General features: G+C 73.4%; 35 protein-coding genes and 1 pseudogene (1 of these 36 cut by a window edge). 11 read left to right on the top strand and 25 right to left on the bottom strand.

From position 1 onward, the window contains the following. The 3 genes from AC3ERT_RS04955 to AC3ERT_RS04945 form a co-directional block, all read right to left on the bottom strand. Nucleotides 1-1,614, bottom strand: a 1,614-nt coding sequence (locus AC3ERT_RS04955; protein ID WP_435172844.1) for a peptide ABC transporter substrate-binding protein, incomplete at its 3' end; no start/stop codon positions are given. A gap of 430 nt (nucleotides 1,615-2,044) precedes the next feature. Next, on the bottom strand, nucleotides 2,045-3,910 hold the full coding sequence (gene typA, locus AC3ERT_RS04950) for a translational GTPase TypA (RefSeq protein ID WP_335980627.1): 1,866 nt from the start codon (nucleotides 3,908-3,910) through the stop codon (nucleotides 2,045-2,047). A gap of 252 nt (nucleotides 3,911-4,162) precedes the next feature. After that, nucleotides 4,163-5,917, bottom strand: coding sequence for an ABC transporter family substrate-binding protein (locus AC3ERT_RS04945; RefSeq protein ID WP_435172842.1), 1,755 nt, complete (start codon nucleotides 5,915-5,917; stop codon nucleotides 4,163-4,165). A gap of 421 nt (nucleotides 5,918-6,338) precedes the next feature. On the opposite strand from AC3ERT_RS04945, the gene AC3ERT_RS04940 reads away from it, so the two are divergent. From AC3ERT_RS04940 to AC3ERT_RS04925, 4 genes are all read left to right on the top strand, one after another. Further along, a complete protein-coding gene (locus AC3ERT_RS04940; protein ID WP_435172871.1) occupies nucleotides 6,339-6,626 on the top strand; it encodes a hypothetical protein in 288 nt (95 codons plus the stop codon). Between the two features lie 139 nt (nucleotides 6,627-6,765). Continuing rightward, nucleotides 6,766-7,614 (top strand): hypothetical protein, encoded by an 849-nt coding sequence (locus tag AC3ERT_RS04935; protein WP_435172840.1) that lies wholly within the window; start codon nucleotides 6,766-6,768, stop codon nucleotides 7,612-7,614. Nucleotide 7,615: 1 nt separating this feature from the next. Further along, nucleotides 7,616-9,577: a fumarate reductase/succinate dehydrogenase flavoprotein subunit gene (locus AC3ERT_RS04930; protein WP_435172838.1), complete on the top strand. Its 1,962-nt coding sequence runs from the start codon at nucleotides 7,616-7,618 to the stop codon at nucleotides 9,575-9,577. Next, the gene (locus AC3ERT_RS04925) at nucleotides 9,574-10,347 is read left to right on the top strand and encodes a succinate dehydrogenase/fumarate reductase iron-sulfur subunit (protein ID WP_335980637.1); all 774 of its coding nucleotides are present in this window, start codon (nucleotides 9,574-9,576) and stop codon (nucleotides 10,345-10,347) included. The genes AC3ERT_RS04930 and AC3ERT_RS04925 overlap by 4 nt, the downstream gene beginning before the upstream one ends. Before the next feature lie 34 nt (nucleotides 10,348-10,381). Here the strand turns inward: AC3ERT_RS04925 and AC3ERT_RS04920 are convergent, their stop codons facing one another. Both AC3ERT_RS04920 and AC3ERT_RS04915 read right to left on the bottom strand, forming a co-directional pair. After that, nucleotides 10,382-11,953, bottom strand: coding sequence for an ABC transporter substrate-binding protein (locus tag AC3ERT_RS04920; protein WP_435172837.1), 1,572 nt, complete (start codon nucleotides 11,951-11,953; stop codon nucleotides 10,382-10,384). Then, nucleotides 11,950-14,106 carry an ATP-binding protein gene (locus AC3ERT_RS04915; protein WP_435172835.1) on the bottom strand — a complete coding sequence of 719 codons (2,157 nt, stop codon included), beginning with the start codon at nucleotides 14,104-14,106 and terminating at the stop codon, nucleotides 11,950-11,952. Before AC3ERT_RS04915 ends, AC3ERT_RS04920 begins: the two co-directional genes overlap by 4 nt. Before the next feature lie 427 nt (nucleotides 14,107-14,533). On the opposite strand from AC3ERT_RS04915, the gene AC3ERT_RS04910 reads away from it, so the two are divergent. Together AC3ERT_RS04910 and AC3ERT_RS04905 are read left to right on the top strand one after the other, a co-directional pair. Further along, the gene (locus tag AC3ERT_RS04910) at nucleotides 14,534-16,693 is read left to right on the top strand and encodes a TPM domain-containing protein (protein WP_435172833.1); all 2,160 of its coding nucleotides are present in this window, start codon (nucleotides 14,534-14,536) and stop codon (nucleotides 16,691-16,693) included. Nucleotides 16,694-16,769: 76 nt separating this feature from the next. Beyond that, nucleotides 16,770-17,486: a PspA/IM30 family protein gene (locus AC3ERT_RS04905; protein ID WP_335980643.1), complete on the top strand. Its 717-nt coding sequence runs from the start codon at nucleotides 16,770-16,772 to the stop codon at nucleotides 17,484-17,486. A 48-nt stretch (nucleotides 17,487-17,534) separates the two neighbouring features. Here AC3ERT_RS04905 and AC3ERT_RS04900 read toward each other — a convergent pair whose 3' ends face one another. From AC3ERT_RS04900 to AC3ERT_RS04865, 8 genes are all read right to left on the bottom strand, one after another. Next, nucleotides 17,535-20,090 carry a SpoIIE family protein phosphatase gene (locus AC3ERT_RS04900; protein WP_435172869.1) on the bottom strand — a complete coding sequence of 852 codons (2,556 nt, stop codon included), beginning with the start codon at nucleotides 20,088-20,090 and terminating at the stop codon, nucleotides 17,535-17,537. Between the two features lie 233 nt (nucleotides 20,091-20,323). Beyond that, nucleotides 20,324-22,960, bottom strand: coding sequence for a SpoIIE family protein phosphatase (locus AC3ERT_RS04895; protein WP_435172831.1), 2,637 nt, complete (start codon nucleotides 22,958-22,960; stop codon nucleotides 20,324-20,326). Between the two features lie 115 nt (nucleotides 22,961-23,075). Then, nucleotides 23,076-23,264 carry an SPOR domain-containing protein gene (locus AC3ERT_RS04890; protein ID WP_335980649.1) on the bottom strand — a complete coding sequence of 63 codons (189 nt, stop codon included), beginning with the start codon at nucleotides 23,262-23,264 and terminating at the stop codon, nucleotides 23,076-23,078. A gap of 169 nt (nucleotides 23,265-23,433) precedes the next feature. Further along, entirely contained in the window at nucleotides 23,434-24,186 is a 753-nt protein-coding gene (locus tag AC3ERT_RS04885) for a GntR family transcriptional regulator (RefSeq protein ID WP_435125726.1), read from the bottom strand. Between the two features lie 161 nt (nucleotides 24,187-24,347). Beyond that, nucleotides 24,348-25,388, bottom strand: a complete 1,041-nt coding sequence (locus AC3ERT_RS04880; protein WP_435172829.1) for a DUF4190 domain-containing protein — start codon at nucleotides 25,386-25,388, stop codon at nucleotides 24,348-24,350. A 26-nt stretch (nucleotides 25,389-25,414) separates the two neighbouring features. Further along, nucleotides 25,415-25,936 carry a DinB family protein gene (locus AC3ERT_RS04875; protein WP_435172827.1) on the bottom strand — a complete coding sequence of 174 codons (522 nt, stop codon included), beginning with the start codon at nucleotides 25,934-25,936 and terminating at the stop codon, nucleotides 25,415-25,417. Between the two features lie 65 nt (nucleotides 25,937-26,001). Next, on the bottom strand, nucleotides 26,002-26,793 hold the full coding sequence (locus AC3ERT_RS04870; protein ID WP_435172826.1) for a ferritin-like domain-containing protein: 792 nt from the start codon (nucleotides 26,791-26,793) through the stop codon (nucleotides 26,002-26,004). A gap of 135 nt (nucleotides 26,794-26,928) precedes the next feature. Next, on the bottom strand, nucleotides 26,929-28,869 hold the full coding sequence (locus AC3ERT_RS04865) for a carbohydrate-binding module family 20 domain-containing protein (RefSeq protein ID WP_435172825.1): 1,941 nt from the start codon (nucleotides 28,867-28,869) through the stop codon (nucleotides 26,929-26,931). 394 nt (nucleotides 28,870-29,263) lie between these two features. Here AC3ERT_RS04865 and AC3ERT_RS04860 point away from each other — a divergent pair, with 394 nt between their 5' ends. Further along, nucleotides 29,264-31,447 carry an ATP-binding SpoIIE family protein phosphatase gene (locus AC3ERT_RS04860; RefSeq protein ID WP_435172823.1) on the top strand — a complete coding sequence of 728 codons (2,184 nt, stop codon included), beginning with the start codon at nucleotides 29,264-29,266 and terminating at the stop codon, nucleotides 31,445-31,447. 97 nt (nucleotides 31,448-31,544) lie between these two features. Here AC3ERT_RS04860 and AC3ERT_RS04855 read toward each other — a convergent pair whose 3' ends face one another. The 4 genes from AC3ERT_RS04855 to AC3ERT_RS04840 all read right to left on the bottom strand — a co-directional run bounded on the left by AC3ERT_RS04855 (nucleotide 31,545) and on the right by AC3ERT_RS04840 (nucleotide 38,517). Next, nucleotides 31,545-34,298, bottom strand: coding sequence for a bifunctional YncE family protein/alkaline phosphatase family protein (locus AC3ERT_RS04855; RefSeq protein WP_435125708.1), 2,754 nt, complete (start codon nucleotides 34,296-34,298; stop codon nucleotides 31,545-31,547). Between the two features lie 4 nt (nucleotides 34,299-34,302). Next, on the bottom strand, nucleotides 34,303-35,718 hold the full coding sequence (locus AC3ERT_RS04850; RefSeq protein WP_435172868.1) for an ABC transporter permease: 1,416 nt from the start codon (nucleotides 35,716-35,718) through the stop codon (nucleotides 34,303-34,305). A 266-nt stretch (nucleotides 35,719-35,984) separates the two neighbouring features. Beyond that, the gene (locus AC3ERT_RS04845; RefSeq protein WP_435172821.1) at nucleotides 35,985-36,926 is read right to left on the bottom strand and encodes an ABC transporter ATP-binding protein; all 942 of its coding nucleotides are present in this window, start codon (nucleotides 36,924-36,926) and stop codon (nucleotides 35,985-35,987) included. Nucleotides 36,927-37,170: 244 nt separating this feature from the next. Continuing rightward, nucleotides 37,171-38,517 carry a ricin-type beta-trefoil lectin domain protein gene (locus AC3ERT_RS04840; RefSeq protein ID WP_435172819.1) on the bottom strand — a complete coding sequence of 449 codons (1,347 nt, stop codon included), beginning with the start codon at nucleotides 38,515-38,517 and terminating at the stop codon, nucleotides 37,171-37,173. Nucleotides 38,518-38,993: 476 nt separating this feature from the next. Between AC3ERT_RS04840 and AC3ERT_RS04835 the strand changes: the two genes are divergently transcribed. Continuing rightward, nucleotides 38,994-41,243: an RICIN domain-containing protein gene (locus AC3ERT_RS04835; RefSeq protein ID WP_435172817.1), complete on the top strand. Its 2,250-nt coding sequence runs from the start codon at nucleotides 38,994-38,996 to the stop codon at nucleotides 41,241-41,243. A 363-nt stretch (nucleotides 41,244-41,606) separates the two neighbouring features. Here the strand turns inward: AC3ERT_RS04835 and AC3ERT_RS04830 are convergent, their stop codons facing one another. The 3 genes and pseudogenes from AC3ERT_RS04830 to AC3ERT_RS04820 form a co-directional block, all read right to left on the bottom strand. After that, nucleotides 41,607-42,014, bottom strand: a complete 408-nt coding sequence (locus AC3ERT_RS04830) for a hypothetical protein (protein ID WP_435172815.1) — start codon at nucleotides 42,012-42,014, stop codon at nucleotides 41,607-41,609. Beyond that, nucleotides 42,011-43,801, bottom strand: coding sequence for a hypothetical protein (locus tag AC3ERT_RS04825; RefSeq protein WP_435172814.1), 1,791 nt, complete (start codon nucleotides 43,799-43,801; stop codon nucleotides 42,011-42,013). The genes AC3ERT_RS04830 and AC3ERT_RS04825 overlap by 4 nt, the downstream gene beginning before the upstream one ends. Nucleotides 43,802-44,488: 687 nt before the next feature. Continuing rightward, nucleotides 44,489-44,641, bottom strand: a pseudogene (locus tag AC3ERT_RS04820) (ATP-binding protein); the annotation flags it as partial. Nucleotides 44,642-44,783: 142 nt separating this feature from the next. On the opposite strand from AC3ERT_RS04820, the gene AC3ERT_RS04815 reads away from it, so the two are divergent. The 3 genes from AC3ERT_RS04815 to AC3ERT_RS04805 all read left to right on the top strand — a co-directional run bounded on the left by AC3ERT_RS04815 (nucleotide 44,784) and on the right by AC3ERT_RS04805 (nucleotide 47,512). After that, entirely contained in the window at nucleotides 44,784-46,079 is a 1,296-nt protein-coding gene (locus AC3ERT_RS04815) for a hypothetical protein (protein ID WP_435172812.1), read from the top strand. A gap of 96 nt (nucleotides 46,080-46,175) precedes the next feature. Beyond that, nucleotides 46,176-46,760, top strand: coding sequence for an ECF RNA polymerase sigma factor SigK (gene sigK, locus AC3ERT_RS04810; protein ID WP_435125683.1), 585 nt, complete (start codon nucleotides 46,176-46,178; stop codon nucleotides 46,758-46,760). A 23-nt stretch (nucleotides 46,761-46,783) separates the two neighbouring features. Next, a complete protein-coding gene (locus AC3ERT_RS04805) occupies nucleotides 46,784-47,512 on the top strand; it encodes an anti-sigma factor (protein ID WP_435172866.1) in 729 nt (242 codons plus the stop codon). A gap of 82 nt (nucleotides 47,513-47,594) precedes the next feature. On the opposite strand, the gene AC3ERT_RS04800 is transcribed toward AC3ERT_RS04805, so the two are convergent. The 5 genes from AC3ERT_RS04800 to AC3ERT_RS04780 form a co-directional block, all read right to left on the bottom strand. After that, nucleotides 47,595-48,404: a DUF1295 domain-containing protein gene (locus AC3ERT_RS04800; RefSeq protein ID WP_435172864.1), complete on the bottom strand. Its 810-nt coding sequence runs from the start codon at nucleotides 48,402-48,404 to the stop codon at nucleotides 47,595-47,597. A gap of 43 nt (nucleotides 48,405-48,447) precedes the next feature. Continuing rightward, a complete protein-coding gene (locus AC3ERT_RS04795) occupies nucleotides 48,448-49,701 on the bottom strand; it encodes a class I SAM-dependent methyltransferase (RefSeq protein WP_335980702.1) in 1,254 nt (417 codons plus the stop codon). Beyond that, nucleotides 49,698-50,429, bottom strand: coding sequence for a DUF1365 domain-containing protein (locus tag AC3ERT_RS04790; RefSeq protein WP_435172811.1), 732 nt, complete (start codon nucleotides 50,427-50,429; stop codon nucleotides 49,698-49,700). Before AC3ERT_RS04790 ends, AC3ERT_RS04795 begins: the two co-directional genes overlap by 4 nt. Further along, on the bottom strand, nucleotides 50,426-51,670 hold the full coding sequence (locus tag AC3ERT_RS04785; protein ID WP_435172862.1) for an NAD(P)/FAD-dependent oxidoreductase: 1,245 nt from the start codon (nucleotides 51,668-51,670) through the stop codon (nucleotides 50,426-50,428). The genes AC3ERT_RS04790 and AC3ERT_RS04785 overlap by 4 nt, the downstream gene beginning before the upstream one ends. A 207-nt stretch (nucleotides 51,671-51,877) precedes the next feature. Beyond that, a protein-coding gene (locus AC3ERT_RS04780) for a fasciclin domain-containing protein (protein ID WP_435172810.1) crosses the window boundary here: on the bottom strand, nucleotides 51,878-51,889 show its 3' end. It continues 651 nt past the right edge of the window; the window shows 12 of its 663 coding nt (coding positions 652-663); the start codon falls outside the window, past its right edge; the stop codon is at nucleotides 51,878-51,880.

Genomic DNA, 51,889 nt, shown 5'->3' with positions numbered 1-51,889 from the left:
CGTGTAGACGGGGTAGCTGAACGCGTTCTCGGTCACGTTCGAGACGCGAGAGGACCAGCCCGCCTCGCCGTTCTGGTACCAGAGCGGGATCACCGGCATGTCGGTGAAGAGCAGCTTCTCGGCCTGCTGGTAGAGCTGCGTGGCCTTGGTGGTGTCCGGCTCGGCGTTCGCCTGCTTGATCAGCGCGTCGAACTTCGGGTTGCTGTAGTGCGAGTCGTTCGAGCTGCCGTTGGTCGCGTACAGCGGCGTCAGGAAGTCGTCGATCAGCGGGTAGTCCATCTGCCAGCCGGACCGGAACGGGTTGGTCATCTCACCCTTGGTGATCTGGTTCCGGAAGTCGGCGAAGGTGCCGGTGGGGGCGCCCACGCACGCCTTGTTGTCGCCCAGCACGTTGTTGATGCTGTTGCAGACCGCGTCCACCCACTGCTTGTGCGAGCCGGAGTCGGCGTTGTAGCCGATCGTCATGTGGCCACCGGGGATGCCGCCGCCGGCCTTGATCAGCTCGCGCGCCTTGGCCGGGTTGTACGTCACCGCGTCGCCCGCGATGGTCGCGCTGTAGCCGCCGGCCGCGCCGAGCACGGGCGAGGTGAGGTCGCCGGCCGGGGTGCGGGTGCCCTGGAAGATCTTCTGGGTGATGGTCTTGCGGTCGATCGCCATCGACAGGCCGAGCCGAACCTTCTCCATGCCCGCCTTGCTCCAGGACTTCTGGTTCAGCGGGAAGGAGACGGTCTGGATGATGCCGGCCGGCTGGTTGAGGTAGCGGCCGTCCAGGTCGGACTTGGCGTGCGTGAGCTGCTCGGCCGGGATGTCGTCCAGCACGTCCAGGTTGCCGGCCTGGAGGTCGGCGTAGGCGGTGTTGGAGTCGGTGTAGACCTTGAGCAGCACGCCCTTGTTCTTCGGCTTGCTCGGGCCGGTGTAGTACGGGTTCGGGACCAGCTTCATGCTGGAGCCCTTGCTGTACGACACGACCTTGTACGGGCCGTCGCCGACCGGCTTGTTCAGGTACCCGGCGTGGTCGGTGAAGAACGACTTCGGCAGCGGCGCGAACGCCTTGTAGCCGAGCCGGTCCGGCCAGGTGGAGAACTTCTGGGTGAGCTTGACGGTGAAGGTGGAGCCGTCGACGACCTTCAGGCCGGACATGGTCTTCGCCGTCGGGGAGCCGCTGGCCGGGTGGACCTGGTCGTAGCCGTCGATGTCCTCGAAGAAGTACGCGTTGAGCTGCTTGTTGGTGAGCAGCGCGCCGTAGTTCCAGGCGTCGACGAAGGAGCTGGCGGTCACCGCGGTGCCGTCGGAGAACTTCAGGCCCGGCTTGAGCTTGATGGTGAAGTTCTGCTGGTCGGTGGTGGTGATCGACTGGGCCGCCTCGAGGTTGGCCTTCCCGGTCTTCGGGTCGTACTCCTTGAGGTCCATGAAGATCATGTCCAGGACCTTGCCGCCCTGCACCTCGTTGGTGTTCGCCGGCTCCAGCGGGTTCTGGGGGTCGCCCCACCAGGCGCGGACGATCCCGTCGTCGGAACCGCCGGCGTTGTCCGTGCTGCCGGAACCGCAGGCGGTCGCGGCCAGCGCCACCACTGCCGCTCCTACGACCCACTTGGCGCTCTTGGCACCGCGCATGGGTATGCCTCCTCAGGAGTCACTGTCGATACGTGTGTCGATGTACGGAGGCCGAACGCCTCTGACACCCCTGACAGCGACTGCGGCCTACCGCGCCCGAGAGTCGGCGGTGTGACCGCGCGTGACCCATTGACCCGAGCTCAACCCGATCCACTATCCGTCACGGTGGACGGCCTCGGAGCAGCCCTGGTCACGCCCAGATCACGACGCCAGGCATATGTCATCCTGAAATCCGGACAATCTGGAACGTATACAGACACCAACAAAACGGGAAATGTGAATTAACTAACGGACGGATGTGTCCGATATCCGGACGCGCGACAGCGGCCGCCGGTCACTGACCGGACAGCCGCTCGGGCCGGCGGCACCGCCGCCGGACATGCCGGAGGGGCGCCGGGCATCGCGCCCAGCGCCCCTCCGGTGGACGTGGCTACCGCTTGGCGCGGGCGGCCGCCCGGCCGCGCTCCTTCTGGTCCAGGACGACCTTGCGGATGCGCACGGTCTCCGGGGTGACCTCGATGCACTCGTCGTCGCGGCAGAACTCCAGCGACTGCTCCAGCGACAGCTTCCGCGGCGGCACGATCGACTCGGTCACGTCCGCGGTGGACGACCGCATGTTGGTGAGCTTCTTCTCCTTGGTGATGTTCACGTCCATGTCGTCGGCGCGGGAGTTCTCGCCGACGATCATGCCCTCGTAGACCTCCGTGGTCGGCTCGCAGAACAGCACGCCGCGCTCCTGGAGGTTGGTCATCGCGAACGGCGTCACGACACCGGCGCGGTCCGCGACCAGCGAGCCGTTGTTGCGGGTGCGCAGCTCGCCGAACCACGGCTCGTGGCCCTCGAAGATGGAGTGCGCGATGCCGGTGCCGCGGGTCTGGGTGAGGAACTCCGTCCGGAATCCGATCAGGCCGCGGGACGGCACGATCCACTCCATCCTGATCCAGCCCGAGCCGTGGTTGGTCATCGTCTCCATCCGGCCCTTGCGGGTCGCCATCAGCTGGGTGATCGCGCCCAGGTGCTCCTCCGGCGAGTCGATGGTCATCCGCTCGATCGGCTCGTGCAGCTTGCCGTCGATCTCCCGGGTGACCACCTCGGGCTTGCCGACGGTCAGCTCGAAGCCCTCCCGGCGCATCGTCTCGACCAGGATCGCCAGCGCCAGCTCACCGCGGCCCTGCACCTCCCAGGCGTCCGGGCGCTCGGTCGGCAGCACCCGCAGCGAGACGTTGCCGACCAGCTCGCGCTCCAGCCGGTCCTTCACCAGGCGGGCGGTCACCTTGTGGCCCTTGCCGCCCTTGCCGACCAGCGGCGAGGTGTTGGTGCCGATCGTCATCGAGATGGCCGGCTCGTCCACCGTGATCAGCGGCAGCGCGATCGGGTTCTCCGGGTCGGCGAGCGTCTCGCCGATCATGATGTCGGGGATGCCCGCCACCGCGCAGATGTCACCGGGGCCGGCGGACTCCGCGGGCTTGCGGGTCAGCGCCTCGGTCATCAGCAGCTCGGTGATGCGGACGTTGGAGACGGTGCCGTCCCGCTTGATCCACGCGACCGTCTGCCCCTTCTCCAGGTGCCCCTGCTCGACCCGCAGCAGCGCGATCCGGCCGAGGAAGTTGTCCGCGTCGAGGTTGGTGACGTGGGCCTGGAGCGGCGCGTCCTCGTCGTACGTCGGCGCGGGGACGGTGGACAGGATGGTCGAGAAGAACGGCTCCAGGCTGTCGCTGTCGGCCGGCACCGTGCCGTTCTCCGGCTTGGTGAGCGAGGCGATGCCGTCCCGCGCACACGCGTAGACGATCGGGAACTCGATCTGGTCCTCGTCCGCGTCCAGGTCCAGGAACAGGTCGTACGTCTCGTTGACGACCTCGTCGATCCGGGAGTCGGGGCGGTCGGTCTTGTTGATGCACAGGATCACCGGCAGCCGTGCCGACAGTGCCTTGCGCAGCACGAAGCGGGTCTGCGGCAGCGGGCCCTCGGAGGCGTCCACCAGCAGCACCACCGCGTCGACCATGGACAGGCCGCGCTCGACCTCGCCGCCGAAGTCGGCGTGGCCGGGGGTGTCGATGATGTTGATCGTGACCGGGTCTCCGCCGTCCTTCGGGTGGTACCTGACGGCGGTGTTCTTCGCGAGAATGGTGATGCCCTTCTCGCGCTCCAGGTCGTTGGAGTCCATCATCCGGTCGTCCAGATGCTGGTGCGCGGCGAACGCGCCCGCCTGCTTCAGCATGGCGTCCACCAGGGTCGTCTTCCCGTGGTCGACGTGGGCGACGATGGCGACGTTACGGATGTCGTGGCGCGTGGACATGACTGCGGCGCTTCTCCCGGGATCGTGGATGGCGTCGCGCCTTCTCCTTCAACGCGAATCGCCCGCCGGGCAGGGTCACGCCACGGCCTCACCCTATGGTAGGCGAGCCACGGGGTACCCGAGCGACTGCGGCCCCCTCCGGGTGGGCACGGAGGGGGCCGAGCGAATACAGGGGCGCGGGGAACTGCGCGACAAGCCACCCACCGGGGGTGGTCCCGGAACCGACAGGACCACCCGAGCCGGAGGGTCCCGTTACCTGCGGAACCCGATGTTCTGGTACGCCGGCGTCTCGAAGCCGAAGGCCCCCGCGTTGGCCACGTCGGTCCGCAGCGCGACGACCTCGGGACGCTGGTAGAGCGGGATCGACGCCGCGGCCGCCCAGATCCGCTCGTCGGCCTGGTCCGTCAGGCTCCGCGCCTGCTTCGCGTCGAGCTCCGTGCCGGCCCGCGCCATGAGCTGGTCGATCTGGTCGGTGCCGACCCGCGTGTAGTTCTCGGCGACCGCCAGCGACCCGTCCGGCGCGGGCACCGGCTTCGCGAAGATCGGCGTGTCGTCGGTCGCCGGGAACGCGGTGCCCGGCCACGAGTACAGCGCCAGGTCGAAGTCGCCGGACGCGACGTGGTCCTGGAAGTAGCTGTCCTCCGCCACCTTGCTGATCTCCGTGCGGATGCCGATCCGCGAGAGCATCCGCGCGATCTGCCCGCCGACCTGGTCCAGCGTCGGCGAGTCCGCCGGCAGCACGAACCGCATCGTCAGGTCCTTGCCGTCCTTCGTCGCCGCCCGCGCCGGCTCCACCACGGTCAGCGCGCCGGACGCGGTGACCCGGCCCGACCCGGCCGGCCCGGCCGCCTTCTCCCCGGTCTTCCCGGCGGCCGGCTGCCGCCAGCCGGCGTCCGCGAGCAGCGCCGCGGCCTGCTCGGTGTCGGCCTTGCCGAGCGCCGAACTGTGGTCGACGTAACCCTCCTGCGAGGGCAGCACCAGGTGGTTGCCGAGCGGCTCGGCGGTCAGCCCGACCGGCGTGAGGACGGTCGCCGCGATCTTCTTCCGGTCGATCGCGCGGGCCACCGCGTGCCGCACCTTCTCGTCGGCGAGCGGGCCGGAGCTGCCGTTCAGCGCGAGCTGCGCATAGGCGGCGTCCGGCGCGGTGCGCACCCCGACGCCCGTGGTGCGCTTGGCCGCGGCCAGCTCGTCCGGGTCGATCTCGGCGACGTCCAGCTTGCCCGCGGCCATCTGCGCCGGGCGCTTGTCGCGCGGCACCGCGGTCAGCACGATCTTGTCGAGCTTGGCCCGCGCGCCCCACCAATGGTCGTTGCGGGCGAGGGTGACGGTCCCGGCGTCGGTGTCCTCCGCTTTCACCGTGAACGGCCCGGCGGACACCGGCAGCGAGGTGCGCACGCCGTCGTTGAAGGCGTCCGTGCTGCCGGTCACCGACTTCGGGTACAGCGGCGCGAACAGCGAGCGCCAGTCGGCGTAGGGCGTGGCGAAGGTGACCTTGACCTGGTGCGCGTCGGCGCCGCGGCTGATCGCGGAGATCCGGTCGTAGCCGGCGTTGCGGGCGGTCCAGAACGCGCTGTTCTTCCCGCCGAGCGCCTTCCACTGCGCGACGAAGTCGTCGGCGCCGACGGCCCGGCCGTCGCTCCACTTCGCCCGCGGGTTGAGGTCGTAGGTGACGACCTGGCGCGGGTCCTGGGCGGTGACGCTCGCGGCGGTGGCGTAGTCGGTGTCGAGCCGCGGGGTGCCGTGGGCGTCCAGCCGGAACATCGCGGGCAGGGTCGCGCCGGTGACGGTGGTGGTGCCGGCGTCCGCGTCGGACTGGTAGGCGTTGAGGGTCTTCGGCATCGCGTCGACGGCCCAGGTCAGGGTGCCGCCGTCGCGCACCCCGGCGCGGGAGACGGCGGCCACGTCGGTCCCGGCGGTGCCGGCCGCCTTGGTCCCGGACGAGGAGCAGGCGGTCAGCGCGGTGGCGCCGGCCGCCACCGCCACGGCGACGCACACCGTGGTCGACACGGCACGGCGGCGCCGCCGAGGAGGGGCCGGCGGTACGGCGGTCGGTTGCGCGCTGCGGTTCATGGGCTCGGACACCTCCGCGGCCCGGCAGGCGCCGCTCTACGGCGCACGACCGGGACGTCATCGATCGGCCTGAAGCACGGGACGGGGGCAGCGGGGGCTCCGCCCTCGCTGCAAGAAGAGCTGTGCCCGCTGCGGCCCGGGACACGACGCACCTGCGCCCGGGGTCCACCCGGACGGCTCAGAAACCGCCGCCGACCGCCGTACGGGCGGGCCGTGCGGGTCCGGCCGGTTCCGGGCCCGGTCCGTGCAGCGGTCTTCACAAGAGCCGGTGTGACACGCGACACTCGCAGCGCTGCTTCGCACCTTCGCACCTTCGCAGCTCCGTAACTTCGCACGGCGACCGATGGCGAGGGCACCCATGTCCCTGCACGACGACCTGACTTCGGTCCAGCGGCGGCTGGACGACCTGATGCGCTGCGTGGGCCGGCTCGACGAGCACGCCGGCGAGACCCTGGACATGCGCCGGGTGCGGTCGGCCGCCGACCACCTGCGGGAGAGCCTGACCCTGCTGCGGGAGTCGGTCCCGGCGGCCGCCCGGCACCGCGTGCCCGAGGTCGTACCGGTGCCGGACGCGCCCTACGACCGCGGGCTGTGGGCCGACGCCGAGGACGAGGGGCTCGGCTCCCCGCACCGGCACGCGCCCTGAGCGGCGCCCCCGCCGACCGGTCCCTGCCCCGGCGGTCCCGGCGTACGACGCCGGCGCCGCGCCGCGCGGCCTCATCCCGGCCCCGACCCGCCGCCCCGCCCGGCGGGTGCGTTCCCCGCCCTCCACCGCGGAGTGACCCTTGTCGACCGGAACCGCACCGAACTCCCCCACCACCCCGCCCTCCCCCGCGCGCACCGCCCGCGGCGTCGGCAGCCCCGGCCGCGCGGCCATCTCCGCGCCGCACCTGAGAACCGACCGCTGGTGGCTGCCGCCGCTGGTCAGCGCGCTCGGGCTGGCCGCGTTCGTCGGCTACTCGACCTGGCGGGCGTTCGCCGGCGCGCACTACTACGCGGCGCCGTACGTGTCGCCGTTCTACTCGCCCTGCCTCGCCTCGAACTGCACCGACATGAACGGCGGCGCCGACTGGCACCTGTTCGGGAACTGGTGGGGGCTGTCGCCCGCGCTGCTGGTGCTGGTCTTCCCGCTGGGCTTCCGGCTGACCTGCTACTACTACCGCAAGACGTACTACCGCTCGTTCTGGCTGTCGCCGCCGGCCTGCGCGGTGGCCGAGCCGCACGCGTCGTACAGCGGGGAGACCCGGCTGCCGCTGATCCTGCAGAACGTCCACCGCTACTTCTTCTACCTGGCCGTGGTGGTCGCGGGCATCCTCAGCTACGACACGGTGCTCGCCTTCCGCGACCGGCACGGCCACTGGGGCCACGCGGGCCTGGGCACCCTGGTGCTGCTGGTGAACATCGCGCTGATCTGGGCGTACACCCTGTCCTGCCACTCCTGCCGGCACATCATCGGCGGCAAGCTGCGGCACTTCTCCGCCCACCCGGTGCGCTACCGGCTGTGGGGCTGGGTCGGGGTGCTCAACGGCCGCCACATGCTGCTCGCCTGGTCCTCGCTGGTCAGCGTCGGCGTCGCGGACCTGTACGTGTACCTGGTGTCCAGCGGCGTCTTCGACGATCCGAGGTTCTTCTGAGATGAGTCATGTGGAACGGCACGCCTACGACGTGGTGGTGGTCGGTGCGGGCGGCGCGGGGCTGCGGGCCGCGATCGAGGCCCGCGCGCAGGGCCTGCGCACCGCGGTGATCTGCAAGTCCCTCTTCGGCAAGGCCCACACGGTGATGGCCGAGGGCGGCATCGCGGCGAGCATGGGCAACGTCAACTCCGGCGACAACTGGCAGGTGCACTTCCGCGACACCATGCGCGGCGGGAAGTTCCTCAACCAGTGGCGGATGGCCGAGCTGCACGCCAAGGAGGCGCCGGACCGGGTGTGGGAGCTGGAGACCTGGGGCGCGCTGTTCGACCGCACCGCGGACGGGCGGATATCGCAGCGCAACTTCGGCGGCCACGAGTACCCGCGGCTGGCGCACGTCGGCGACCGTACCGGCCTGGAGCTGATCCGCACCCTCCAGCAGAAGGTCGTCGCGCTCCAGCAGGAGGACCGCGCGGCCGGCGGCGACTACGAGTCCCGGCTGCGGATCTTCCAGGAGTGCACGGTCACCCGGGTGCTGAAAGGCCCGGGCGGCGAGGTCGCCGGGGTCTTCGGGTACGTCCGCGAGTCGGGGCGGCTGTTCGTGATCGACGCGCCCGCGGTGGTGCTGGCCACCGGCGGGGTCGGCAAGTCGTTCAAGGTGACCTCCAACTCCTGGGAGTACACCGGCGACGGGCACGCGCTGGCGCTGCTGGCCGGGGCGCCGCTGATCAACATGGAGTTCATCCAGTTCCACCCGACCGGGATGGTCTGGCCGCCGTCGGTGAAGGGCATCCTCGTCACCGAGTCGGTGCGCGGCGACGGCGGGGTGCTGCGCAACAGCGCGGGCGAGCGCTTCATGTTCGGCTACGTGCCGGAGGTGTTCAAGGAGAAGTACGCGCAGTCCGAGGAGGAGGCCGACGGCTGGTACACCGACCCCGACCACCACCGCAGGCCGCCGGAGCTGCTGCCGCGCGACGAGGTGGCCCGCGCGATCAACTCCGAGGTGAAGGCCGGGCGCGGCTCCCCGCACGGCGGGGTGTTCCTGGACGTGTCCACCCGGCTGTCGCCGGAGGAGATCACCCGCCGGCTGCCGTCGATGCACCACCAGTTCAAGGAGCTGGCCGATGTCGACATCACCGCCGAGGCGATGGAGGTCGGGCCGACCTGCCACTACATGATGGGCGGGGTCGAGGTGGACCCGGACACCGCGGCGGCGACCGGGGTGCCGGGGCTGTTCGCGGCCGGCGAGGTGGCCGGCGGCATGCACGGCTCGAACCGGCTGGGCGGCAACTCCCTGTCCGACCTGCTGGTCTTCGGCCGCCGCGCGGGGCTGTACGCGGCGCGGTACGCGGCCGGGCTGGGTGGGGGCCGCCCCGTCGCGGACGACGCGCAGATCGACGAGGCGGCGGCGGAGGCGCTGCGGCCGTTCACCGCGGCCGACGAGGCGGGGGCGGCCGGAGCCGCCGGAGCCGGCCGGGAGAGCGGGGCCGCGGGAGCCGCCGGGAGCACCGCCGTCGAGAACCCCTACACCCTGCACCAGGAGTTGCAGCAGGTGATGAACGACCTGGTCGGGATCATCCGGCGGGCCCCGGAGATGGAGCAGGCGCTCCAGCGGCTGGCGGTGCTGCGGGAGCGGGCCGGGCGAGCCGGGGTGGAGGGGCACCGGCAGTTCAACCCGGGCTGGCACCTGGCGATCGACCTGCGCAACATGCTGCTGGTCAGCGAGTGCGTGGCCCGGGCGGCGCTGGAGCGCACCGAGAGCCGCGGCGGGCACACCCGCGACGACCACCCGGACATGGACCGCGCCTGGCGCCGGGTCAACCTGGTCTGCGAGCTGTCGGACGCGGCCGGCGGCGCGGTGGCCCTGCGCCGCCGCGCGACCGCCCCGATCCGGCCCGACCTGCTCGCCCTGTTCGAACCGGACGAGCTGCGGAAGTACCTGACGGACGAGGAGGTGGACGCGTGAGCACGTACACGGCCCGGTTCCGGGTGTGGCGGGGCGACGCCGAGGGCGGCGGCCTCGCGGACTACGACGTCGAGGTGAACGACGGCGAGGTGGTGCTCGACATCATCCACCGGCTCCAGGCCACCCAGGCGAACGACCTCGCGGTGCGCTGGAACTGCAAGGCGGGCAAGTGCGGTTCGTGCAGCGCGGAGGTCAACGGGCGGCCGCGGCTGATGTGCATGACCCGGATGTCGGTCTTCGAGCGGGGCGAGAGCGTGACCGTCACGCCGCTGCGGGCCTTCCCGGTGATCCGCGACCTCGTCACGGACGTGTCCTTCAACTACGCCAAGGCCCGCGAGATCCCGGCGTTCGTGCCGCCGGAGGGCGTCGCGGCCGGGGAGTACCGGATGGCGCAGGTGGACGTGGAGCGCTCACAGGAGTTCCGCAAGTGCATCGAGTGCTTCCTGTGCCAGGACACCTGCCATGTGGTGCGCGACCACGAGGAGAACAAGGACGCGTTCGCCGGGCCGCGGTTCCTGATGCGCGTCGCCGAGCTGGACATGCACCCGCTGGACGCGGCTGCCGCCGGCGGCGGCCCGACCCGGGCGGAGTCCGCGCAGGACGACCACGGGCTGGGCTACTGCAACATCACCAAGTGCTGCACCGAGGTCTGCCCCGAGCACATCCACATCACCGACAACGCGCTGATCCCGCTGAAGGAGCGCGCCGTCGACCGCAAGTACGACCCGCTGGTGTGGCTGGGCGCGAAGATCAGGCGCCGCGACCGGTAGCTCCCGCGCCACGCCGTGCCCGCCGGCCGGCGGCTCATCCGACCGGGGGCGCGGCCGACGGCCATGTCACCCTCAGCACGCGCGGGCTGCCGTCCGGTCCCAGCCGCAGGATCGGGCCGGCCTTGCCGACCGGATCGCTGCCGGTACGACTGGTCTGGTAGTTCGCGGTGAACCGGATCGGGCCGCTCGCCCCGAGCACCTGGTGGGCGCCCTGGAGCGCACCGAGTTCACCGGCCACCGCCTCGGCGGGCGGCTGCCGCTGCTCGGTCAGCCGGATCGCGGACACGCCGGTCAGGGTCGCGTCGTACGCCGTCATGGTGTTGCCGTCGGTGAGGGCGCCGCCGGGGAAGAGCTGCTGGAAGGTCTGGTCGAAGGCGTGGAAGCCGCGGGCGCCGTCCTGCTCGTCCCGCGTCGCGCCGGGCCTGTCGGCGAAGTCCCACTCGTCGGGGTGGGCGACGCCCGCGTAGTCCACCTCGACGTGGCCGTCCAGGTCGCGCCGCAGCTGCGGGGTGACGGCCAGGTTGGGCACGTCGTCGCCGCTGACGATCTCGATCCGCTTGTCCAGGCAGGTGGTGGCGAAGGCGTGCACGAGCACCCCGACGTCCTGGCCGCGGCCGGCGAAGAGCACCACCGCGGGTTGCTGCGCGCAGATGTCCAGCGCCATCTGGCTGATCCGGGTGGCGACTTCCTGCTCGGCGTCGGCCTGGTCCGACTCCGAGACGGCCCGGTCGCGCCTGGTGGTGTCGAACGGTTCCACGTCCACGATCCGGTGGTGCGGCAGGGCGGCGAACTTCCGGAAGCCGCTGACGAGGGTGGCGTCGTAGCTGTCGCCGGCGTTGCCGTCCTCGACCAGCACCGCGCGCGGGTACCGCGCCTGGACGTACGACAGCGCGGCGGCCATGTTGTCCTGGTTGCTCGGGGCGACCCGCACGAAGTTCCTGATGTTGCTGAAGCTGTCGGCGGTGATGGTCGCGCCGACCACGGGGATGCCCCGGCCGGTCAGCTCGCGCACCGCGCGGCTGGTGCCGTCCAGGCTCAGGCCGAGCCCGGTCACCGCCGCCACGTGCTGCGCGGTGGCGTGCTCGATCGTCTCGGTGGCCGCCTTCCACTGGTTGGCCTGGTACCCGTCGCTGCCGATCAGCAGCCGGATGTACGGCGCGACGCCCTCGACGCTCTGCCGGTTGGCGGCGTACTGCGCGGTGTAGGCGCCGCGCACCTGCTCGACGATGCTGGCCATCGACATGATGCTGCCGCTGTGGTCGGAGATCGGGAGCAGGAGCACCACGCTGACGTAGTCCTTCGGGTGTTCCCGGGTGACGGCCCGGTTCTCCTCGCGGACCCGCTGCTCCACGCCGCGCATCCGCGGGTCGAACGCGTAGGCGCCGTCGGTGATTCCGACGCACTCGCCGTTCGCGCCCTCATGGGTGACGGTGGTCGCGCCGGAGCGCATGCACGGCCGGTGGCGGACCCGGTCGACGGCCACCAGCGCGCCGAGCAGGGCGGCGACCAGCCCCAGCGCGACCGTCGCGGCCACGGCCGCCCGCATCGGGCGGGGCAGGTTGCCGTACCACTGCTCGTACGTCCTGAGCGCGCGCGGAACTCTCATCGCTGCTTCCACTCCTCCTCGACCAGGTGGTACTTGCCGGACTCCTCGAACAGCGCTTCGTTGCCGCCGGCGATCGCGGCGAGGTTGCCGTACTCGGCGGCGACCAGCCCGGCCAGGTGGTGGTGCGGGTCGAACGAGCGGTCGCCGTGCAGCCACCGCGCGGCCACCAGCCGCCCGATGGTCCGGCCGCGGTCGCGGGGGTCGGGCCGCCCGGCCAGGCCGGTGACGAAGGTGCGCGGATCGCCCTGCGTGCGCAGCCGGTTGGGTGCCGCGGCCACCTGGCCCAGGAGCGACTGCCACTGCTCGGTCGTCGCACAGCGGTCGTACTCCCGCTCCAGGTAGCCGGCCACCTCGGCGAGCGGCTCGCGGTGGGAGAGGGTGACCCGGGCCAGGAGGTGGTGGTGGCGCAGCGGCTCGTCGTCGCGGCCCGAGTAGTGCGCGGCGTAGCCCTGGTGGGCGCCGTCCCACACCTCGGGGACGGCGGCGAGCCGGCGGTGCAGCAGGACGGCCGCCAGCGGGTGCAGCCGTACCGCGGGTCCGGGGGCCGCGGCCGGTGCGGCCGGGCCCCCGGGCTGCTCCTCGGGCGGCTCGGGCGGCGTCTCCTGCAACCACAGCGTCGCGGCGAGCCGGTGGCGGGCGGCGGCCGCGGAGAACCGGGTCCAGCCCAGGAAGTGCAGCGCCGCGGTGCCGGCGCCCAGCCGGAGGCCGGGGGTGAGCGCGAGCACGGCCATGGTGTCCAGCAGCGAGCCGCCGCCGGGGTCCGCGGCGGGGCCGCCCCCGATGCCGGCGAGGCGGTCGGCACCGAGGGCGGCGAGGCTGTCGTCGAGGCCGTCGGTGAGGTCGTCGCCGTGGTCGTCCGCCAGGATGCGGCGCAGCAGGTACGCGGCCACGGTCGGGCCCCCGTCCCGGTCCGGTGCCGCGGCCCCCGGCCGGGCCGGGCGGCCGGGCGGCGGCCAGTGGTCGGGCAGGTCCTCGGCGAGAGGCAGCGGCCGGTCCAGCAGCAGCCGCGGGTCCCGCGCGGCCGCTTCGGGCCGGGCCAGCAGATGCGCGAGCCGGTCGACCGCCTCCGGGTGGCCGCCGGTCAGGTTGCGCAGGTGGCTCGCGTCGCGCTTCTGGCTGCCCAGGACGCTGCTGCCGCACATCACCACCACGTCCTCGTGGCCGAGGTCGGTGAGCCTGATCGGATACCACCACACCGGGTGGTCCGCGCCGGCCGGAGCGGCGGGGTGCCGGACGGCGAAGGCCAGCCGGTCGTCGGTCGAGGCGAGCGGGGCCATCGCGGTGTGCGCCCGGCCGCGCCTGGCGGCCACCACCAGCACCGGGTCGGGCCGCTCGCGCGCCCGGTGGCTCTCCCGGCGGCACTCGGCGACCAGTTCCAGGAACAGCTCGCCGGCCCGGCTGCCCGCCTCGTCGAGCAGCAGCAGGCAGTTGGCGGGCCGCTGGCCGCGCAGGGACCGCCCGTTGAAGTCCGCGCGCAGGTCCGCGAGCAGGGCGGCGCAGACCGTCTTCAGTGCCGAGCGGGCGGCGTCCGGCACACTGCTGCGCCCGTGGTGGCGGCGGTGGACCTCCCACAGCCGGTCCGTGGCACTGCCGCTGCCGGGCGCGTGCTGTTCCAGCCACTGCCGGGCCGCCGCGTCGCCGCGCCGCCGCCGGCCGGTTCCGGACAGCAGCGTCCCCACCACCTTGGCGGCGGCCGAGAGCAGCACCTGCTGGTCGGCGGGGAGCAGCGGGGCCGCGCGTGCCGCGAGGCCGTCGAGCGCGGAACTGGCGGCGGCGTCCTGCGGGTCGGCCGCCAGGTACTTCTCGAACGCGGCGCGCCCGCCGCCGTCGTCCACGAAGCTCAGCGCCTTGAAGATCATCCGGGTGCGGCAGAAGCGGACCGGGTGGATGCCCGGGACCCGGCGCCCCCAGCCCCGGACGGCGGCCAGCACGATGTCCTCGACCGCCTCGGCCCGATCCAGGTCGAGGCGGGCGCTCAGGCAGCGCCCGCCGAACTCCCGCCACAGCCGGTCGAGCAGCACCGTGCCGCCGCTGCCGTGCGACCCGACGAGCAACACCAGGGGCAGCGGCCCGCCGGGCACGCCGGAGCGTCTCAGCGCGTCCCGCACGAACTCGACCACCCGTACCCGGCCGTACAGCCTGCCGTCCGTCATCTCCCGTGCCTCCGGCTGTCAGGAAACAGTCCCCCGTGCCCGCGCCGCCGGAACGACCGCGTCCCGTCCGGGGCGCCACGGGCACCGAACCGGGCGGCGGCCCGGTACTCCGCGCGGCCTTTCCGCGGCAGCGCGCCACGGTGTTCTCCGCGACCGGTCTCCGCGCGGCGTGGAAACCGGCTCCCCCGTTCGGCGGAATCCGGAGACTAGACCCGGCCGGTCGGGACCCGTCCCGCATACGGACGGCCTTCCCCTTTCGGGGAACGCCCGCGCCGCTCGCCCGCGCGCCGCGCACCGCGGTGGTATCGGGCCAGGTCCGGGGCCCGGGTGCGGGCCCGCTCCCCGGTCGCGCGACGCATACGCCGCACATACGCTCCCGAAAAGAGCCACGCGGTGGGCCGTGGCGCGGACAGCGGGAGGCAACGCGGTGCGCCACACACGTAAGTCGCCGGCCGCCGCCCTGGCCGTGCTGGCCGCTCTGGCGGTGGGCGGGGTCCTGTCGCCGCCGGCGGCCGCCGACACGCCGATACCCCTGGCCAGGACCGGGCAGGTCACCGACCAGGTGGACGCCCTCCAGGACCGGGCCGGCGAGGTGCGCCTGGCACTCGACCGGCTCTACGACCAGCACCGGGTGCAGCTCTTCACGGTCTACGTCAACGGCTTCTCCGGTGCCTCCCCGCAGGACTGGGCGGACGCGACCGCGGAGCGCAACGGGCTGGGCCGCAAGGACGTCCTGCTGGCGGTGGCCACCCGCGACCGGCAGTACGCCGTCTCCGCCGACCAGCAGTCGGGGCTGTCCCAGCAGCAGATCGACGAGGTGAACGACCGGGCGATCGAGCCGGCGCTGCGGCAGAACGACTGGGCGGGCGCGGCGGTCGGCGCCGCGAACGGCTACGACGCGGTGCTCGGCGGCGGCCCCGTCGCCGCCCCGGTGATCACCCCGGGCGCGGCGGACCCGGGCGGCGCGCACAGCCGCTCGACCGGTTCGGTGTGGATTCCGGTGGTCGCGCTGGGCGCGGCGCTGCTGCTGGGCATATGGGCGTACCGCAGGCGGGCGGCGCAGCAGCGCCCGGTGCGCACCTCCGCGGGGCAGGGCGCCGAGCAGTGGCGGGCGCGGCCGAAGCAGCCGGTGCCGGTCACGCCGCTGCCGGAGCTGGACGCGCAGGCGCGCGAGCTGCTGGTGGCCACGGACGACGCGGTGCGCACCAGCGAGGAGGACGTGGGGTTCGCGGCGGCGCAGTTCGGGGATGACGCGGCGCGGCCGTTCGGCGAGGCGGTGGAGTACGCCAAGGACGAGCTGACCGCGGCGTTCCGGCTGCGGCAGAAGCTGGACGACGCGTACCCGGAGGACGACGAGACCCGGCGGCAGATGCTCGGCGAGATCCTGTCGCGCTGCACCCAGGCGAACCGGCGGCTGGACGCGGAGTCGGAGGCGTTCGACCGGCTGCGCGCGATGGAGGCGAACGCGCCGCAGGTGCTGGCGCGGGCCGAGGAGGCCGCGGTGGCGCTGCCGGCCCGGATCGACGCCGCGGCGGCCGCGCTGGGCCCGCTGGCCGAGCGGTACGCCGACTCCGCGCTGGAGCCGGTGGCCGGCCACCCGGACGAGGCCCGCGACCGGCTGGGCTTCGCCCGCACCAGCCTGGAGCAGGCGCAGGAGGCGATCGGCACCGACCACGGCCGCGCGGCGGTCTTCGTCCGCGCCGCGGAGGGCGCGCTGGACCAGGCGGCGGTCCTCGCGGACTCCGTCATCCGCAGGGAGCAGGAGCTGCGCGCGGCCGACACGAAGCTGGCCGAGGCCCTGGCGGAGGCCGAGGCCGACCTCGCCGAGGCCCGGGCGGTCCTCGGCGGACCCGGCGCGGGCGGCGCGGTCGGCGCGGGCGGCGCGGGCGGTGCAGGGGATGCGGGCGGGCTGGCGCACGCGGAGCTGCGGGGGCGGGTGGCGCGGGTGGAGAGCGTACTGGCAGCGGTGCGCGGGGAGCTGGCGCAGGGGCGGCCGGACCCGATCGCGGCGCTGCGCCGGGTGGAGGAGGCGGACGCGGCGCTCGACGGGGCGCTGGCCGGGGCCCGGGAGGAGGAGGCCGGGCAGCGCCGGACCGCGGGGCTGCTGGAGCAGGCGCTGCTGGCGGCGCGCAGCGAGGTCGCGGCGGCGCGGGACACGGTCACCACGCACCGCGGCGCGATCGGCAGCCGGGCCAGGACCCGGCTGACCGAGGCCGAGCGCCGGCTGCACCGGGCGGAGGCGCTGGCGGCGGACGACCCGCGGCAGGCGCTGGAGCACGCCCGCGAGGCGGACGGGCTGGCGCGGGAGGCGCAGGCGTACGCCCAGGACGACGTCTCCGGCTTCGGCGGGCGGCGCGGGCGCGGCGGCGCGGGCGGCGGCATGGGCGGCATGGCCGGGGTCGGCGGCGCGGTGCTCGGCGGCATCCTGCTGGGCGACCTGCTCGGCGGGGGCCGCAGCCGCGGCGCCGGCATGGGCGGGTACGGCGGCTACAGCGGGTACGGGAGCGGGAGGGGCGGCGGCGCGGGCCCGGGCAGCTTCGGCGGCGGCGGAACCCGCGGCCGGATGGGCGGGGGCGGGAGGTTCTAGACCGCCCGGCCCTCCCCCGCAGGACATCGAGAACCGTAGGACACCAGGTGGACACCAGGTCAGCCAAGGAGTGGCGATGACGAAGCAGACGATCCTCGGCCGGGTGGCGCAGCTCGCCAAGGCGAACATCAACGCGCTCCTCGACCAGGCCGAGGACCCGCAGAAGATGATCGACCAGCTCGTCCGGGAGTACACCGACAACATCCGGGAGGCCGAGGACGCCGTCGCCGGCACCATCGGCCAGCTGCGGATGGCCGAGCAGGACCACGCCGAGGACGTCTCCGCGGCGGCGGAGTGGGGCGGCAAGGCGGCCGCGGCCAGCCGCAAGGCGGACGAGCTGCGGGCCGCGGGCGGCAGCGAGGAGGCCGACCGGTTCGACAACCTCGCCAAGGTGGCGCTCGGCCGGCAGCTCCAGTCGGAGAAGGAGGCGCGGGCCGCCGAGCCGGTGATCGCCTCGCAGCGCGAGGTGGTGGGCCAACTCCGCGGCGGCCTGGACGACATGAGGGAGCGGCTGCGGCAGCTCCAGGCGAAGCGGGACGAGTTGGTGGCCCGTTCGCGCAGCGCGCACGCGCAGAACACCATGATGGACGCGGTCAAGAGCGTCAACGTGCTCGACCCGACGAGCGAGCTGGGCCGCTTCGAGGACAAGGTGCGGCGCGAGGAGGCGCGGGCGCAGGGCCGCCGGGAGCTGGCGGCCTCCTCGCTGGACGCCCAGTTCGAGTCCCTGGACGCCCTGGGCGACCGCACGGAGATCGACGCCCGGCTGGCCCGCCTGAAGTCCGGCGCCGCCTGACACGCCCCGCCGTGCGGCAGCCGGCGTGCGGCGGGGCGTGCGGCGGGGTCAGAACATGCTGAGCAGGTCGTCCACGGACGGGCCGGCCGGCCCCGGCTGGTCGCCGCCGCGCAGCGCCAGCTCGAACCAGACGGTCTTGCCGCGGTGGGTGCGGCGGCTGCCCCAGCTCTGGCTGAGCATCGCGACCAGTTGCAGGCCGCGGCCGCCCTCGTCGGTGTCCCGGGCGCGGCGGCGGCGCGGCTGCATCAGCGCGTTGTCCCACACCTCGCAGACCAGGGTGCGGTCCAGCAGCAGCCGGAGCCGTATGTCGCCGTAGCCGTGCCGCAGGGCGTTGGTGACCAGTTCGCTGACGAGCAGTTCCGTGGTGTCCACCAGGTCGCCCAGGTCCCAGTCCAGCAGCTGGTCGCGGGCGAGTTCGCGGGCGCGGGCGACGGAGGTGGGCTGCGGTGCGAGCGTCCAGTCGCCGACCTGGTCGGCGGGCAGCCCGCGGATACGGGCCGTCAGCAGCGCGATGTCGTCCTCGCCGTGGGCGGTGTCGAGGGTGGCCAGGACATGGTCGCAGACGTCCTCCAGCGGCCGCTGCGGGCCGGCCAGTGCGGCGCGGAAGGCGTCCAGGCCCTCGTCGAGCGGGTGGTTGCGGGACTCGACCAGCCCGTCGGTGTAGAGGGCGAGCAGGGCGCCCTCGGGCAGTTCGACCTCGACCTCCTCGAACGGCTCGCTGCCCACCCCCAGCGGCACCCCGCGCGGCACCTCGAGCAGCAGCGGGTCCTCCCCCGGTTCGACCAGGACCGGCGGCAGGTGGCCGGCGTTGGCGATGGTGCAGCGGCGGGTCACCGCGTCGTAGACGACGTAGATGCAGGTGGCGAGGTAGACCTCGGCGAGGTCCATGTCGGCGGGGTTCTTCGAGCGGCGGGTGCGGCCGGCGGAGGAGGAGCCGAGCCCTTCGGCGACCTCGTCCAACGCGCCGAGCACCTCGGCCGGTTCGAGGTCGAGCATGGCCAGGGTGCGCACCGCGGTGCGCAGTTCGCCCATCGCGACGGCCGCGCGCAGCCCGCGGCCCATCACGTCGCCGACGACCAGCGCGGTGCGGTGGCCGGGCAGTTCGATGACGTCGAACCAGTCGCCGCCGACCTCGGTCTCCATGCTGCCGGGCAGGTAGCGGCAGGCGATGTCCAGGCCGGTCGCCTCCGGGTCGTCCGGGGGCAGCAGGCTGCGCTGGAGGATCAGGGCGCGTTCGTGCTCGCGCCGGTAGAGCCGGGCGTTGTCGAGGAAGATGGCGGCGCGGGCGGCCAGTTCCTCGGCGAGCATCCGGTCCCGCTCGGTGAACGGCTCGCTGCCCTTGGCCCGGGAGAACTGCACCAGGCCCAGCACGGTGTCGCGGGCCACCATCGGCACCACCAGCGTGGACTGGACCAGCGGGGTGCCGCCCAGGTCGTGGCCGCCCTCGCCGTCGAGCACCTGGAGCTGGGCGGTGCGCAGCGCGCGGGCGGCGGCGGAGGAGAAGCGGAAGCGGTGCACGGAGCCGACCGACACCGGTCCGTCGCTGGGCTCCACGTCGTCGTCGCCGGCCATCGCCACCGGGGCGTCGGACACCGAGCTGGCGAAGGCGACCCGGCGCACCTCGCCGCTGCCGTCGGTGGTGCCGGCCAGGTCCTCCGCGCCGGACAGCAGCGCCTGGTAGAGGTCCACGGAGGCGAGGTCGCAGAAGTGCGGCACCGCCACGTCGAGCAGTTCGCGGGCGGTGGTCTCCAGGTCGAGCGAGGTGCCGATGCGCGAGCCGGCCTCGTTGAGCAGCGCGAGGTTGCGGCGGGCGTGGGCGGCCTCGCGCTCGGCGCGCTGCCGTCCGGTGACGTCCATCGCCAGGCCGGCGACACCGATCGGGCGGCCGGAGTTGCTGTGCAGCCGGTAAAGCGAGATGGACCAGCGGCGGCGGGCCGGGTCGCCGGGCACGGTCCCGACCAGCGGCATGTCCAGCACCGCGTCGCCGGTCTCCAGCACCTGCCGCAGCGCGGCGGACAGCCGGTCGGCCTCCACCCGGGACAGGAAGTCCTGCGGGCCGCGGCCGGGCTGCTCGGTGGGGCGGCCGAAGACCGCGGCGAAGCGCTCGTTGACCCGGACCAGGCGCAGCCGGGTGTCGAAGAGCACGAAGCCCATCGGGGACTGCCCGAAGACGGCCTGGGAGGCGGCCAGGTCCGTCTCGATCTGGCGCAGCGCGGCGACGTCGACCGCCAGGCACAGCGCGCCGTGGTCGGCGGGCATGACGTAGACCTCGGCGCGGCCCTCGGCGCCGGACGCGTCGCGGTAGGGCACCAGGCCCTGCCACTCGCGGCCGTCGAGGATCTGCGCGAGCCGCTCGTGGGCGCGCGGCTGGACGTCCGGGGGTGCGAAGGCGGCGATCGGGTCCATGCCGACGGCCTCGGCGGCGGTCAGGCCGAAGAACTCGGTGGCGCGCTCGCTCCACTGGTCGATGCGGCCCTCGCGGTCGAGGGAGAAGGACGCGACACGTATGTAGTCATACAGGGACCCGGGCGGGCTGGACTGCCAGACGCCGGCATGTGCCGCGTCCGCGTCGTCGTCGCCGGGCGAAACCGCCCCTGCTGGCATGTCGCTCACTCGCCCGACCCCTCCAGCTCAGCACACTTGGACCGGTTGGAACCGAGTATTCAGCATGCGGACCGTCCAGCACACGGTCTTGTGGATCACAGCATCATCTCAGCTCCTGGGGCGCGGGGCCATCCCCGGAACACCACGGTCGCACCTCGCGCTCCCGCCCCTTCGGCATACCCGCGACAGGGCTTCCGAACCCTCGTGCCCATGGTGCCCCGGATGCCGGTGCGTCAGGGCAACGCCAGCTCGAACCAGACGGTCTTGCCGAGCGATCCGTGCCGGGTGCCCCAGCGCCGGGAGGCGCCGGCCACCAGTTGCAGGCCGCGGCCGCCCTCGTCCTCCTCGCCGGCCACCCGCTCCCGCGGCGGGTCCGGCAGCGGGTCGGAGACCTCCACCAGCAGCGAGGCGCCGCGCACCATCCGCACCCCGATCGGACCGTGCGCGTACCGCAGGGAGTTCGTGACCAGCTCGCTGACGAGCAGCACCGTGACGTCCGACAGCGACGGCAGGCCCCAGGCGACCAGGGTGTCGCGCACCCGGCGGCGGGCCAGCCGTACCGCGCTGGCCTCGGCGGGGAAGGTCCAGGCGACGGTGGAGCCGGCCGGCAGGCCGCCCAGGCGGGCCAGCAGCAACGCGACGTCGTCGGGCTCGCGGTCGGGGTCCATCGAGGCCAGCAGGGCGTCGCAGGTGTCCTCCAGCGAGCCGGTCCGCCCGCACAGGGTGCGCCGGACCCGCTCGATGCCCTGGCCGATGTCGTGGCCGCGGGACTCGACCAACCCGTCGGTGTAGAGCACCAGGACCGCGCCGTCGGGGACGTCGAGTTCGGCGGTCTCGAAGCGGACGCCGCCCACGCCCAGCGGCACCCCGGTGGGCAGGTCCAGGACCCGGGCGAGGCAGCGCGCCGGGTCGGCCCCGTGCTCGACCAGCACCGGCGGCGGGTGCCCGGCCAGGGCGATCGCGCAGCGCCGGGTCGCCGGGTCGTAGACGGCGTACGCCGCGGTGGCCATCCAGCCCTCGGTCCGGTCCTGGGATAGGTCGTCGCCCAACTCGTTGATGCGGCGCAGCAGTTCGTCGGGGGGCATGTCGAGTCCGGCGAGGGTGCGGACGGCGGTGCGCAGCCGGCCCATGGTGGCGGCGGCGACCATGCCGTGGCCCATCACGTCGCCGACGACGAAGGCGAGCCGGCCGCCACCCAGCGGGATGACGTCGAACCAGTCGCCGCCGACCTCCGCGCCGCTGCTGCCGGGCACGTAGCGGTAGGCGATCCGCACCCCCGGCGGCTCGGGCAGGGCGCGCGGCAGCAGGCTGCGCTGGAGGGTGAGGGCGCCCTCGCGCTCGCGGACGTACAGCCGCGCGTTGTCCAGGGCGGCGCCGGCCCGGTCGGCGAGTTCGACGCCGAGCGCCAGGTCGTCCCGGTCGAAGGGCTCGCGGTCGCGGGTGCGGGCGAGCATCAGCAGCCCGAGCACCACACCGCGGGCGCGCAGCGGCAGCACCAGCGCCGAGGTGACGCCCAGCTCCAGGGCGGCGAGCACCTTGGGGTCGCCGGGGTAGGTGGTGGCGCGCAGCTGCTCCTCGCCGTCGAGCAGCGCCGGTTCGCCGCCGGCCAGCACCGTGCCGAAGACGGACCGCCGGGTGAAGCCGACCGACTGGCCGCGTTGCAGCATCCGTTCGGCCGGCGGGGTCCAGCGCACCGCGCCGACGCCGAACTGCCGCAGCGGCTGGCTCTCGCGGAACCCGGCGGGCGGCAGGTCGCCGCCGACGGCGACCGGCGCGTGCAGGACCACCGAGGCGTACTCGGCGAAGGTGGGCACCAGCACCTCGGCGAAGATCTCGGCGATCCGGCGCACGTCCAGCACGCCGGCGATCCGCGAGCCGACGTCGTTGAGCAGCGCGAGCCGGCGGCGGGCGCGCTCGGCGCGCTCGGCGGCCTGCATCCGCTCGGTGACGTCGATGACGGTGGCGCTGACGCCCAGTACCCGCCCGGCCCGGTCGACCAGCCGGTGGTAGGACAGCGAGCGGTGGCCGCGGCCGTTCGGGCCGGGGGCGACCACGTCGACCACGGGCTTGCCGGTCCGGAGGACGTGCTGCTGGATCGTGGCCAGTTCGCGGGCGGTGGCGCCGTCCAGCAGTTCGTTGACGCGCAGGCCAAGGTGCGCCTCGCGCGGCATGCCGTTCATGGCGGCGAGCGCGTCGTTGACCCGTACGTAGCGCAGGTCGCGGTCGAGGATCGCGACGCCGAGCGGGGAGGAGTCGAAGAGGGCGTCCAGGGAGGCGAGGTCGTGCTCCAGGGTGCGCAGGCGGCTGGTCTCCACCAGGGAGGCGAGGACGAACGGGCGGCCGTCGCCGTCGACGAGCAGGCTGGTGCGGGTGTCGACCTGCACGGTGTGGCCGTCGCGGTGGCGCAGCGACAGGACGCCGCTCCAGCGGCCGGTGTGCAGGAGTTCGGCGATGATCTGCTCGGGGCGGGCCGCGTCGGTGGCGGCGGGCGGGGCGTCCTCGGCGGCTTCCGGCGGCGGGGCGTCCTCGGCGGCTTCCTCGGACGGCGGTGCGTCGGCGGTGTCTGCCGGCGGCGGTGCGTCCGCGGAGGGCTCGGGTTCGGGGAAGGGCTCGGGCGGGCCGAAAAGGCCGCCCACCCTGCGGCCGACGATGTGCTCGCCGGCCCAGCCCAGGACCTCTTCGGCCAGCGGGCTCCACAGCAGTACCCGGCCGCTGGTGTCCAGCATCACGACGGCGACCCGCAGGGTGTCCAGCAGCGGCCCGGACGCCCGCGGCCCGGCGAAAGCGCTCGCCTCGAGCCCGCTGGGCGGGGCGTGGCCGGGCGGGGCGTGGCCGGGCGGCGTCCGCGGGTCGTCGCCGCTGGCGCTCATCCGTCGCACCCCCGACCGGGTCGGGCCGGGCATGGGCGCACCCGGCCACCGTGAGAGGTTTTCCCCTCTTACCCGATATTGCCCCTTTCCGCGCGGGTGCGCGCGGAGGGAGCCCTCACGCGTCGGCCGCGCGGGGCACCACCGGCTCGATCACGTACTGCTGCGGCGGGCCGACCCGGTCGGCGGGATAGGTCAGCGCCTCGGCCACCCGCTCGGCCTCCGCGCGCGTCGCATACCGGCCCACCCGGTAGCGGTTGCCGCCCTCATCCTGCCGTATGAGGACCCAACCGAACTCCGACGTCACCGCGCCACCCCTCCTTCGCGCCCGCCCACCGCGTCCGGTCCGGCCCCGTGCTCGGGGAAACGGCGGCGCGCATATGCCCGACCCTACGCCCGAGGATCACCCGGCGGGTACGGATTGACACGAAGAGAGATCGATTCGGCCACCCGCTCGACCGGAACGTGACGGCCCGTCAGCGTACCGGAAGGTGGTAGACCGCGCGGTAGCGCTCCGCCGGGATCACCACGTCGGCCGTCTCGACCGGCCGTCCCGACGCGAAGTACGTGCGGCGGATCTCGATCACGATGTGCCCGGGCACCCCGCCGAGCGCCGCGGTCTCCTCGGCCAGGCCCGGGCGGGCGCCGACCTCCTCGGCCATGTGGTCGACCAGGACGTCGATCGCGGCCATCCGCGGCACCACGCCCTGGCCGCCGACCGGCCCCTCCTCCGGCAGCAGCACCGGGGTGCGCGCGGTCAGGGCCAGCGGCTCCCACGAGGTGGAGAGCATCGACGGCTCACCCTCGGTGCGGAAGAGGTAGCGGGTGCACATCACCCGGTCGCCGGTCTGGATGCCCAGCCGCTCGGCGACATCGGCCGAGGCCGGGCCCTGCACGCTGTGGGACTCCCAACTGCCGGTGCGCGCCTCGTCCGCCTGCTCCTGCCGGAACGGGCTCGGCGCGCCGGTCGGCCGGAAACCGCTGCGGACGACCTTGCGCCGCTCGGGCCGCTCCCGCACATAGGTGCCGGAGCCGGAGCGGCCCTCGACGTACCCCTCCGCCATCAGCACCTTGCGGGCTTCCAGGGCCACGGTGTCCGAGACGCCGTAGTCGCTGCGGATACGGGCCTGCGAGGGCAGGCGGGCGTGCGGCGGCAGGGTGCCGTCGAGGATCTTGCGCCGCAGGTCCCCGGCGACACGAAGGTAGGCAGGCTGCTCACCGAAGGCCACGTGCCCCTCCCAGGGGTTGACTGTGTGCGACAGCTTGGCAACCCTCGGTGCGCAACCGCAAGCCCTCCCCTGGGTATCACCCAGCGTGTGGTGGCCGGATCAGAGCGGAAGGTGCTCCGACGTGTGCCGCCGCCGGGCTCGGTGCGGGCTCGCGTGAGCGGTCAGACGCCCACTCCTCCCGCGTCGCCGCCGTCGGACGAACCGCCGTCGGAGGAGCCCCCGTCGGACGAGGAACCGCCGTCGGAGGAGCCCCCGTCACCGCTGCCGCCGGACGAGGAGCCGCCGCCGTCGCGCACCGAACCGGTCACCTTGGCGTCGACGTCACCGAAGAAGCAGGTCACCGTGCGGTCGCCGTCGTCCCACAGGGACTTCTGCGGTCCGAAGAAGAACAGCCGCATCCCGTCGTCCAGCGAGCGGCCGTCCAGGTACTCGCCCATCTGCTTGCCGCAGGTGGCCTGGGCCTCGCTGGTGATCGCCGCCTCGCCCGGATAGGAGCCGTTGGTGCTCGGGTCGAGGGTGTAGGTGTAGAACGCCTCGGCGTCGTGCGGCTTGGCGCAGTCGACGACGTTCACCGAGCGCGACACCCGCTCCCCGCGCTCGATCTCCTCCAGGGAGTGCCCGGTGGTGTTGAAGCACTGGCCGGCCTTGATGTCCGCGACCTCGGTGTTGCCGTCGTCCAGCGCGCCGGTCGCGCCGAGGACGATCAGCAGCACGACGAGCAGGGTCGTGACCGAGTTGATCGTGATGCCCGCGATGGCCAGCCCGCGGCCGCGCTGGCCCTGCCGCCGGCCCTGCTTCAGCCCGCCGATGCCCAGCCCGATGCCGAGCAGCGGCACGCATGTGAACGAGGTGACCAGCGAGGCGATCGACAGGCCGTTGGTGGTGCGCTCGGCGGCGTACCAGCCCTGCGGGTTCTGGTACGGGTACGGCGCCGGGTAGGGCCCCGGCAGCCCCGGGCCGCCGGGCGCCGCGTACGGGTTGGGGTTCTGGTACGGGTTCGGCTGCTGCGGGTAGGGCCCCGGGCCCGCGCCGTAGGGCGGCGCACCGTCCGATGCGTACGGCGAAGACTGCCCGTAGGGCGGCTGCCCGGCGCCGTACGCCGCGCCGGAGTCGTACGGCGATCCCGAGCCGGAGTAGGGCGGGGCGGGTGCGGGAGGCGGCGGCGGAAGGTCCTCGGGGGGCGGCGGCGGGGATATGTCCACCAGGGGAGTTTACGATCCCCTTACCCCTACGCCCCCACGGTCCCGTCGACTCCTTCGCGCAGGAAGTCCGCGTGCCCGTTGTGCCGCCCGTACTCCAGCAACACGTGCACCATCACCATCCGCAGGCTCACGTCTTCCTCCCACCGGGGCTGGTGGCCGACCATGTCCAGGGACGCGGCCGCCGCCTCGATCCGCCGGGACGCGGCGACCTCGGCCTCCCACACCGGGAACGCCTCGGCCCGGGTCGACGCGCTCGCGTCGTACGCCGCCTGGAAGTCGACCTCGCCCTCCTTCGCCCACACCATCGGGGCGCCGGGGTCCTCGAAGACGCGGCGGAACCAGGTCCGTTCGACCTCGGCCATGTGGCGGACCAGGCCGAGCAGCGTCAAGGCCGACGGCGGCATCGACCGCCGCCGCAACTGCTCGTCGTCCAGCCCCTCGCACTTCATCGCCAGCGTCGCCCGCTGGTAGTCCAGAAACGCCCGCAGCGTCTCCCGCTCCGAGCCGAAGCTCGGCGGCCCGATCCGCGTGTCCACACCCTCGCCCATGCCCCGCAGGCTATCCCTGTCCCTCGGGGGACGGCTCCTCATATAAGCGCGGCCGCCGTACGGGGTCAGACGGCGGTCTGCGGCGCCGGGGCCGGCGTGGTGCCGAGGGCGTTGCGGCGGGCGGGCATGGTGAGCGTGGTCATGCGGCGCCAGCCGTGGAGGCGGTCGTAGAGGTAGGTGAGGTGGATGCCGAAGCGCAGCAGCGCCGCGGTGGGCGCGGGCCAGTGCAGGATGCGGCCCATGCGGGCCATCACCGCCAGGCTCACGTCGCGGTGCACCCGGATCTCGGCGTGCGCGCAAGCGCGCAGCGCGCGGTGGATGGCGCGGCCGTGCCCGGCGGCGGCCAGCCGCAGCAACTCCTCGTGGCAGTAGGCGAGGTGGTTGTCCTCGTCGCGCGAGATGACCCGCATCGCGCGGCCGATCTCGGGGTGCCCGGCGAAGTACCGCAGCAGCACGGCCATCTGCTCGGACGCGCGCTGCTCGGTGACCCGGCTGTGGGCGAGGTACGTGACGATGTCCTGCTCGCTCAGCGCCTCGTCGCGCCGCAGCCGGCTGTGGGCGAGCCCGATCCCGGCGCGCTCCAGCAGCATCGTGTAGTCGGTGTCGGCGGGCACCGGCACCGGCTCCAGCCCGCGTTTGCGCAGCAGGGCGGTGAAGATGCGGCCGTGCTTGTCCTCGTCGGCGCCGTGCCGGGCGATCTTCGGGGCCAGCTCACGCTGCGAGGGCGGCACCAGCGCGGCGATCCGGCCGTTCTCCCAGCCGCCCTGTGCCTCCCCGCTGGCGGCGATGGAGCAGAAGAGCCGGTAGGAGTCGTCGTTGTCCACGATCGACGTGAACAGGCTGCGGACCGACAGCATCCCCGTGCTCCTCTCGCCGTCCGGCAGGTATCAGCAGCAGTCAAGGCCGCGCCTGCCGCCCCCGCAACCGGACCGCGGCCCCGGTTCGCCCGTCCGGGCGAACCGGGGTGCGCGCGTCCTCGTGCCTGCGCGGCGCTACTTCCAGGTGTCGTCCAGGGTGCCGCCGGAGCCGCCGGTGTCGGCGGTGCGGTTGTCGCCCGACTCCCATGTGACGTTCCCCGAGGCGTCCTTGAGGATGTACTTGTACTCGAAGGACGTGTTCGCGGGGAGGTCCACGGTGGCGCTCCAGTCGGTGCCGTCGGTGGAGTCCAGCGCGACGGCCCGGCCGGTGTCCCACTCCCCCAGTCCGGCGATCGACCCGGCCACGTAGACCTGCTCGCCCGACGGCGCGGCCTCGGTCTCGTGGAACGTCTCGGCGACGGTGCCGGTCGGCGGGCTGGTCGGGGGCGTGGTGGTGGCGGTGCCGGCCTGGTAGAGGGCCACCGAGTCGTGGGCGGGCACGGTCACCGTGGCGGTGCCGTCCTGGCCGACGGTGACGGTGGACCCGGTGCAGCCGCCGGAGGAGGTGGGGTCGCCGTGGATGACGTCGCAGTACGTGCCCGCGGCGAGGCCGGTGGTGAAGGTCTCGGTGACCGCGGAGTCGCCGTTGTCGATGCCGATCCACGCCTGGTCGCCGCGGCTGAAGGCGATCGCGTCGGCGCCGTTGTCCCACCAGTTGACGACGCTCTGGCCCTGGGCGGCGTTGTGCCAGCCGACCATGTTCGCGATGCCCTGCACCCGGTCGGTGCACACCCAGGCGGCGGAGGAGCAGTCGGTGCCGGTGACGAAGCCGTTGCCGTCGGCCGGCGGGGAGTCGTCGGAGCTGTTGAACGCGAAGCCGGAGTACACCGTGGGGGCGCCGTATCCCCAGGCGAGCATGAACTCGGTGGCCAGCGTGTACTGCGAGCCGTTCTTGTAGTTCAGGGTGCTGCCGTTGCGCTCGGTGTCGTGGTTGGTGACCATCGCGCCGTCCTTGTCGGACGGCTCCAGGCCCCAACTCTGGCCGAACGTCTTGAGGTTCGCGATGTTCCCCTGGAACTGCGACTTCATCGCGTTGGCGTAGTCGAAGCCGATCACGCTGCCGTTGGACTCGAACGCGGACGGCGCGAGGTTGCCGCTGCCGCCGAGCGCGACCTCCTGGAGGACGTAGGGCCGCGCGCCCCACTGGGTGTCGGAGAGCCGGGACTCGATGTTCGCCAGGTCGGACTGGTTGATGTGCTTGGCGGCGTCGACCCGGAAGCCGTCGACGCCGTAGCCGATCAGCTTGTTGAGGTAGCCGGCGATCTTGCCCCGCACGTCGTCGGTCTCGGTGTAGAGGTCGGCGAGGTCGGACAGGTCGCACTCCTGGACCTGGGTCTGGCTGTTCCAGTCGTCGATGGCCAGGTCGGAGTTGGGGCAGTTGGCCGGCGAGGTGTGGAAGTCCGAGGGGCCGTACGGGACTTCGCCGTAGGTCTTCGCGCCGACGTCGAAGCTGTCGCCGCCGTAGGAGTCGGTGCTCGACTGGTCGTTGCCGGACATGTGGTTGATCACCGCGTCGGCGTAGACCTTGACCCCGGCGGCGTGGCAGGCGGAGACCATCGCCTCGAACTGCGCCTCGGTGCCCATCCGGCTGTTCAGGTCGTAGCCGACCGGCTGGTAGATCTCCCACCACGGGTGCGAGCCGGACAGCCGGATCGAGTCCTCCGGCGGGGAGACGAGCACCGATCCGTAGCCCTTCGGGCCGAGTTCGGTGGTGCACTCACTGGCCACCGACGGCCAGTTCCACATGAAGAGGTTGGCGGTCACGTCGCTGCCGTTGCCGCCGGTGGCCGCCGCGGTGGCGGGGCCGGCGTGCGCGGTGCCCTGGACGGCGGCGAGCGGTATCACCGAGCCGGCCACGAGCGCGGCGGCGGCGAGCAGCGCCCGGCGGACCCGCGAGCGGGCGGACGGCGTTCGTGCGGAGGGGAGTTGCGGGGTGGGGGGTTGCGCGGTGGGGGGTTGCGCGGTGGGCGGTTCCGCGCCGTGGGGGGGATCGGCGCGGTCTGGTGAGCGAAGCATGGAGGGCTCCCGCTGATCGTGGCGGACTACGGCCTGCGTACGCGACCACCCGGCTCCGACGCGCCTCGGACGAGCGGTCCGGCGGCCCTCCCGTGGGCCGCCGCAGCCAACCGCCGTGACGGTCACGGCGGTTGAACGCGAGGTAGACCATGCTCCGGAGCGGCGGTGCCGTCAAGACGTGCTGCAACAGTTTTCCTCGACTTGCAGAAAGATTGCGCAGTGCGGGTGCGGGGCAGGCGGCTCCGCCCCCTGCTGAGGCGGGTGCCGTAGTAGGCGCCCGATCCGAGCCTTATCCGAGCCCGCAACGCCTCCCCGTACGAGCTCCGGGCCGCCGCGGGCGGGGGTGCGGCTTCTCCGGCGCGCGGGCCGGAGGGGGGCGCGTTTCAATGGGCGTATGGGTTCGAGCGGGCCTGGGCGAACGACCGACGCCGCCGGGCCGGAGGAAGCGGTGCGCCGGGCGCGGGGCGACGCGGCGCTGGTGGTGGACGCCCGCGGCACCGTCGTGAGCTGCACCCGGCGGGCCGCGGCGCTGTTCGGCTGCGCCGCGGACACGCTGTGCGGCCGGGACGTCACCGAGCTGTTCGAGAACCCGGAGACCTGGCCGGTGCTGAGGTCGGGGGCGCTGGAGGGCCGGCAGAACACCGGCGGGGTGGTGCTGCTGCGGCCGGGCGGCGGGACGCTCCACGTGCGGCTGCGGGTGTCGGTGCTGGCGCCGGAGAGCGCGCACGGCCCGCCGCTGCTGCTGCGGATGGCGCAGGGCGGCCCGCCGGGTTCCGGCGGCCTGGCGGAGCCGGACGCGGCGGGCGCCGACGGCGACGGGCCGCGCGCCGAGGACGGCCCGCTGCGGCTGCCGCGGCTGGCCACCGCGGACGAGGGCGACGCGCAGCCGTCCGGTCTGCGGTACGCGTCCGCCGCCGCGATCGGCGGCTCGCTGGACGTCGCCCGCAACGCCGAGGACCTGGCCGACGTGCTCGTACCCGCCTTCGCGGACCTGGCCGCGGTCGACCTGACCGTGTCGGTGCTCCAGGGCGAGGAGCCCGGCCCGTTCACCGGGGACACGCCGCTGCGCCGGGTGGCCGTGGCCGGCGCCGGCGCGTGGCCGCCCGAGCTCTATCCGCCCGGCGCCACGCTCACCATCGGCAGCGACGCGAGCCAGCAGGTGCGGCACGGCGCTTCCGGGGTGCTCTCCGACCTCGCCGACCTGCGGGCGCTGCTGCCGGAGGAGGAGATGGTCCGGCGGTCGCTGCCGCGCGATGCCAGCTCGCTGCTGCTGATGCCGGTGCAGGCGCGCGGTCTGGTGCTCGGCACGGTGCTGCTGTGGCGGCTCGGCACGCGGCGCCGGTTCGACGAGTCGGACGCCGCGCTGGCCGACGAGATCGCCTCGCGCGCCGCCCTCAGCATCGACAACGCGCGCCGCTACACCAAGGAGCGGCGCACCGTCGAGACGCTGCAACGCAGCCTGCTGCCAAGGGTGGTGGGCGACAGCACGGCCGCCGAGACGTCCGGCGTGTACGTCCCCAGCGGCACCCCCGAGGGCATCGGCGGGAGTTGGTTCGACGTCATCGAACTGTCCTCCGCCCGGGTGGCGTTCCTGGTCGGCCGGGTGCCCGGGCACGGGCTCGGCGCGACCGCCGCGATGGGCCGGCTGCGGGCCGCGGTGGGCACCCTCGCCGACCTCGACCCGGCGCCCGACGAACTCCTCAGCCATCTGGACGACCTGGTGGTGCGCTTCGCGAGCACCGAGGACAACGACCCGGTGCACGCGGGCATCGAGACCGCGCTGCGCGGCGCGTCCTGCGTCTACGCCACCTACGACCCGCTGACCGGCCGCTGCCTGGTCGCGTCGTCGGGCCACGTCGGGCCGGTGCTGGTGCGGGGCGGGGCCGGCGGAGAGCCGGCCGCGGTGGAGCAGGTCGAGGTCAGTGCCGGGCCGCCGCTGGGTACCGGCGGCGGCCCGTTCGAGATGACCGAGCTGCTGCTGTCCGCCGGGGACGTGCTGGCCTTCCACAGCGACGCCGCGCAGGTGTGGGACGACCCGGCCGCGGCGCGCCGGCGGGCCGCGGTCGAGGAGGTGGCGCGCTCGGCGGCGGCGTCCGGCCGGCCGATGGCGGACGCGGGGCGCGAACTGCTCGGCCGGCTCTCCGACCCGGCGCCCGACCACGACCAGACGCTGCTGCTCGCCCGGACCAGGGAGCTGCCGAGCGACCGGACCGCCGGGTGGCGGGTGACCGCGGGGCCCGAGGCGGTCGCCGAGGTGCGCTCCGGTGTCACCGCGCAGCTGGCCGCCTGGGACCTGGACGAGCTGGCGTTCAGCACCGAGCTGATCGTCAGCGAGCTGGTCACCAACGCGATCCGGTACGCGGGCTCCCCCATCACCGTCCGGCTGATCAGGGACCAGCGGCTGATCTGCGAGGTCTCCGACCCCAGCCAGACCCAGCCGCATCTGCGGCGGGCCCGGCTGACCGACGAGGGCGGCCGCGGCCTGTTCCTCATCGCGCAGCTCACCCACCGCTGGGGCAGCCGCTACACGCCCGAGGGCAAGACCATCTGGACCGAGCAGGTCCTCGCACCGCGCTGACCGCCGCCGCGAGCGCGGGGACGGCGGGGAGGGCGGGGACGGCAAAGCCCCGGCCGGCGCGATGCCGGCCGGGGCCCGGTCGTAGCGGTGGCGCCGGTCAGTCGTCGTTGTCCGAGGAGGGGATGTAGGCGCCCGGCACGTCGTTCGGGGCGTAGATCCTGCTCTCACCGGGGTACGGCGTGGTCCAGTTGTGCGTCTGGTACCAGGTGAGGTGGTTCATCTGGGCGGGCGGCGCGTAGTCGGGCACCGCGTTGGGCCCGGTCAGCCGCTGCTTCGACTTCCATGTGTTCCACTGCGCCGCCACCGACTTCTCGGCCGCCGGCACGCTCGCCTTCGGCACGGCCGCGGCCGTCGGGTCCTGCGCGGCCGGGGTGTCCACGCCGCAGGACGGCGCGGTGCTCAGGCCGTCGGTCAGCGAGGTGCGGTTGGGCACCGCGGTGAACGGCGTGTAGTCCGGCTTGGCGGTGAACGCGGCCGTCATCGGGCTGGCGGCGCTGTCCTTCTGGTTCATCGGGTGGATGCCGAGGATCTGCTCGATGGTGCGGATCATCGTGATCTGCGAGTAGTAGTGGTCGTCCACCACGCCGTGCTGGGCGTAGGGGCTGATGATCTGGATCGGCGCGCGGTGGCCGTCGACGTGGTCCAGGCCCGCCTGCGAGTCGTCCTCGACGACGAAGATCGCCGAGTCCTTCCAGTAGGAGCTGTGCGAGATGGTGTCGACGATCCGGCCCACGGCCAGGTCGTTGTCGGCGACCTGCGCGGCCGGGCTGGCCGGGCCGCCGGTGTGGTCGCTGGACAGCCAGAACATGTTGAGGTCGGCCGGGCCGTTCTTCTCGAAGTCCTGCTGCCAGATCTGCTCCCGGTAGATGTCCGGGACGCTGGTGTCGAACTTCGGGAAGCCGGGCACCGACACGTTGTTGAGCGACGGGATCGGCGAGGACGAGTCGAGCGGGTAGGCGGTGTTCTGGCCGGTCGCCTTCATGTTCTTCGCGTCGCAGTAGAGGTTCTGCCACGTCGCGTCGGCCGGCTTGGTCAGGAACTGCTGGAACTCGCCGAAGTCGCGCACCGTCTTGCCGGCCGCCTGCGCGCCGGTCCACAGGAAGCCGCTCTTCTGGTGGCCGAGCGCGTCGTCCTCGGTGTCGTAACTGCGGGTGTACTCACCGGCGGAGGACTCGGTGTACTCCGGGTTGTCCGCCTGCATCAGCCAGTTGTGGCCCTCGGCGGAGTTGGTGCCGATGTCGTAGGTGTTGTCGTAGAGCCCGAACTGCGTTGCCAGGGCGTGCTGGTTGGGCGTCACGTTCTCGCCGAACTCGGTGAGCGCCGGGTCGCCGTTGCCCTGCGCCATGTCGCCGTAGAGCTGGTCGTAGGTGCGGTTCTCCTTGACGATCAGGAAGACGTGCTTGATCGTCGACGGGTCGCCCAGCCGGGCCGGGACCGGCACGGCCTTCGCCTTGCGGCCCTTGGCGAGCTGGACGTCGGTGCTGGTCCAGCCGTTCTGCTGGAAGACCTTGGCGGTCTGGGCCCGGATCGCGTTGTCGCTCGGCAGCGTGAAGTGGGTCAAGCTGGAGGTGGTGTCGTGGGTGGCGTGGCCGGCGCTGGTGGTGGGGCGGCGGGCGTCGATGCCGCGGGTGTTGGAGACCACCACCTGCTTGCCGACGGTCGCGATCTCCGCGGGGAAGTAGTCGGTCGGCAGCAGGCCCACGTAGCTGACCGGCTCCTGCGCGCTGTGGTAGCGGTAGACGGCGACCGCGTTGGCGCGGCCGAGGGTGACCAGCAGGTGGCCGTCGTCGGTGAGCGTGACCGCGTCGGGCTCGTAGCCGACCGTCGCCTCGGGCCAGGGCCGGGTGGCGATGGTCTGCACGACCTTGCCGCGGGCGGTGTCGATGACCGACACGTCGTTGGAGGCGGTGTCGGTGACGAACACCGCGCCCTTCTTCGCGTACAGCGCGGTCGGGTGCAGGCCGACGGTGATACTCGCGGGGGCGGCGGCGGGCTTGGCCAGGTCGATGACGCTGACGGTGCCGGTGGTGGTGGCGCCGGTCACCGGGCTCGCCGGGACCTGGGTGTTGTACGAGTTGAGGGTGGTGTCGCCGCTCTTCGCCGGGCGGCCGCCCTCGTTGCTGACGTACAGCTTGCCGCCGACCCGCAGGATGTCGCGGGGCGCGTTGCCGACCGCCCAGCTCTGCTCGATCGTGCCGGTGGCCGCGTCGATGGCGACCACCCGGTTCTGGCCGTTGACCGCGGAGTAGACGGTCGAGCCGTCGGCGGAGAAGACGGCCGCGCCGACCAGCGCGTGCTTGGCGCCGTCCGCCGGGATCTTGACGGCCACCGGGTCGGCCAGGGTGCCGTCGGTGTTCACCGTGAAGCGGGTGTAGCCGTCGGTCTGGCCGAGCCACAGCTGCTTGCCGTCGGGCGAGTACGTCGGGCCCTCCTGGCCCACGTCGTTGCCGCTGATCCGCAGGTCCGCGGCGGCGGAGTTGCCGACGACCTGCTGCACCTTCCAGGTCTTCAGGTCCAGGACCGTCAGCGCGACCCCGCCGTCGGTGACCGCGGCCGCCAGGTGGGTGCCGTCCGGGCTGACCGCGGACGACATGATCTTGCCGTTGTCGATGACCGTACGGGTGCCGTACGGGGCGAGGTACTGGTCGCTGGAGATGACCTGGCCCTTGTCGGTGCTCTGGCCGACCTGTTCGGTGCCGAACTGGTGGGTCTGGGCGAAGGCCGTGCCGGTGGCGCCCAGCGCCAGGGTGGTGAGGCCCGCGGTGACCAGGGCGGTCCGGCGGCCGATGCGCCGGCCGAGGAAGACGAGGCCCGCCTTCTCGACACGCCTTCTGCGGCGTGTTACCTGCATCCGATTATCCCTTCCGGGTGGTGTGGAGCAGTTCGACAGTGCCGTCGAACTGCCAGAGCGGGTTCGGGGCGTCGCCGGTGGCGGACCGTACGAGGAAGTAGCCGTTCACGTCCTTCGGTCCGTCGCCGTCGGCCACGAACCGCCCGTCCGAGGTGACATCGAGCTGGTAGATCGCGGTGCCCGGGGCCTGGACGCCCGGCAGGTGCCAGGTGACGACGCAGCGCCAGTCGTTGCCGGCGCCCTTGGCCGCGACATGGCCGTCGCTCCGGTCGCACGCCGCACCGACCCGCAGTTGGGCCTCGGTGACGGCGGGGCGGTTGAGCTGCGCGGTCTGCATCCGGTACAGGTGGCCGAAGGCGGTGGCGACCGACCGCTGCACCTTGCCCTGGTCGATGCCGGAGCCGGTCGACGGGGTGGCGAGCGCGATCACCGCGCACGTCGCGGCGAGCAGCCCGGCCAGCGGCAGCAGCCCGGCGGTCAGCGCGCGCCGCCCGGAGCCGTCGCCGGTGAGGTTGGTGAAGTCCCGGCGCACGAAGAGCAGATACGCCAGTACGGTCGCGGTGACGGCCCACACCAGGCTCACCGCGACGCCGATCAGCAGCGGGGCGAGCTGCGCCGGAGCGGTGAACAGGCCGTTCCAGGCGATGAAGGCGTAGCCGGGCAGGGCCAGGCGCACCGCGACGGGCAGCGGCAGCAGCTGGGCCAGCTGCATCGCCAGCGCGACGAGCGCGGGCAGCAGCAGGCCCATCGGGGAGCGGCCCAGCACGACCGACCCGAGCAGGCCGATCGCGGCCAGCGCCAGGGTCGGGGCGAGCGCGCAGGCCCAGGCGAGCAGGACGTGTCCGGCCGCGGCGGACGGCGACAGTAGGTGTCCGTCCAGGCCGACCAGCGGGTGGTCGCCGACCGCGGCGAGGCCGCCGGCGATACCGGACGCGCTCAGCCCGACGACGAGCAGCAGGATGACGGTCAGGCTGGCGAGGGCCTTCGCGGCGAAGATCCGGCGGTGCGAGCGGACCGCGACCAGCAGGTGCCGCCAGGTGCCGAGCCGGTCCTCCGCGGCGAAGACGTCCCCGGCGACCAGCGAGGTCAGCAGCGGCAGCGCCCAGCTCCCGGCGAACCCCAGCACCACCAGGGGCCCGGCCCACCCGGTGCCGTGCATCCACCGGCCGAACAGCGTGTCCGACGGCAGCGTGCTCTGCATGCTGACCGCGGCCACGAAGAGCCCGGGCGCGAGCCAGCACACCAGCACCAGCAGCCGGACCCGCCACTGCGAGACGAGCTTCACCAGCTCGAAGCGGTAGCCGCGCGCGACCGAGACGGGGCGCCTGCCGGCGGGGCCGGCGGCGACTGGCGCGTGGGCGACCGGCGCGTCGGCGACCGGCGCACCGGCGGCTGGCGCGTCGGCGACCGGCGCGGCCATGACGGGCGCGGCGGCGGCCGACGGGGCCGTGACGGGCGGGTCCGCGGCTTCTGCGGCTTCCACGTCCGGCGGGGCCGCGGCCGGGGCGTGGTAGCCGCGCGCGACCGAGACGGGGCGCCTGCCGGCGGGGCCGGCGGCGACCGTTGCGGCGGCGGCTGGCGCGGCGGCGGCCGACGGGGCCGTGACGGGCGCGTCCACGGCTTCCGCAGCCGGCGGGGCCGCGGCCGGGGCGGCGGTCATCGCTTCCGTGGCGTCCGGGTCGGCGGTCATCGTGCGGTCTCCTGGGGCGCGGTGAGGGTGAGGAAGGCTGCTTCGAGGGGCGAGGTGACGGGGGCGAGTTCGCGGACCGCGACGCCGGCGCCGACCAGGCGGGCCACCAGGGCGTCGAGCGCGGGGACTTCGGCGCGGACGACGAGGATCTCGGCGCCGCGCCAGGGACGGGCGCCGTCCACCACGTCGATCCCGGGGGTCTTTGCGGCGGCGCGGCGGGCGGCGGCCAGGTCGGAGGTGAGCAGGCGGTAGTCGAGCGCGGCGTTCGCCGCCGCGAGGCCGCCGAGCGGGCCGGAGAAGACCACCCGGCCGGTGGCCAGCAGGGTCGCCTGGGAGCAGAGCGCCTCGATGTCGTCCATGCGGTGGCTGGAGACGACCACGGCCGCGCCGTCGGCCGCGAGCCGCCCGAGCACGTCGTGCACGTGCTTCTTGCCCGCCGGGTCCAGGCCGTTGGACGGCTCGTCGAGCACCAGCAGCCGCGGCCTGGTCAGGAGCGCGGCGGCCAGTCCCAGCCTCTGGCGCATCCCCAGGGAGTAGCCGCGTACGCGGTCGTCGGCCACGTCGGTGAGCCCGACCTCGTCGAGCGCCTCGGCGATCGCGCCGCCGCGCGGGTCCTGCCCGCGCAGCGCGGCCAGTGCCGCGAGGTTCTGCCGGGCGGTGAGCGAGGGGTACAGGCCCGGGCCGTCGACGAAGCCGGCGACGCCGTCGGGGGCGGCGAGCGCCCGGCCGACCTGCGTGCCCAGGATGTCCAGTCGGCCGCCGTCGGCGACGGCCAGGCCCAGCAGCAGGCCGAGCAGCGTGGTCTTGCCCGCGCCGTTCGGCCCGACCAGGCCGTGCACCTGTCCCTGCGCCACCTCCAGATCGATGCCGTCGAGGGCGACGACGTCGCCGAAGCACTTGGTGATTCCCTGAGCCCGGACCGCGAGCGGTGTGTCCATGAGTCCCTTTCCCAGCTGAGCCTCAAGGACCATAAAGACCGCACACAGCCCCTCCACAGGCCGCGAGTTGAACACTTGCCGAACAGCGGGCAGCCGGCAGCACCCCAGTGGATACCGGGGTCGTAACGACGCAACACGGACGGCCGGACCGGGCCGGGGGCACAGGTACGCTCCCCGGCCGGTCCGGCCGTCCGATCAATTGACTTGCTGTGAAGCCGAGTTGTGAACCTGGATTGACAGCGCGTCAGCTCGGCAGACTCCACTGCTGGTTGGCGCTGTCGTAGCAGGTCCAGATCTGCAACCGGGTGCCGTTGGCCGAGCTGGGGCCGGTCGCGTCCAGGCACTTCCCGGAGGCGGAGTTCACCAACTCACCGTTGGACTGGGCCTGCCAGACCTGCGCACCGGTGCCGTTGCAGTCGTACAGCTGGATCTGGGTGCCGTCGGCGGTGCCCGCGGACGTCACGTCCATGCACTTGCCCAGCGCCCGCAGAGTGCCGTCCGAACCCACCGTCCACTGCTGCGCGTTGGTGCCGTTGCAGTCGTAGAGCTGGACCGCGGCGCCGTTGGCGCTGGAGGCGGCGGCCACGTCCACGCACTTGCCGCCGTAGCCGGTGATCGCGCCGGTGGTGCCGCCGCCGGTCCCGCCGCCGCTGCTGCCGGTGGTGAGCTGGCCGAAGATCCGGGAGTAGGCGTAGCCGACGGGCTTGTCGTAGTAGTCGACCTCCCAGAACGACAGCTCCTGCACGCCGTTGGAGGCGGCGAAGCTCTCCAGGGTCTGCGCGTCGGACTGCGAGAAGTACTCGTTGTCGTCGTTCTGGCCGGCGATCGGGGTCAGCCCGAGGCGGCCGTAGGCGGCGGAGGTGGAGATGCCGTACAGCCCGGCGAGCTGGCCGGCGGTGGCGCGGGCGCCGGACTCGGCGTCGTTGAGCGCGTTCTCGCCGTCGCCGAAGTCCATCGTCATGATGTTCACCGCGCTGACGTCGACGCCCTTGCTCTTGGCGTCGGTGAGCACGTTGTACTCCTGCGAGGGCAGCCCGCCGGGGTCGACGGCGAGGGTGTAGGCGACCTGGACGGCCGGGTTCTGCGCCTGGAGCGCGGCGAGCGCCTGGTTGCGGCGCTGGTTGGCGGCGGTGTCGCCCAGCGTGCCGCCCTCGATGTCGAAGTCGAGCCGGGTGATCCCGTAGGTGTTCACCACGTTGGCGTAGGCGGCGGTGAGCGAGGAGACGGAGGTGCAGGTCTGGGCGAGCTCACCGCCCTCGGCGCCGCCGAAGGAGACGATCGCGGTGCCGCCGGCCGCCTTGAGCGCGTTGATCTGCGCGGAGTACGCGCCGACCGCGTCGCCGCTGGCCTCCCACTGCGCGGTGCAGCCGGACTTCGGGATGAGGAAGGCGAGCGTGTAGTACTTCAGGCCGGTGGCGTTGAGGTCCGCCGCCATGTCGTTGGCCGTGGTGCCGTCGATCTGGAGGTAGGGGGCGGCGAAGTGGGCGGGTAGGCCCGTCGCGGCGTGGGCTTCGCCGGCGGTGCCGAGGAAGGCGGCGGTCGCGGCGAGGGCCGTGGTGGCGAGGGACGCGATGCAGTGTCTGAGGCGCATGCGTGGGCTCCGGGGGCCGGTTGGTGGGGGGTGTTTCATGTCGGCCGAGCAGAACCGGAGTCTGCGCCGGAACACGAGACCGCGTCAAGACGTCTGTAAATAAACCTTCCTGACCTGAGGGAGCGGCCCAGCGCGGCCGTACGGGTTCCGGCCACACCGCCGCGCCCGCCACCCGGCCGGCTCCCGCCGGCCGCTCCCGGCCCCGACCTGTGCGTTCACAACCTGGAGGCACCCGCGGCCCGTTGCCCTCCTCCCGCCCCACCCGGCACCGGAAGCGTCCGACAAGTGAAGCCACGGCGCCGTACCCACGTCTTGACATGTCTGCGACCGCTCTGCTTCCTTCGGGAAACACACATTGCTCGAGAGGCCGGACGGTCGTTCAGCCGTCGGCGCGCGACCACGCCGCCGACCCGCGCTGGTCCGGGATGTGCCGCACTTTCTTGTTTCAGAAACACGAACCCTGCCGGGAGGGCCTCATGAAACGTTTCCTGAAACCGGGCCGGACGGCGCGCCGCGCGGCCGGCCCCGCGGTGGCCGCGGTGCTCGTCGCCACCGCGCTGTCGACCGTCGGCGCGACCGGGGCGCACGCCGCCGTCTCCCCGTCGAGCTGGTACAACCTGGTCGCCGCCAACAGCGGCAAGTGCGTGGACGCGGCCTCGGCCGCCACCGCCGACGGCACCGCCGTGCAGCAGTACACCTGCAACGGCACCGCCGCCCAGCAGTGGCAGCTGCGCCCTGCCGCCGACGCCGGCTACTACGGAATCGTCAACGCGGGCGGCGACCAGCCGGCCATCGACGTGGACGGCCCGTCCACCGCGAGCGGCGCCCTCATCCACCTGTGGTCCGACGGCGGTTGGAGCAGCCAGGAGTGGAAGCCGGTCCAGGAGGCCGGCGGCGGCTACCACTTCGTCAACCACTACAGCGGGCTGTGCCTCGACGTGCCCAGCGCCGGGGCCGCGAACGCGGTCCAGTTGCAGCAGTACACCTGCAACGGCACCAGCGCCCAGTCGTTCGCACTCGACGACGCCGGCGGCGGCAGCGGCACCGCCCCGCCGACCAACCCCGACAACCCCGACCTCGGGCCCGACGTCAAGGTCTTCGACCCGTCGATGTCCGCGTCGTCCATCCAGTCGACCATCGACTCGGTCTACGACACGCAGGAGTCGAACCAGTTCGGCGGCAACCGCTACGCGCTGCTGTTCACGCCCGGCAGCTACGACGTGGACGTGCCAGTGGGCTTCTACACCCAGGTGGCCGGGCTCGGCGCGTCCCCGGACGACGTCTCGCTGACCGGCGGCGGGGTGCACGTGGACGCCGGCTGGTCGGGCGGCAACGCCACGCAGAACTTCTGGCGCGACGTGGAGAACCTGTCGGACACGCCCGCTTCGGGAACGCTGGAGTACGCCGTCTCGCAGGCCGACCCGTTCCGGCGGGTGGACGTGCACGGCAACATGGTCCTGGACGACAACTCCTCCGGGAACACCAGCAGCAACTGGTCCTCCGGCGGCTTCATCGGCGACTCGCGCGTCTCCGGCCAGATCAACTCCGGTACCCAGCAGCAGTTCCTGACCCAGGACACCGCCATGGGCAGCTGGGCCGGCTCCAACTGGAACATGGTCTTCGTCGGCGACAACGGCGCCCCCGCCCAGTCGTTCCCCACCTACACCACGGTCGGCCAGTCCCCCGCCGTGCGCGAGAAGCCGTACCTCTACACCGACTCGACCGGCCTGTACAACGTGATGGTGCCGGGCCTGCGCACGAACGCCACCGGCCCGGACTGGACCGGCGGTTCGACCGCGGGCACCTCGATCCCGATCACCAAGTTCTACGTGGTGAGGTCCGGGGACACCGCGGCGACCATCAACGCGGCGCTGGCCGCAGGGTCCAACCTGCTCTTCACCCCCGGCGTGTACCACCTCAGCGCGCCGATCGACATCACCCGGCCGGACACCGTCGTGCTCGGCCTCGGCCTGGCCACGCTGGTGCCCGACAACGGCGTCACCGCGATCACCACCGCCGACGTGAACGGCATCGACATCGCCGGGCTGATCGTCAGCGCGGGCACCACCAACAGCAACTCCCTGGTGCAGATCGGCCCGTCGGGCTCCTCCGCCGACCACGCGGCCGACCCGATCGCCCTCCAGGACGTCTTCTTCCGGGTCGGCGGCGACGCCGCGGGCAAGGCCACCGCGTCGCTCGTCGTCAACAGCGACGACACCATCGGCAGCGACCTGTGGATCTGGCGCGCGGACCACGGCAACAGCGGCACCGTCGGCTGGAACACCAACACCGCGGCCAACGGGCTGGTGGTGGACGGCGACGACGTCACCATGTACGGCCTGGCCGTCGAGCACTACCAGAAGTACCAGACCCTCTGGAACGGCAACGGCGGCCGGACGTACTTCTACCAGTCCGAGATGCCCTACGACGTGCCGGACAACGCCAGTTGGACACCGGGCGGCGGCGAGAACGGCTACCCCTCGTACAAGGTCGCGGACTCGGTGACCTCGCACCAGGCGTGGGGGCTCGGCGTCTACTGCTACATGAGCACCAACCCCTCGGTGGTGGCCGACCGCGCCATCGAGGTGCCCGGCAGCGGCTCGTCCTTCAAGGACATGGTGACCGTGTCCCTGGGCGGCGACGGCACCATCAGCCATGTGATCAACAACTCCGGCGGGAAGGTCACCGGCGGCAGCACGGTGACCTATCTGAACTCGGGACCCTGATCACCCCGGCCGCACGGTGAACTGCCCCTGGGAAAGCCTGACTCAGGGCTCCCCAGGCGCCTCGCCCGGAACGGCCCCTTCGTCGACGGCGCCGAACCGGCGGGCGGCCCGGTCGAACGCGTCCTGCGGCTGGCCGCCGCACGGCTGGACGGCGGCAGCCTGCGGACCGCCGCCTCCTACGGCTCGGATACGACTCCATGCCTGGCCTGCGTCCATGCGTCGGTGGCCATCAAAGTGACGAGGGTCGTACCTGCGGTCCCGGCAAGCGCCAGCGCGTCCTGATCCACGTGCTCCCCCTTGACGTGATATGTGCAGCGTGCTGCTTCGACCAGGCTACGCGAGGACGAAGGAGGTCCAGGAAGACTATCCGGGCCCCTCGTCAGTCGGCGGAGCCGTGGTGAGGCCACCGACCGCCTGGCACAGACCGTCGGCCAGGTTCAGCAGGTTCTCCCGAAAGGCCCCGACCCGGTGGTGGAACGCTTCCTCCGTCGCGAACCGGGCCGGGGTGTTCATCAGCAGGGCGTGCAGGGCGTGTGCCTGCCGGATGTCCGCGTCCAGGACGAGCCTGCTGCCGCTCTCCGCCGGCTCGGCACCGGCGAGCAGCGCGTCGAGTTCCCCTCCGGCCGGGCCGAGTACGAGTTCCACCTCCGTGGCGGAGACCGTGCTCTCCAGGAAGGCGGCGAGCGCGTTGACGAGCAGCCAGTGCTGCGATGCGGTCAACCGCAGACGGAAGCCGCGGCCCGCCCGCTCGACGAGTACCCGGGTCCTCATCCGCCCTCCTTGATCGGATCGAAGCGCTTGGCGAAGCTCTCGGGGCTCATGAGGTAGCCGTGGATCATGCGGGAGTTCTTGATGATAGCCACCCCCTTGTCCTCGTCGTAGACGGCGTACGCCTTCGACGCCCCTTCCTCGATCCGGGAGTCCACATGGGTGAAGGGCACGTTCCGGTACTTCGCGAAGTACCTGGCGAGCGCCTGCGGATCGTGGCCGATGCCCGGAATCGTGTGGCTGGCCGCCCTGGCCCGGTCCGGCCCGTGCATCACCTGCTCGTTGTAGTCGACACCGTCGGCGACCTGCGGACCGTACTTGTCGTCGATCGCGTTCCAGTCGTCGTCGGTGAGCCCGTCGGCGCTTCCGGCGCACGCCTCCGCCCCGTCGGGGTCGTCCGCGGCCCCGCCGTCACCGGACGTGTCGTCGACCGCGGCCGCGCCGTGGCGCACCGGCCGCGCGACCAGGCCGACCGGTTCCATGTCCGCGCCGGCCGGACCGGTGAACGCGGCCTCCTCGCAGTCGGAGTTGTCCTTGGCCCACTGGTCGGCCGCGCTCTGTTCGTCCTGCTCGCCGCTGACGTACGTGTCGACCGTTGCCTGCACGACCGCCTCGGCCCACACCTCGGCGGTGCCGCCGTAGTCCAGCGTGTACGGCACCTCGGCGTCATGGCCGGACTCCTCCGCCTCCTCGTTCGCCTCCTCCTGGGCCTGCTCCTTGATCTCCGCGACGATCGGGGCGACCTCGGGGTCGGGGCAGCTGATCGTCCCGCTCCCGTTGACCGGAAGCGTCGCCTGCCCGGTGCAGCCGCCGCCGTCCTTGCCGTTGACCGTGACGGTGGCGGTCAGACGGGCGGTGACCGTCCCGGACACGCGGGAGGCGCTGCCGGCGGTGGTCGTGCTCGTCACGTGCGCGGTGACCGTGCAGCTGCTGTCCGAGCAGTCCAGCGACTCCTGGCCCTCGACGTCGAACTGGATGCCGAGGTCGACCGCGCTCTTGAGCTTCTCGGTCTGGTTCTTGAGGTCACCGAGCGTCTGGTCCACGTCCGACGGGGACATCTGCGCGAAGTTCGTCCGGCCGAGCCCGTTCAGGCCGCCCGCCGCGGCCGGGGCGACCCGGCCGGCCGTGAGCGGAGCTGCCGACGGGGGCTGCGCTGCCGGCAGGCGCTGCCCTGCCGGCGTCCGCTGATCGGCCGCGGCTGCCGACGACGGCGTACCCCCCGCCCGCGACGAATCCGGACCCACCCGGAGCACGCGGTAGGGCTTCGCGGCGGACACGTACAGCACACCGTCGGGCGTCGTGACCCGCCAGGCCCGGTCGGAGCCGATGACGACCGGTGCGTCACCGACCTGCGGGAAGTCGGTGGCCTTCTCCAGCCCGGCCCACAAGGAGTCGGCGAGTGCCGCGGGCGTCCCGAGGCCCTTCGGAAGGGCGGCACTCAGCGTGTCGTCCCCGGTGATCCACTGCCCCTTCAGCGCCGATGACGGTGCGTCTCCGGGCAGACCCGCCAGCAGTTCCTGCGGGGGCTTGACGTATGTCCGGCCGCCCACGGTCAGGATGTCGATCTGCTGCCCGGCGAAGGAGACCGTGCCGAGTTCCTCGCCGCCGCTGGTGACCTTGAGGTCCCACTCGCCGACCCCGGCGGCGGAGCCGGAGTAGTGCACCACCGGTTGCGCGGCGAGGTTGTCCAGCGCGAGGTAGAACGGCGCCTTCCGTAACTCGGGCGCCTTTGTGTGCGTCGGCACCGTGAGCCAGACGGCCAGGCCGGCGCCCAGGCACAGTGCCAGCACGGCGGCCAGGATCAGGCGGCCGCGTCGCGCGGGTAACCACGACCGGAACCGGCCGTTCGACGGCGGACGGGCGGGCGGGGGCGGGGGCGGGGGCGGCGAGAACGACGCGGTGCGAGGCGGTCCGGTCGGCCGGGGAGGCGCCGCCGGGTACAGGGTCGGAGGCGGGGGAAGCCGAGTGGGAGGCTGGGGCGGAACCGTCGGAGGCGGACCTGCGGGGTGCGCGCCGGGCGCCGCGGGCCGGTCCTCCGGGGAGGACGGGGACGACGGGGACGACGAGGAAGACGGCTTCCGCGGAACCGCCCCCGCGCCCGAACTCCCCTGCCGCGCCGAAGGGTTCGCGTCGCCGGGCTCCGCGCCCCCGGTAGGCCAGTGGCCCATGGTTCCTCACCCACCACTTCTGTCCCCCGTCGAGGCCGACGAGCCTACGGCGCACCGCACGCACGCCGACAGACCTCGGCCACGAAGGAGAGCGCCGGATGGTGTGAAGATCGCATGGTCACGCGCCTGAGCGGCCGGCGCCATACGCCCCTGCCCAGTAGCGTCGGCCCGCTCAGCCCGTGGCGATGCCCCGGGCGGCGAGGGCGTCAGCGAGGTGGGGCGGGAAGATCCCGCAGTTGCGGACACCCGCGATACGCGTGAGGCGCGGCAGCAGCGCGGCGCACGGGCGACCGAGCCGCCCGCCACCCCTCACTGCGGCCAGGCGGCCAGCAGGTCGGCGGGGCCGTACGCGGCATCCAGACCCGGGCAGTCGATTCCACTGCGCGAGACCGCGACGACGGGGACGGGCTCACCGGTGAGAGCGGCGCGGTGGCGGTGAAGGGCAGCCAGGTCGTGGCGGTCGCGCCTGCGCCTGGGCCGAAGCCGATCGCGACCCGTCCCGCGCGGCCGTCGCCATCCGCTTCTGGCAGCACATCGACGACGCGCAGTACGCCCGCACGGCGCGTGCGGGAACCGGACCACGGACCACGGAAGAAGAGGAACGATGACCCACCGCTTTCCCAGCCTGCTGCTGGTCGCGCTCTGCGGCCTCGCACCGGTCGCGCTCGGGAACGTCCTGCACTGGTCCGCGTGGCTGTGGGGCTTCCTGTGCGCGGTCACGCTCTCGGGCGCCCTGCTGCTGCGGATGACGGCGGCCGGTACCGGCGGCACATCGACCGGCGGTCCGTACGACGACGGCAGCCCGGAGGAGACCGAGGAGGCCGCCGTCCGCTGGGAGTCCGAGCAGCCCGCGCCGCCGATGCTGCCGCCGTACCAGGTCACACAGGTCGCCGAGGTGGCGCTGCCGAGCGCGGCCGACGGCTACGACTTCCTCTTCTCCGCCGCCGTGTCCTGGCGGCCGGTCGCCGAACACGTCGGCCGGGCCGACGACACCTGGTCGTCCTTCGCCGCGTCCTCGGTGGTCAGCCGGGCCCTGGAGCTCGTCCGCTACGAGGAGCCGACCCGGGTGACCTTCGCGCAGCTCCTGCTGGACGGGGAGTTGGGCGTCCCGCTCGTCGACCGCAGCGGGCGGGTGGAGGCCAGGGCGGCCGACGTGACGCTGGAGCTGTCCCCCGCGGACCGCGACCGGCTGCGCCGGCTCGCCGACCTGCGCAAGGACGAGGCGCTCTGGGAGCACGAGCGGCAGCACGAGCGCAACAAGCGGGACTACCTCGGCGGCGATGTGCTCAAGAGCACAGGCAGCGCCGTGGTGTGGTGGCTGGCCCGGCACGAGGACGAGATCGAGCGGGCGGTCGACATGATCGGTCCGCTCGCCCGGGTCACCGCGGCGGCCAACGACGAGGAGGTGCCCGAGCTCTTCCGCGACCTGCTCGTCCCGCCGGTGGGCGCGACCGGAACGGCGACCGTCGGCGGCCCGCCGTGGGGCGGGTTCGGCCCGGCCGGCGGGGCCGGGGTGTTCGACCGCGAGGAAGAGGTGGGCGTGGCGGAACGGCTGCGTCTGCTGCTGACGGCGGTCGGCCTCAAGCCGGACATGGACGCGTACACGGTGTTCGTGCACCGCGTGGTGCGCGACCTGGAGGCGGCGGAGCTGAACGAGGCCGCGGCGGAGATCCGGCGTGCCTTTCCCCGGACGACCACCGGGACCGGTACCGGCGCCGGGTACGGCGACGAGGGTCCGTACATGGACGAAACGGCTGAGCCGCAGGGAGAACCCGAGTCCGGACCCGGCTGGCAGGAGCCGCAGGACAGCGACGAGGCCGACCCGGCGCCCCCGCACTTCTGGGGTCCCCCGCCGGCTGCCCCGCCCGAGGAAGCCGCCTCGGGCGGGCCCGCCCAGTAGCGCCGGACCCCGTACGGTTTCCTCATCGTCAGGACCAATCCGCCGCGACGCCGGCACCGGATCACCTCCGGAGATGCACCAACAGCGGAGGCCCAGGTGAGAGAAGCCGTTCATATCGGCAGGAACCCCTCGTCGGAACCGGATCTTGAGGAGTTGGTGGGCCGCGTGGCCCTGGGTGACGAGGAGGCGTTCGCCGCCGTCTACGACGCCGTGGCCGGTTCCGTGCTGGGGGTCGCGCGTGCCGTGCTGCGTGATCAGGCGCAGTCGGAGGAGGTGGCGCAGGAGGTGCTGGTGGAGGTGTGGCGCAAGGCCCCCCGCTACCGGCGCGACCGCGGAACGGCGATCAACTGGATTCTCACCCTGGCGCACCGCCGTGCCGTGGACCGGGTCCGCTCCGTGGAGGCCGCGGCCGCCCGGGACCACAAGGCCGCGCTGCTGGCGCGGACGGCCGAGTTCGACGAGGTGACCGAGCAGGTCGAGGCCAGGCTGGAGCGGGAACAGGTACGGCGGTGCCTGCGCACGCTGACCGCGATCCAGCACCAGGCCGTCACGCTCGCCTACTACCGCGGACTGACCTACAGCCAGGTGGCCGAGGCGCTCGCCCTTCCGCTGGGGACGGCCAAGACCCGGTTGCGGGACGGGCTGATCCGCCTGCGCGACTGCCTGGGGGTGACCGCGTGACCGCCACCGGCGATCTGCACCGGATGACCGGGGCCTACGCCCTGCACGCCCTGCCCGACGCCGAACTCACCGCGTTCGAGCACCACCTGGCGAGCTGCGAACCCTGTGCGCAGGAGGCCGCCGAGTTGTCGGCCACCGCGGCCCGGCTCGGTCTCGCCGTCACCGTGACGCCTCCGGCGGGCATGCGCGAGCAGGTTCTGCGGCGCGTCGGGTCGGTCCGGCAGGAGCCGCCGGGCGGGGCGAGCACCGGCCGCACGCGCCATGCCGCGGTACGGGCCCGGCTGCTGTCGCGGTGGGCGCTGGCCGCCTGCCTCGCGGTCGCGGCCGCACTCGGGGGCACGACGTTCTGGCAGCACCAGCGGGCGGAGGACGCCCTGCGCCAGGCGCACCGGGCGCAGCGCGGCACCGAGGCGATCACGGCCGTCCTGACCTCGCCGGACGCCAGGACGCGCACCGCCGCGCTGCGGGGCGGTGCCAGCGGTACGGTCGTGGTCTCGCGGGAACGGGACCAGGCGGTGTTCCTCGTCTCGGGGATGGCGCGTCCGGCCGCGGGCAAGGTCTACCAGTTGTGGTTCGACGACGGCGGCACCATGCGCGCGGCCGGCCTGATGGACCCCGACCGCACCGACCAGGCCGTTCTTCTGCACGGGGCCGTCGACGGGGCCTCGGGCGTCGGGGTCACCGTGGAACCGGTGGGCGGCTCGAAGGCGCCGACCTCCGCGCCGCTCGCCCTCCTGGGCTTCCCCGCCTGAGTTCCGCGGGCCAGGGCCTGGGCCGGGGGCCGGGCGCCCGGGCTGGGCGCCGCTGGTCCCGTCAGGGCGCCACCGGCCCCGGTCAGGGCCCCCGCCTGGGCGGGCGGGGGATGAACCCGCTGGTGCGCGCCACATACGCGGCATAACCCGGCCGTTCGGCCATGTGCCGTTCCAGCAGCCGCTTTCCGCTGCCTTTCGTCAGCAGCAGGCTCATCACCACCGGGGAGACCACGGACACGCCGGCCGCCGCCGGGTTGTCGCAGGCCAGCAGGAACAGCCCCCACCACACGCAGAAGTCGCCGAAGTAGTTGGGGTGCCGGGTCCAGGACCACAGGCCGCGGTCCATGATCTTTCCCCTGCCCGCGGGATCGGCCTTGAAGCGGGCGAGTTGGGCGTCGCCCACCGCCTCGAAGGCCAGGCCGACCGCCCACAGGGCGACCCCGGCCCGACCGAGCACCGACGGCGGGCCCTGCACGTACTGCGCCGCCTGCACCGGCAGGGACACCAGCCACACCAGCGCGCCCTGGAGCAGGTAGACCTTCCGCAGGGCGTACGCGTTCCGGTGGCCCGGCGCCTTCGCGAGCATCGCCTCGTAGCGCGGGTCCTCGCCGTGGCCGCGCCCCCGGCGGGCGATGTGTGCCGCGAGCCGCAGCCCCCACACCGCCGTCAGCACCGTCACCAGCAGCCGTCGTACGAGGTCGCCCTGCCCGGCGGAGGCGGCGAAGGTGACCGCGGCCACGGCGGTGAAGCCGATGCCCCAGGCGACATCCACGATCCGGTGGCGGCCCGCGCGCACCGCGACCGCGAAGGTGGCCAGCATGACCGCGAGGGCCGCGGCGGCGGCCCAGGCGAGGTTCGGCGCGAAACCGCCCCACCCGAACCCGCCCGGCATGAACCCGCTCACGGCTTCGCCGCCCCCTTCTGGTGGACGCTGCTCATCGCGCGGGCCCCTCCTTCGTGAAGAGGTACTGCTGGACATCGAGGTAGCCGGCCCGGAAACCGGCCTCGGAGTAGGCGAGGTAGAAGGTCCACAGCCGGCGGAAGGTCTCGTCGAAGCCCAGCGCCGCCGTCTCCTCGGCGCGTTCGGTGAAGCGCTCCCGCCACAGGCGCAGCGTCTCGGCGTAGTGGGCGCCGAAAGCGTCGCGGCGGGTGAGGCGCAAGCGGGTGTGGTCGCGGACGGTCTCCTCGATCGCCCGCGTGGAGGGGATGAGGCCGCCGGGGAAGACGTACTTGTGAATCCAGGTGAAGGTGCCGCGGGAGGCGAGCATCCGCTCGTGCGGCATGGTGATCGCTTGCAGCGCGACCCGGCCGCCCGGCGCCAGCCGCTCGTCGAGTGTGCGGAAGTACGCCGGCCAGAACTCCGCGCCGACCGCCTCGATCATCTCCACGCTGACCACGGCGTCGTACGTGCCGCGGGCCTCGCGGTAGTCGCACAGTTCGACGCGGACCCGGTCCTCGAGTCCCGCCGCGCGGACCCGTTCCAGGGCCAGGTCGCGCTGCTCGCGGGAGAGGGTGAGGGAGGTGACGCGGGCGCCGCGGGCGGCAGCTCGCAGGGCCAGTTCGCCCCAGCCGGTGCCGATCTCCAGCAGCCGGGTGCCCGCGCCGGCGGCGGCCAGGTCGAGCAGCCGGTCGATCTTGCGGTGCTGCGCCTCGGCGAGCCGCTCCCAACGCGCCGGGAATCCCCGGAAGACGGCCGCGGAGTAGGTGAGGGTGGGGTCGAGGAAGAGCGCGAACAGGTCGTTGGACAGGTCGTAGTGGCGGCTGATGTTGGCCCGGGACCCGTCGGGTGTGTTGCGCTCGTCGTGCGGGTGGCGCGGCGCCCACAGCCGGCGCAGCCGCTGCAACGGGGCGGGCACCAGGTCGGCGACGTGCTCGGCCAGTACGGTCAGGACGGCGACCACGTCGGGTGCGTCCCACTCGCCGGCCAGGTAGGACTCGCCGAAGCCGACCAGCCCGCCGGTCCCGATCCGGGCGTGGAAGGCGGCCGGGTCGCGCACCTCCAGCAGCGGCCCGCCCTGCCCCCGGGTCTGCCCGCCGGCGAACCGGGCCCGCAACGGCAGCCCCCGCAGGGCTCGGCGGACGACCGCCTCGGTCAGGGTCCGGCGCGCCCGCGACGCCGGCGGCACCGCGGCGACGTCCGGCCACCGGGCGGGGTCCACGGCGCCGCTGCGTGCTTGCGCTGTTTTCATGTCGTCTTCTCCGGGCGGGTGCTGGCGGGGCGCGGCTGGAGCGGCAGTCCCCGCAGGTAGAGGCGTATGCCGTGGGCGCGGATCGCGGCCGACACGGCGAGGGTGGACCAGGGGTGGCGCAGCGCCTGCCGCAGCAGTCCGCGGGCGGTGGCCTCCCGCCGCTCGCCGCGCACGGTCGCGGTGAGGGCCCGTCCGCCCTCGCGGTCCAGGTGCACAGCGAGGTCGAGTCGTTCGCCGGGGGCCTGAAGGCGCATGCGGTAGTGGCCGTCGACGGGGAGGAACGGCGAGACGTGGAACTCCTTCGGGGTGTCCGCCTTCCCGGTCGCGTCCGGCGTCAGCAGGTAGCAGTGGCGGCCGCCGTACGTGTTGTGCACCTCGGCGACCACACAGCGCAGGTCGCCCGCCGGGCGGTGGCACCAGTAGAGGGTCAGGGGGTTGAAGACGTACCCGAACACCCGGGCGTGGGTGAGCATCAGGACGTGCCCGCCGTCCAGGGACACACCGTGCGCGGCGAGGAAGCCGTCCAACCCGGCGCGGATCGAGGGTTGTTCGCCGGTGAAGTGGTCACGGGGATCGAAGCGCGCCAACGGCCGTAGCGGAAGGGGGAGTCGGGGCAGGCGGTCGGGGTCGACCAGCCACAGGTACGTCCGGTGGCGCAGCGCGTACCGCCGGGGGCCGCTGCGCACATGCGCGACGGTGCACGGATACAGGGCGGGTACGGCGCTCACCAGTGCGCCCCCAGCGCTGCGGCCGCCTCGGCGCCGGAGCGGCAGCCGTCCTCGTGGAACCCCCAGCCGTGGTAGGCGCCCGCGAACGCGCAGACCGGGCTGTTCAGTTCGGGCAGCCGCCGCTGCGCGGCCACCGACTCGGCGGTGTGGAGGGGGTGTTCGTAGACCATGCGGGCCAGCACCCGGCCCGGGTCGACGCGGTCCTCACCGCCCAGGGTGACCACGAACGTCTCGGCGGCGTCCAGGCGTTGCAGCCGGTTCATGTCGTAGCTGACCCGTACCCGGTCCGCGTCGGCGGTGCACGAGGGCATCAGGTAGTTCCAGGAGGCGCGCGCCCGCGCGGCACGCGGCAGCAGCCGGGTGTCGGTGTGCAGCAGCGTGGCGTTGCGGGAGTAGCGGAAGGCGCCCAGGAGTTCGCGCTCCGGCCCGGTCGGGTCGGCGAGCAGCCGCAGCGCCTGGTCGGGGTGGACGGCGATCACCACGGCGTCGTACGACTCGGTGGCGCCGTCCCCGTCCGTGACCTCGGCCCCGTCGGCGTGGCGCCGGACCGCGCGCACCGGTGTGCCGGTGCGGACCTCGGCGACGTGCTTGGCGACGCGGTCGACGTACTCCCGTGAACCGCCGCTGACCGTACGCCACTTCGGGGAGCCGGCCACCGACAGCATGCCGTGCTGGGCGAGGAAGCGGAACAGGTAGGCGGCGGGGTAGCCCCGGGCGCCGGCGGCGTCGCAGGACCACACCGCCGAGACCACCGGGGTCATGAAGTGGGTGCGGAAGTAGGGGGAGAAGCCCTCGCGGTCGAGGAACCCGCCCAGCGTGAGCCCCTCTTCGCCGCCGCGGGCCAGCAGCCGCCGCGCCGCCCGGTGGAAGGCGGGCACCTCGGACAGCAGTCGCAGGTAGCGGCCTCGCAGCAGGCTCCGGGGCCGGGCGAGCAGCCCGGCCGGGCCGCGCGCACCGGCGTACTGAAGGCCGCACCCCTCGCACCGCACCGACATGCTCATCTCCGACTCCTGCGTGGCCACGCCGAGCTCGTCGAACAACCGCAGCAGGTGCGGGTAGGTGCGGCGGTTGTGCACGATGAACCCGGAGTCGACGCGGTGCGCCCGCCCGTCGGAGGGCGATGTCACGTCGTGCGTGTGCGCGTGCCCGCCGAGCCGGCCGTCGGCCTCGTACAAGGTGACGTGCCGGCTGCGGCTGAGGACGTACGCGGCGGTCAGCCCGGCCACGCCGGAGCCCACCACGGCCGTACGGCGCCGCCGGCCGTCCCCTTTCCGCGGTTCCTTCACTCCCTCCGCATCGTGCCCGGCCCCGGCCCGCGTCCGCGCCATCGTCTTCGCTCCCGCCCTCGGTGATCACTGTTCGCTCGTAATCCGGAGCGGCTCGGGCGGCGGATTGGCCGGGGCGCCGTTCGTTCGGCGCGCGGTACGCCGCGGCCGGGCCCCGCGGTGTCAGCTGGTGGG

It is taken from the genome of Actinacidiphila sp. bgisy145, assembly GCF_057708125.1.
This window is presented reverse-complemented; position numbering and strand designations above follow the sequence as displayed.

Bases quoted from the DNA above. Each gene is read 5' to 3' on its own strand.
- typA (WP_335980627.1), bottom strand. From the start codon at position 3,910: ATGTCCACGCGCCACGACATCCGTAACGTCGCCATCGTCGCCCACGTC.
- AC3ERT_RS04940 (WP_435172871.1), top strand. From the start codon at position 6,339: ATGTCCCTGCACGACGACCTGACTTCGGTCCAGCGGCGGCTGGACGAC.
- AC3ERT_RS04930 (WP_435172838.1), top strand. From the start codon at position 7,616: ATGAGTCATGTGGAACGGCACGCCTACGACGTGGTGGTGGTCGGTGCG.
- AC3ERT_RS04920 (WP_435172837.1), bottom strand. From the start codon at position 11,953: ATGAGAGTTCCGCGCGCGCTCAGGACGTACGAGCAGTGGTACGGCAAC.
- AC3ERT_RS04915 (WP_435172835.1), bottom strand. From the start codon at position 14,106: ATGACGGACGGCAGGCTGTACGGCCGGGTACGGGTGGTCGAGTTCGTG.
- AC3ERT_RS04905 (WP_335980643.1), top strand. From the start codon at position 16,770: ATGACGAAGCAGACGATCCTCGGCCGGGTGGCGCAGCTCGCCAAGGCG.
- AC3ERT_RS04900 (WP_435172869.1), bottom strand. From the start codon at position 20,090: ATGCCAGCAGGGGCGGTTTCGCCCGGCGACGACGACGCGGACGCGGCA.
- AC3ERT_RS04895 (WP_435172831.1), bottom strand. From the start codon at position 22,960: ATGAGCGCCAGCGGCGACGACCCGCGGACGCCGCCCGGCCACGCCCCG.
- AC3ERT_RS04875 (WP_435172827.1), bottom strand. From the start codon at position 25,936: ATGGGCGAGGGTGTGGACACGCGGATCGGGCCGCCGAGCTTCGGCTCG.
- AC3ERT_RS04870 (WP_435172826.1), bottom strand. From the start codon at position 26,793: ATGCTGTCGGTCCGCAGCCTGTTCACGTCGATCGTGGACAACGACGAC.
- AC3ERT_RS04865 (WP_435172825.1), bottom strand. From the start codon at position 28,869: ATGCTTCGCTCACCAGACCGCGCCGATCCCCCCCACGGCGCGGAACCG.
- AC3ERT_RS04860 (WP_435172823.1), top strand. From the start codon at position 29,264: ATGGGTTCGAGCGGGCCTGGGCGAACGACCGACGCCGCCGGGCCGGAG.
- AC3ERT_RS04855 (WP_435125708.1), bottom strand. From the start codon at position 34,298: ATGCAGGTAACACGCCGCAGAAGGCGTGTCGAGAAGGCGGGCCTCGTC.
- AC3ERT_RS04850 (WP_435172868.1), bottom strand. From the start codon at position 35,718: ATGGCCGCGCCGGTCGCCGACGCGCCAGCCGCCGGTGCGCCGGTCGCC.
- AC3ERT_RS04845 (WP_435172821.1), bottom strand. From the start codon at position 36,926: ATGGACACACCGCTCGCGGTCCGGGCTCAGGGAATCACCAAGTGCTTC.
- AC3ERT_RS04840 (WP_435172819.1), bottom strand. From the start codon at position 38,517: ATGCGCCTCAGACACTGCATCGCGTCCCTCGCCACCACGGCCCTCGCC.
- AC3ERT_RS04835 (WP_435172817.1), top strand. From the start codon at position 38,994: ATGAAACGTTTCCTGAAACCGGGCCGGACGGCGCGCCGCGCGGCCGGC.
- AC3ERT_RS04830 (WP_435172815.1), bottom strand. From the start codon at position 42,014: ATGAGGACCCGGGTACTCGTCGAGCGGGCGGGCCGCGGCTTCCGTCTG.
- AC3ERT_RS04815 (WP_435172812.1), top strand. From the start codon at position 44,784: ATGACCCACCGCTTTCCCAGCCTGCTGCTGGTCGCGCTCTGCGGCCTC.
- AC3ERT_RS04805 (WP_435172866.1), top strand. From the start codon at position 46,784: ATGACCGGGGCCTACGCCCTGCACGCCCTGCCCGACGCCGAACTCACC.
- AC3ERT_RS04800 (WP_435172864.1), bottom strand. From the start codon at position 48,404: ATGCCGGGCGGGTTCGGGTGGGGCGGTTTCGCGCCGAACCTCGCCTGG.
- AC3ERT_RS04795 (WP_335980702.1), bottom strand. From the start codon at position 49,701: ATGAAAACAGCGCAAGCACGCAGCGGCGCCGTGGACCCCGCCCGGTGG.